Here is a 46,605-nt window from a genome sequence, read left to right on the forward strand (position 1 = left end):
CCGGCGAGCGACAGCAGCATGACGAAGGGCGACCACATCCAGATGTCGGTGATCGCTACCGCGTAGAGCGCGCTGTCGGGATTGGAGAGCCACGCGAAGTCGCCCAGGCCGAAGACGTAGTTGATCGGGCCCCAGGATGGGCTGTAGAGCAGCTGCCAGAACAGCCCGACGACCGCCGCCGACATCATCATCGGCAGGAGCAACAGCGTGGTGATCAGGCCCTTCATCGGAAAGCTGCGGTTGAGCAGCAAGGCGAGGCCGAAGCCCACGATCATCTGGCCGGCCACCGAAACGATGACGTATTTCGCCGTGATCACGAAGTTCGACCAGATGTGATCGTCGGTGAGCAATTCGCGATAGTTCTGCAGGCCGACGAACTGCCAGGGCTCGCTCCGGTTCGCGGCGAAATTCGTAAAAGAATAGCCCAGCGAATAGATCAGCGGAAAGATGTTGAAGACGATCAGGAAAACCAGCGTTGGGATGATGAACATGTTGCGGATGGTCAGATCCGACCAGCCGCGCGCGGCGGCCCTGGAGGCAGGATCAAGATTGGTGAGGGCTACCGAAGCCAACGATCGTCTCCCTGAAAACAGGAATGCCGGAGGGGAAACCCTCCTCCGGCATTCTGACTGTGATGCTTACTTGTAGCGATTGTACTTGGTGAACGTCGCCTTCCAGTCGGCGGCGGTCTTGTCGAGCGCTTCCTGGGCGGTGCCCTTGCCGCCGACCACGAACGGATAGATGTTCTGGTTCAGCTGATCGAGCACCTCGGCGTATTCGGGCGTCGCCCAGAAATCCTTGACCATGAACATCGTGTCGTAGAACGCCTTGTTGTAGGGCGTGGCGTTCTGGAAGGCTTCCGACTTCAGCACGGCCTGGCTGCAGGTGTAGCCGCCGAGCTCGGCCCACTTCTTCTGGGTCTCGTCCTTGATGAACCACTCCAGGAACTTCATCGCCTCGTCCTTGTTCTTCGAGTACGAGACGACGGAGATGCCCTGGCCGCCGAGAGCGGCGAAGCGCTTGCCGTCGGGGCCGGCCGGGTTGGCGAAGAAGCCGGTGACGTCGGCATAGGGGTTTGTGGCCTTGTTCACCAGCGGCGGGAAGAAGGCGAAGAAGTTCATGCTCATCGCGGCGAGGCCGCCGGTGATCGCCTGGTTGTCTTCCACGAAGAAGGTCTTGCCCCAGCCGGGAGGCGTGAACTTGTAAAGCTCCTTGTACATGTCGAGGCCGGCGGCAGCCTGCTTCGAATTGGTTATGCCGTCGACCTTGTAGGTTGCATAGTCGCCGAGATCGCCGCCATAGCTGAAGATGGCGCTTTCGACGCCCATCGCCATCGCGTCATAGGAATTGTCGGTGTAGATGGCGACACCGTACCGCTTCTGGTCCGGACGGTGGAAGAACTCGGCGATGTCGCGCAACTGCGTATAGGTCTTCGGCACGTCGAGGTCGTAGCCGTACTTCGCCTTGAAGGCTTCCTTCTCCTTCGGATCCTCGAACCAGTCCTTGCGGTAGGACCAGCCGATCGCATCGCCTTCCAGGGGGATCGCCCAGTATTTGCCGGAACCGCCGGGATACTCGGCATAATACTTGATGGTCGCAGGCGCCATCACGTCGGTAAGCTTGTGCTGGTTGAAGAAGTCGGTGAGGTCGACATAGTGACCCTGCGTCGAACCGGCGCCCAGCCATTGCGAGTCACCGACCACCATGTCGTAGGCGTCGCCGTGCGCGTTGAACTCGGTGAAGGCCTTGGTCTGGAAATCCGGCCACGGTGTGGTCTGCACCGTGACCTTCACGCCGGTCTCGGCCGTGTAGTCGTTGACGAGTTCCTGCAGATAGTTCGCCGGATCCCATTCCGCCCAGAAGATGGTGAGTTCCTTGTCTTGCGCTCGGACGGATGTCCCGCAGGCAAGCGCCAGCCCGATACCAGCAATCACGCTGGTCACTATCTTGCGCATAGTTTTCCTCCCTTGTGCGCATTCTACCTTGTCATGCTGGGCCGGCACTATGGTCGGCCCTGGTAGTTCCTCCCGTGATGGCACTTTCCGGTTTCGCGCCTCCTCGCCCTGCCGGAAAAAATGATCGCAGCCCTCACTTTCGATCCGCTTTATGCGTACTGATCTGGTATTACCAATTCAAGAGGGACGTCAAGCTCTTTCTTGTACAGTCAAAAGCGGCTCGACAAGCCAATCGGGGCGGTATCTGTCTGTTTTGCCTTATTTTTCCTACTCCTTGATATGCAGAAGCCTTGTTTCCACCGAGGCCTCACAATTATTATCGGCAGCCGGGTCTCCAATCTGGTCGAACCAGATTTAAGACATCGTCGTCTCCTGTGTGATCGAAACACCACCCGTTTTCGCCTCTGATTCCGCTATCGCCGCACGCACCAGCGCCCCCGCCGCCCACTCGGCGACCGACATCATGTCACGGCTGTCCAGCCCCCATATATCCTTCAGCACGATCAGCACTTCGACGCCGAACATCAACGACAGCGCCTGGGCAAGACGCTTGAACTGACGCGGCTTGAGCTGACCCTTGAGCGGCGCAATCGCATCTTTCAAAAGATCGACGCGGTGGCCGCGCGTGAAAGCCGGCTCGGTGCCCAGCGTGCCCGCCTGCCGCCGCGCCCATTGGTCGAGCGAAAGCTTGAGCGCCGCCTTGAATGTCGCCTCGAAAGCCTCGATGCGCGGGATGGAGGAAGCGAATAGCTCGGCCACCCGCCGCTGCGGATCGTTCGAAGCGGATTTCCACGTCAGGATCGGGCCAAGCCCCTCGTCGACGACCGCCTGCACCAGCGCCGCCTGGCTTGGGAAATAGCGATAGGCAGTCGCGCGGGAGACTTGCGCAGCCTCTGCGACCTCGCTGACCGAAGGCGTCACGCCCGACTGCATCAGCCGCTTCGCCGTCTCCAGCATCAGCCGCCTCGTGCGGGCGCGCGGCCCCTTCTCGGCTGCCGGCACCTGCTCGGCATCGTCGTTGGCGGCAGCTTGTTGACGTGAGACATCCATATCAATACGATACGCGCGTCTCAAAAAATTGCAATGGCCATGCCTTGGCGAACGGGCCCGGCAAGAAGCGACAAGCGGCAACACCGGACGCTGAAGACAACGATAGAGACGACGGGGAAACTCGGATGAAGCGCATCTATGTGGTCGGCACCGCCGACACCAAGGGTGAGGAGCTCGCCTTCCTCGCCGATGCCGTCGCCGCTGCCGGGGGCGCGGTCGTCCGCGTCGATATCGGCACGCGCGGCGCGACCGTGCCGGTGGATGTTGCGGCAAGCGAAGTGGCGGCGCATCATCCCGATGGAGCCGGCGCGGTGCTCGGCATTGATGATCGCGGCACGGCCGTTGCCGGCATGGGCGTCGCGTTTACCCGCTTCATCCAGTCCCGCGACGACGTTGCCGGCGTGATCGGCATCGGCGGCGGTGGCGGCACCTCGATCGTCACCGCGGGCATGCGCGCGCTGCCGCTCGGCCTGCCCAAGATCATGGTCTCGACGCTCGCCTCCGGCGACACAGGACCTTATGTCGACGTCTCCGACATCATCATGATGCCGTCGGTGACCGACATGGCCGGCCTCAACCGGCTGTCGCGCGTCGTGCTGCACAACGCCGCCCAAGCCATCGCCGGCATGGCGGCGAGGCCGGCTCCGTCAGGCGCCGGCAAGCCGGCGCTGGGCTTGACCATGTTCGGCGTCACCACGCCTTGCGTGACGGCCGTCGTCGAACGGCTGCGCGCTGACTATGACTGCATGGTCTTCCATGCCACCGGCACCGGCGGCCGCTCGATGGAGAAGCTCGCCGATTCAGGCCTGCTTGCCGGCGTCCTCGACATTACCACCACCGAGGTCTGCGACCTGCTGTTCGGCGGCGTGCTGCCGGCGACGGAGGATCGCTTCGGCGCCATTGCCCGCACAAAGCTCCCCTATGTCGGCTCCGTCGGCGCGCTCGACATGGTGAACTTCTGGGCGCCGCCGACCATCCCCGAAAAGTATCGTGGACGCCTGTTCTACGAGCACAATCCGAACGTCACGCTGATGCGCACCACCGCTGACGAATGCCGCAAGATCGGCGAATGGATCGGCGGCCGCCTCGCCGCTTGCGAAGGCCCGATCCGCTTCCTGATCCCGGAGAAAGGCGTTTCGGCGCTCGACAGCGAAGGCGGCGCCTTCTTCGACGCCGAGGCCGATGCTGTCCTGTTCGAGGCCATCGAGCGCACCATCAAGCCAACGAAGAACCGCGCCGTGACGCGCCTGCCGCTGCACATCAACGATCCAGCATTCGCCAACGCCGCGGCCGAGGCTTTCCTCGATATTGCCAAGAAGTGAGACCCGACAAGCATGGCCGCCATTCCGCGCAAAGAGATCCTGGAAAAATTCCGCAAGATGATTGCCGACGGCGTGCCGATCGTCGGTGGCGGCGCCGGCACCGGCCTCTCGGCCAAGGCCGAGGAAGCCGGCGGCATCGACCTTATCATCATCTACAATTCCGGCCGCTACCGTATGGCGGGGCGCGGCTCGGCCGCCGGCCTGCTCGCCTATGGCAATGCCAACGAGATCGTCAAGGAAATGGCCTATGAGGTGCTGCCGGTGGTGAAGAAGACGCCGGTGCTGGCCGGCGTCAACGGCACCGACCCCTTCGTCATCATGCCGCTGCTGCTGGCCGAATTGAAGACGATGGGTTTCTCCGGTGTGCAGAATTTTCCGACCGTTGGCCTGTTCGACGGCACCATGCGCCAGAGCTTCGAGGAGACCGGCATGGGTTTTGGGCTCGAGGTCGACATGATCGCCGAGGCGCACAAGCTCGATCTGCTCAGCACGCCTTACGTCTTCAACCCCGACGAGGCGCGCGCCATGACCAAAGTCGGCGCCGACATCGTCGTCGCCCATATGGGTGTCACGACCGGCGGCTCGATCGGCGCCACCTCGGCGAAGTCGCTCGACGCCTGCGTGAAGGAGATCGACGCCATCGCCGACGCCGCGCGCTCGGTGCGCAAGGACGTCATCCTGCTCTGCCATGGCGGGCCGATCTCGATGCCCGGCGACGCGCGCTACATCCTGGAGCGCTGCGACGGCCTGCACGGTTTCTACGGCGCAAGCTCGATGGAGCGGCTGCCGGCCGAAGCGGCCATCGCCAGGCAGACGGCGGATTTCAAGGCGGTCGCAATCGGCGGTTCAAAAGACGCCGCGAAAAACAGGAAGGGATGAGGCAATGGCCGACAAGGAGAAGGTGTTCGTTTATCCGAAGGACGTCAGCGCCTTCGGCTTCGACTGGGGCAAGCTGACGCTCACGGTCGGGCCGGAAGTGAATGGCGCCGCCCGCTTTTCCGGCGGCGTCGTCGACCTGCCTCCCGGCAAGGGCCACACCCGGCATAACCATCCAGGCGCGGAGGAAATCATCTTCGTCATCTCGGGCAATGGCGAGCAGATGGTCGAGGACGAGAAGGGCAATCCCGTGATTGCGAAGGTCGGCCCCGGCTGCACGATCTACGTACCGGAAAGCCGCTTCCACTCGACGCTCAACACCGGCGATCAGCCGATGCAGCTCTTCGTCGTCTATTCGCCGGCCGGTCCCGAACTGGCGCTGCGGGAGCTACCGGATTTCAGGTTGCTGCCGCCGGGGCAGTGATGAATTGATTTTCTGTCCACGGCCGCGCCGCCCCTCATTGTCCTGCCCGTCCTCCGCAGCAGCTGCGGAGGGTGGACCGGACATTTCTCCCCGTATAGTGACAGGGAGAAAGAACGCATTCATCAATGCTTTTGCCAATTTTCAATGTCGGAAGGTAAGTGCCGAGGTCGCGGCCATCTCCCTTCTCCCCGTCAATATACCGGGAGAAGGTGCCGGCAGGCGGATGAGGGGCAGCGCCGACCTTCCGGATTATGAAGCCCCACCCGTGTTCCACCCGCGCCCGCGATCGCCGAACATCACATAACCCGTGTCGGTCACCGCCACGGTGTCTTCCAGCTTGATGAAACCGCGTGTCGGATGAAGCATGGTCGTCTCGACCGAGAGCACCATGTTCTTTTCCAGCGGTTTCGCCGCATAGGTGCCCTCATAGGTGACCGGATGGTTGGTCATCAGGAACGGCGCCTCATGGGTGATCAGCCCCATGCCGTGGGCGAAGAAATCCGTATACGCCGCGACCTTCGAGGCCTTCAGCACGCTGTCGGCATGCGCGATCATATCGCCGCCGAGCGTGCCCGCTTTCACCTTCGAAAAGGCCGCCTGCTGCACCGCCTCGACTTCGCCTAGCAGATCTTCCAGCTCGGCATCCGGCTCGCCAAGCACGCCCATGCGGCAGAGGTCGCCGATATAGCCGTGATAGTTGCCGCCGGAATCGATAGACAGCACCTCGCCCTGCTTCCATGCCTGGCTGGACGCAGCGCGGTTGTGACTGGAGCCCAGCGTCAGCAGGCAATATTCGAAATGCGCGCCGCGATTGGTTTCCTCGCGCCTGAGCTGCTCGATGATGTCGGTCTTGATCGTGCCCTCGCGCGCCCAGGCGATTGTCGCCAGCATGGAATCGGTGATCAACTCGGAGGCGATGCGCAGTTTTTCGAGCTCCACTTCGGTCTTGATCGCGCGCATATTCTCCAGCATGCCGGTAGCATCAATCAGCTTCGCGTCCGGCAGCGCCTTGCGGATCAGCGTATAGGCATCCGACGGCAGGAAACCCGGCTCGATGCCGATGCGCGCAGCTCCCTTGCCGATCTTCTGCAGGTGCTCCACCGCAAGATTGGCGGCGTCGAGCGTTCCCCAGCAGGCGGCGTGCAGCGTCGGCGTCCAGAACGGATGGTTCTGGTGCTCGCCGCCTTCCATCTTGTTGCCGATATAGGCGGCATGCTCCGGCCCGCCCTTCTCATAGAGGACGATGGGCAGGTAGCGGCTATGGCCGATCGCATCCATCGCCGCGAAGAAGATGAATTTGTAGCCGCCGAGCAGATATTGCGTGTTGTGCTTGGAGGTGGCGAAGAGCACGTCGATGCCGGCCTCGTCCATCAGCCGGTCCACCCGCACCCGGTCGAACGGAATGCTGCTGACCTCGGTCTTACCCGGAGCGATGTTCATCGGCCTCTCCCTGAATTTCCGGCCGCTCAAGCGGCCAATCTTCCTGAACTTTTGGCTGTCGATTAAATCTGCATCACTTTGACCACTCTGGTCCAGCCAGAATTCAGTGGCGTTCGACCGATCCCGCTTCCATAACGGCTTCTGGCGACATTGCACCCGAATCTGGTCCTACCAGATGATGGCAACTGCAGCCCGAACATAACTGGTCCAGCGGACGAAAATTTCAAAGCCAAGCTATCCTGCGCCAAAACCGTCTCTGGCGAAACCTTTGCCAAGGGCCATAATCCCATCCATTCGAGACTGCCCGCGCCTGGCACGGGTGAAGAGGGGAGTTTGAGCGATGTCCGAATTCACGATTTCACGCCGCGGCCTGCTGGCCGGTTCGGCGCTGCTTTTGGCTTCGACGGCGTTGCCGACCATCAGCCATGCGCAGGCGCCGAAGAAGGGCGGGCGATTGATCGTCGCCGCCGACTCCGAGCCACGCAATCTCAACCCGGCGATCGTCGCCTCAAACGGCGTCTTCTTCATTTCCAGCAAGGTCGTCGAGACCCTGGCCGAGGCCTCCTTCGACGGCAAGGATGGACTTGAGCCGCGCCTCGCGCTCTCCTGGGAGGGTGCCGCCGATGGATTGTCGGTGACCTTCAGGTTGCGCGACGGCGTCAAATGGCATGACGGCAAGCCCTTCACCTCCGCCGACGTCGCCTTCTCGGCGCTGCAGGTCTGGAAGCCGCTGCAGAATCTCGGCCGCACCGTGTTCAAGGACCTCAGCACGGTCGAGACGCCCGACGAGCTCACCGCCGTATTCAAATTCGCCAAGCCGACACCGTTCCAGCTGATCCGCAATGCGCTCCCGGCGCTCTCCAGCGTCGTGCCGAAGCATGTCTATGAGGTGGGCAAGATCGAGGACAACCCGGCCAACAACGCGCCGGTCGGCACCGGCCCGTTCAAATTCGCCGAATACAAGGCCGGCCAGTACTATCGGCTTGCGAGAAACGACTCCTATTGGGGCAAGGACGAGCCCTATCTCGACGAGATCGTCTACCAGGTGCTGCCGGACCGCACTTCGGCGGCGGCCGCGCTCGAAGCGGAAGAGATCCAGCTTGCCGCCTTCTCCGCCGTGCCGCTCGCCGACCTCGACCGCATCTCCAAGGTGCCGGGCCTGAAGGTCATCACCAAGGGTTATGAGGGGCTGACCTACCAACTCGTGGTCGAGATCAACCATCGCCGCAAGGAACTGGCCGACCTGAAAGTGCGCCAGGCGATCGCTCATGCCATCGACAAGGACTTCGTCGTCAAGACGATCTTCCTCGGCTACGCCGCGACCGCGACCGGCCCGGTGCCGAAGAACGATCCGCAATTCTACACCGCCGACGTTCCGACCTACCCCTTCGATGTCGCCAAGGCCAACGAGCTTCTCGATGAAGCCGGCTATAAGCGGGCCGACGATGGCAAGCGCTTCACGCTGAAGCTGCTGCCGGCCCCCTACTTCAACGAGACAAAACAGTTCGGCGACTATCTGCGCCAGGCGCTGGCCGCGATCGGCATCGACGCGGAGATCGTCAACAACGACTCCGCCGCCCATATCAAGGCCGTCTATACCGACCATGCCTTCGACCTCGCGGTCGGCCCGCCGGTGTTCCGCGGCGATCCGGCGATCTCGACCACCATCCTGGTGCAGAGCGGCATTCCGGACGGCGTGCCCTTCTCAAACCAGGGCGGCTACAAGAATGCCGACCTCGACGCGTTGATCGTCAAGGCATCGGAGACGCTCGACACCGCCGCCCGCACCGAGCTCTACAAGGAGTTCCAGAAAAAGGTTGCGGCCGACCTGCCGCTGATAAACGTCGCCGAATGGAGCTTCATCAGCGTCGCACGCGATACGGTCGGGAATATCGCCAACAACCCGCGCTGGGCGGTTTCGAACTGGGCGGACACTTACTTGGAATCGTGACACATTCGCGCGGATGAAAATTCGCGGCGAAGTCGTCGTAGATGCACGGGCAGACGTCGAGCTCTACGATACCCCCCTCTGTCCTGCCGGACATCTCCCCCTCAAGGGGGGAGATCAGCTTGCGCTGGCACCCCTGCCCTTCTTTGCAACGCTTGCGATTGGCATCGCGGCCGATGACAGCCAATCTCCCCCCTTGGGGGGGAGATGTCCGGCAGGACAGAGGGGGGTGCCTGGGCGCGGCATTTCTCATGGGCAGCCTTGCTCTAGTCCCTCGAGGCGCGCATGACCCGCGCCCTCACCCTGCTGCGCCGCCGCCTCGTCGGCAGCGTCTTCGTGCTCCTGATCGTCGTCATCGGCAGCTTCCTGCTGCTCGAAGCCGCCCCCGGCGACGCGGTCGATGCCTACATCGTCTCGACCGGCGGCGATGCCGGCATGATTGAGCTGCTGCGCCACCGCTGGGGCCTCGACCAGTCGGAATTGACCCGGCTCGCCAACTACCTTTGGGCGCTCTGCCATCTCGATCTCGGCCGGTCCGTCACCTTCTCGCGGCCGATCCGCGACGTCATAATCGAACGCCTGCCGACCACGCTGATCCTGATGGGCAGCGCCACCGCGCTCTCCTTCGGCCTCGGCTCGGCGCTCGGCATCTATGCCGGCGCGCGGCCCGGCAGTTTTCGCGATCGCTTCCTGTCGATCGGTTCGCTGGCGCTCTACGCCGTGCCGGGCTTCTGGCTCGGCCTGGTGCTGATCGTCGTCTTTGCCGTCGACCTGCGCTGGTTGCCGATCGGCGGCATCGAGACCATCGCCTCTGGCAAGACCGGGCTGGCGCGGGCCGCCGACGTCGTCGCCCATCTCGTGCTGCCGGTGGCAGCGCTCGGCTTCATCTATCTCGCGCTCTATCTGCGCATGATGCGCGCCGGCATGGCCGAGGCCTGGCGGCAGGATTTCGTGCTTGCCACCCGCGCCAGGGGCCTGCCGCGCCGGCGCATCGTGCTCGCTCATGTTGCTCGCAACGCGCTGCTGCCTTTGGTCACCATGCTTGGCCTGCAATCGGCGCAGATGCTCGGCGGCAGCGTCGTCATCGAAAGCGTCTTTGCCGTCCCCGGTCTTGGCCGGCTGGCGCAGGAAGCGGTCGCCGGGCGCGACGCCCCAGTGCTGCTCGGCATCATTCTGGTGAGCGCCGTTCTCGTCGTCGTCATCAATCTCCTGGTCGACCTCGCCTACGCCTTCCTCGATCCGCGCGTCGGCGCCAGCGAGGCCAGCGCATGAGGAGGCTGCTTCGTTTCTTCCGTACGCCAGAAGCGATCGCCGGCGCACTCATCCTTGTCTTGCTGGTCGCGATGGCGCTGGCGGCGCCGTTGCTTTTCCCGGACGACCCGCTAGCGATCGCCGGCCCGGCGCTGCTGCCACCGTTCCAGGATTGGTCGCTGCCGCTCGGCACCGACCGGCTCGGCCGCGACGTGCTGGCCGAGCTGTTCCATGGCGCCCGCACCTCGCTGGCCGTCGGGCTGGCGGCGGCCGGCGCGGCACTCCTCGTCGGCGCGGTGGTGGGCACGCTGGCCGGCTTCTCGGGAGGGCTGATCGACGAGGTGCTGATGCGCATCACCGACGCCTTCCAGACCGTGCCGAGCTTCCTGCTGGCGCTGGCCTTCGTCAGCATCGTCGGGCCGTCGCTTGGCGTCGTCGTCGCGGCAATAGCGCTCGGCGCCTGGACCGGTCCCGCTCGCGTTGCTCGCGCGGAAGTGCTGTCGATCCGCGAGCGCGACTATGTCGCCGGTGCTCGCGTCATCGGCATGCATCCTCTTGAGATTGCCTTCCGCGAGGTGCTCCCCAACGCCTTGCCGCCGGGGCTGGCGCTGTCCTCGGTGATCGTCGCGGCAGCGATCCTCACCGAGGCGGCGCTGTCCTTCCTCGGCCTCGGCGACCCCAACCGCGTCACCTGGGGCGGCATGATCGCCGAAGGCCGTGCCGTGCTGCGCACCGCGCCATATCTGTCGATTTTTCCCGGCATCGCGCTGGTGCTGACCGTGCTCGGCGTCTACCTCGCCGGCGAAGGCGTGGTGGAAAGCACAGCGGTGCGCAGGAGCCTGTCGTGACCGCGCTGCTCTCGATCCGCGATCTCTCGGTGCTCTACCGTCGGGACGACGTTGAGGTGGTGGCGCTGGAAGGGCTTAGCCTGGAGGTTGCTGCAGGCGAGCGTCTGGCGATCATCGGCGAAAGCGGCTCGGGCAAGAGCACGCTGGCGCTGGCAATTGCGCGGCTGTTGCCGGAGTCTGCAGTGATCGGCGGACGCATAGAATGGTCAGCAAGCCAACTGCAAACGTCTCGTTCCGTCATACGCCCCGCGGGGGAGATGTCGGGCAGGACAAAGGAGGGTGCGAAGGATCGCCAACGTCTCCCGCTAACAAACAACGCTCCGATAGGCGGCCGCGACATCGGCTTCGTCTTCCAGGACCCCTCCTCCAGCCTCGACCCCGTGATGCCGATCGGCAAGCAGATCGCCGAGGTCGCGCGCACGCATCTCGGCCTCGGCTGGTCGCAGGCTTATGCACGAGCCAAAACCCTCCTCGAACGCGTCCGCCTGCCCGATCCGGACGCAGCCTTGCATGCCTATCCGCACCAGCTTTCCGGTGGCCAGAAGCAGCGCGTGGCGATCGCCGCGGCAATCGCTGCCGGGCCGAGGCTGTTGATCGCCGATGAAGCAACCAGCGCGCTCGACACCATCGTCCAGGCGGAGATCGTTTCCCTGATCCGCCGGCTCGTCGCCGAGGACGGCATGACGCTGCTCTTCATCAGCCACGACATTGCGCTCGCCGCCACGCTTGCCGAGCGCATCGCGGTGCTGCGCCATGGCGAGTTGATTGAATCGGGCGAGACCCGCCAAATCGTCGAAGCGCCCCGCAATGCTTATACACGCTCGTTGCTCGATGCCCATCTCGGCCTCGACGCCGTGCCGCTGCTCGACCGGCCAGGCGCTTCGGCATGAGCCTGCTCGCCGTCTCCAATCTCGCCAAGCGCTATCACCGCCGCGGCAAGCCTTTCCCGGCTGTCGATGATGTCTCGTTCGAGATCGGCCCGGCCGAGACGCTGGCGTTGGCCGGCCCGTCCGGCAGCGGCAAGTCGACGATCGCGCGGCTGGTGCTGCGGCTGATCGAGCCCGATGCCGGACGGATGGAATTCGAAGGCACGGACTTCTTCTCGCTGTCGGGCGCCGCATTGCGCGCGCGCCGCGCCCGTCTCCAGATGGTGTTCCAGGACCCGCTCGCCGCCTTCAATCCGCGCGCCACGGTGGCGCGTGTCCTGGACGATCCCCTGCGCATCCATGCTATCGCTTCGCGCGCCGAGCGCCCGCGCCGCATCGCTGCCCTGCTGGAACGCGTCGGTCTTGACGCCGGCCTTGCCCAACGTGCCATCCACGAGATTTCCGGTGGCCAGCGCCAGCGCGTGGCGATCGCCCGCGCCGTCGCCACGCGGCCTTCGCTGATCGTGCTCGACGAAGCGGTATCGGCGCTCGACGTGTCGGTCCGCGGACAAATCCTGGAATTGCTGCTCGACCTGCAACGCCAGGAACGGATCGCCTATCTTTTCATTTCTCATGACCTCGGCGTCATCCGCGCCGTCGCGCATCGCGTCGCCATCCTCGACGCCGGCCGGGTTGCCGAGGTCGGCGATGCCCGCGCCGTCATCGCCAACCCGCAATCGGCGATCGGCAAGGCGCTGGTGGCGGCGACGCCGACACTGAATAGAAACCGAGCATGATCCGGTTTGCGGACAAGATCATGGTCGGACAATAAATCAGGACGCATCATGACCGATCCCGAAGCAGCCAGAGCCGAAAAACTGTCGCGCGAGCTCGATACCGCCTTCCGCAACCGGGCCGATCTCTATCGTCTCTTCCTCGACGAGCTGACCGCCGAGCTCGGCGCCGAGAAAGCCGAAGCGGTGATGATCAGCACCATCGAGAAACGCGGCCGCGAAGTCGCCGCGGCTGCCTTTGCCGGTTTCGGCCCCAATGACGCACTGGCGATCGGCGAGGCGTTCCTCTCCGTCAGTCCGGATGGCGGCCGCATGTATCCGACCGACGTCGATTGTGGGCCGGATCACATCGCCTTCAAGGTGAAGCGCTGTCCGCTGAAGGATGCCTGGGTCGAGGCCGGCGTCGGCGAGGAAAAGCTCGCCACGCTATGCCGCATTGCAGGCGCCTTCGACCGCGGCCTGTTCGAGGCGACTGGCGTGCGCTTCGCCAACGTCACCTGGACGCCCGGCCACGGCTCCGGTTGCTGCCACATCGCGCTGACCAACAGGGACACTTAGCAAGCCGACGATTTAGCTTTCGGTGAAGACGTGCAATTCCGCGCCCGCTTCGTCGATCGCGGCGCGCAGTTCCGTCGCCGGCTCGCTGTCGGTGACAACGTCGGAAACCTCGCTCAAAGCGCAGATGCGTTCGAGGCTGCCGCGGCCGAATTTGTCGTTGGTGACGACCAGCATCGTCGACAGCGAGCGCGCCATCATCGCGCGTTTCACCGCCACCGCACCCGAGACCATGTCGCTCGGCCCCTCGGCGTTCACGGCCGATGCACCGATGATGGCGACATCGGCATTGTAGCGGCGCACGAATTCGACGGTGTCCTCGCCGAGCACGCTGGCCTCACGGCTGTCATAGGTACCGGGGCAAAGGATGACACGGAAGCTGGGATTGGCGCCGGCAACCGAGGCGACGCCGACTGAATTGGTGATGACGGTCAGATCCCGCCTGAGCTGGGCAATGCTGCGCGCCACCTCGTAGGTCGTCGAGCCGCCGTCGATCATCACGATCCGGCCATTTTCGACCAGGCCCGCGGCACCCCGCCCGATGCGGGCGCGTTCCTCGACCAGCAGCAGGCCGCGCTCCGCGATAACCGGTTCCGACGTCATCAGCGAGATCGTCGCGCCACCATAGGTGCGGTTGATCAGCCCCGCCTCGCCAAGTTCGATCAGGTCGCGGCGGATGGTCTCGCCGGCAACCCCGATGCGGCGGGCGAGCTTCGAGATGCGGATCGATGCAGAGCGCCGGACCTCCGACAGGATCAGCTCATGTCGCTCCTTCTTCGTAAGCCGGCCGGGCTCGATGTTCATCGCTTCTCCTTGCTGCGGGCCCGCGAGCATTGCCCAAACGACAAACGCCGGCCGCGCCGCGGATTCGTCCCCGGCGTGAAGACATTAGCCACGCCGGGGCCGCGAAAGCCAGATTCAATGCCTTAGGCGATCGCGCATCGCGTACCAAAGCATGCCGAGCACATAGAGCGGGCCGCGCAGCGCCGTGCCGCCCGGGAACGGCAGCGGCGTGAGCGTCGAGAACAGGTCGAGCCGGGAGGAATCGCCGGTGATCGCTTCCGCGAGGAGCTTGCCCGACAGCGTCGACAGGATGACGCCCTTGCCCGAATAGCCATGCGCGAAATAGACCTCGCCATAATGCCCGACATGCGGCAGGCGCGACGTCGTCACCGACACCAGCCCGCCCCAGGCATGGTCGATGCGGCAGCCGCGCAATTGCGGAAAGGTCTTTTCCATGTGCGGGCGCACAAAGCCGGCTATGTCGGCCGGCGGCGAAGGCGTGTAGCGCTCGCCGCCGCCGAACAGCAGGCGGCCGTCCGCCGACATGCGGTAATAGTTGACCACGAAGAGCGTGTCCGAAACCGCGACATTGGACGGGATGACGTTGTGCTCGCCCAAGGGCTCGGTGGCGATGACGTAGTTGCCGACCGGCATGATGCGGCTGTTGACGCGCGGCTCCAGTCCCTTGAGCAGCGCGTCGCCTGCCAGCACCACATGGCGGGCACGGACTGAGCCCTTGTCGGTAAACACCCGGATGGACGGCTCGCGCTCGAGGCGCACCGCAACCGAGTTCTCGTGGACAATGACGCCGGCGCCGACTGCGGCGCGCGCGAGGCCCAGCGTGTAGTTCAGCGGGTGCATGTGGCCGCCGAGCTTCTCGAAGACCGCGCCCTGAAAAGGCGTATCGACCATCTGCCGCGCCTGCGCCGCCGACAGGATTTCCACATCCGAGAAGTTCATCACCTTGGCGAGGCATTTGGCCTCTTCCTCGAAGTCGCGCATGTCGGAGCCGTTGACCGCGCCGACCAGATGACCGGTCAGCCGCAAGTCGCACTCGATGCCATGGCGCTCGATGATGTCGAGCACCAGCCCGCGCGCCTCGAAGGCAAGATCGAACAGCGCCTTCGCCCGTTCCGGACCGAACGCCTTGACCAAACCTTTGGCGCCCTTGCGCAGACCCGGGATCATCTGGCCGCCATTGCGCCCGGAGGCTCCCCAGCCGATCTTGCCGCCTTCGAGCAGCACCACTTTCAGGCCGCGCTCGGCCGCGTGGAACGCCGCCGACAGACCGGTGCAGCCGCCGCCAACGACCACCAGATCGGCTTCGACATCGCCGATGAGCGCCGGATGGTCCGGCGCCGGATTGGCGGTAGCGACATAGTAGGATTTGCCGATGTCCAGACCGGAATTGAAACCCGTGGAAGCCATGGTCACACCTTGAGCAGGAGATGGTCGCGTTCCCACGACGTCACCACGGTCTGGAACAGGTCGAGCTCGACACTCTTCACCCGCAGATAGGTCTGGAAGAAATCCTCGCCGAGCAGCGCCCGCACCGGCTCGCAGGCGGCGAAGCGGTCGAGTGCTTCCTCCATGGTTTTCGGCAGCGTGCTCTGGCTGCGATAGGCATTGCCGAAGGCTTCCGCCGAGCGGGCCAGCTTCTCCTCGACGCCGAGATAGCCGGCGATCAGCGAGCCGGCCATGGCGAGGTACGGATTGGCGTCGGCGCCGGGCAACCGGTTCTCGACCCGCCGCGCCGCGCGCCCGCCCATCGGCACGCGCAGGCCGCAGGAGCGGTTGTCATGCGACCATTCGATATTGGCGGGCGCGCTGTGGCCTGGCCGGATGCGGCGATACGAATTCACGTTGGGCGCAAACAGCGGCATGATTTCAGGAACGTATTTCTGCAGGCCGCCGATGAAGTGGGAGAACATTTCCGTATCGTCGCCGTCTTTGCCAGCAAACAAGGGCTCGCCGCCCTCGTTGACGATCGACATGTGCAGGTGCATCGAGCTGCCGGCCTGCGCCGCGATCGGCTTGGCCATGAAGGTGGCGTGCATGCCGCTCGCCTGCGCCGCCTGCCGCGCCAGGCGCTTGAACAACAGCACCTTGTCGGCCAGCGCCAGCGGATCGCCGTGCAGGAAGTTGATCTCGAGCTGCGCCGTGCCGGATTCATGGATCAGCGTGTCGAGCGGCAGGCCGGCTATGGCAGCATGTTCGTAGAGCCGCCGCGTCACCTCTTCGAATTCCTCCAACGCCTGCATGTCGTAGGGATGCTGCACGCCTTCCGGCCGGCCGTTGCGCCCGACCGGCGCGGTCAGCGGCCGATCCGGATCGGGATTTGGCGCCGTAAGATAGAATTCGAGCTCCGGCGCCATAACCGCGCGCCAGCCACGCCGGCGGTAGAGGTCGAGCGCGGCCCGCAGCACATGGCGCGGCGAAGCCATCCAGGGCCGGTCGTCCATGTGGAACGTGTCGGCAAAGACATAGGCCCTGCCGGCGCCGCCGCCGGGCGCCAGGCAGAGCGTCGACAGGTCCGGCACCATGCGCATGTCGGGGTCCTGATAGGCGAACCCTTCGTCGATGGAGCCGGAATAGCGGCCGTCGATGGCGACCAGGAAGGCGCTACTCGGCAGGTAGAGCGCGCGGTCCTCGACCGACTTCAGGAACTTCGCCGCCGGCAACGCCTTGCCGCGCAGCACGCCGTTGACGTCGGGCACGAGGCACTCGACCTCCTTTATTCCATGCGTCGTCAGCCAGCTTTGCGGATCGGCGCCGCTGGAGAGTGAAAAGTCTTGTTTGTCAGGCATCGGTCATGTCCGTGCGAAGGAGAAATCGCTTCGGCGGGCACGTCCGTTTCGGTTTGAGCGTTGAGTAGCCTACGTTATCTGAATGACGGACGCCCGCCTGATGGCCGGCCCGCAGGCCGGATCGAGCGCACCGCATACCCCCTCGGTCCAGCCGTCGCGAACGACATGCGAACCGACCTTAGTCTCCTCCGCGCGTTGCAGGTTCTCGTGCCGGCAGCAGCGCATGATCAGTGATACCTCGCCGAAGCGCGGTTTCTTGCGACCGAAATTGAAACCGGCCGAGAGCGGGAGAGCCTTTTTGCCAGTTGCACGGCAAGCCTCATCGAGGAACCTGGCCTATGGTTTGACCGATCGTTGCTTTCGGCGCAAGCCCGCTTCACGAACAGCCTCATCGCGCCTCGGGCCGGCGCTCAGCCGATGCTCTCGCCGCCGTCGACCACCAGCGCCTGGCCGGTCATGAAGGAGGAGCGGTCGGACACGAGGAACAGGATGGCTTCGGCGACCTCCTGCGCGCTCGCCCAGCGCCCCATCGGGATCTTAGTCCGGACATAGCTTTCGATCGCGTCCCGCCCGCCCATCTGGGCGATAAAGGGCTCGTTGAACGGCGTGTCGACCCAGCCCGGGCAGAGCGCGTTGATGCGAACATTGTGCCTGGCATAGTCGAGCGACATCTGCCTGGTCATCGCCACCACGGCGTGCTTCGACGTGGCGTAGGCGATCATCTCGCGGTCGTAGAAGACGCCGGAATTCGAGGCGGTGTTGAGGATGACGCCGCCGCCCTGCGCGATCATCGAAGGCATGACGGTCTTCGCCGCGAGGAACTGCGCCCGCACATTGATCCGCCACGAGGCGTCCATGCCGTCGGTGCTGACTTCCGTCAGCGTGCCGCCGACCTGGATGCCGGCATGGCTGTGCAGGATGTCGATCCGCCCGTGCTTGCTGAGCGTTCCCGCGATTAAGCCCTCGACCGCTGTATCGTCGCCGACATCGGTGGCGACCGCTTCGGCACGGCCGCCGGCTTCGCGGATGCCGGACGCCGTGACCTCGCCTGCCGCCGGGTCGCGGTCGGCGATCACCACGACAGCCCCTTCTCGCGCCATGATCATGGCGCCGGCGCGCCCGATGCCCGACCCGGCGCCCGTTACCACGGCGATGCGATCTCTCAGAATCATGGACTTGTCTTTCAAGGCGATGGTTTTCGTCGGCCGAGCTGCCATTGCGCGAGCAGGACGAGCAGGACCGACGCGGCGAGCACGATCGTCGCGATGGCGTTGATCTCCGGCGTCACGCCGCGCCGGATCGAGGCAAAGACGTAGATCGGCAGCGTCGTCTGCGCGCCGGCGACGAAGAAGGCGATGATGAAGTCGTCGAAGGAGAAGGTGAAGGCGAGCAGGAAGCCGGCGATCACCGCCGGCATGATCTGCGGCAGCACGATCGAGCGGAATGTCGTCAGCGGCGTGGCATAGAGATCGCTCGACGCCTCGACCAGGTTGCGGTCGAGACTGCTGAGCCGCGTGCCGACGATCATCGTCACCAGCGCCATCGAGAACAGGCCATGCGCGGCGATGATCGAGCCGTAGCCGAGCGCAAGACGCGGCGGCTGGTCGGTCGGCCACAGCGAGGCGAGGAACGGATTGACGACGACGAAGAGCTGTACCAGCGCGACCAGCGTCGAGATGCCGATGACGACGCCCGGAACGACGATCGCGGCACCCAGCAGCGCATCGAAAACCGCCCGCGCCGGCGCGCCGACGCGCTGCAGCCCGAGCGCCGCGGCCGTGCCGCAGAAGGCCGCAAGGAGCGCGCTGGTAGTGGCGATGAACAGGCTGTTCTTCAGCGCCTCGACCAGGAACGGGTTCGACAGCGCCTTGCCGTACCATTGCACCGAAAAGCCGGTGAACTCGCTGGCATGGTGACCAGCATTGAAGGAGAACAGCACGACCAGCGCAATCGGCAGATAGAGGAAGCCAAAGACGGCGACGACGAAGGCGCGCATCAGATCAGATCCACCCTGCGTGCGCCCGAGAGCCGGGTCGAGATGCGGTTGGCGACGATCAGCACCACCACCGAGACCGCCACCAGCGTGATCGCGATGGCCGATCCGAACGGCCAGTTGCGCGATTGCAGGAAGAGGTCGACCAGCGCGTTGCCGATGAAGAACACCTTGCCGCCGCCGAGCAGCGTCGGGATCAGGTATTCACCGAGCAAAAGGATCATCACCAGCGAGAAGCCGGTCATCACGCCGGGCAGCGACAGCCTGAGCGTCACGCCGAGGAAGGTAGACACTGGCGTCGCGCCGAGATCGGCGGAAGCCTCCAGCAGCCGGCGATCGAGCCGTTCCAGGCTGACATAGATCGGCAGGATCATCAGCGGCAGGTAGCCGTAGACGATGCCGAGCAGCACCGCGCCCGACGTGTTGATCAGCCTGAGATCCTCGATGCCGACGTAGGCGAGCAGGGCCGGAATGCCGCGCCCGCCCAGAATGTACATCCAGGCATAGGTGCGCATCAGAAGGCTGGTCCAGAACGGGATGACGATCAGCGCAAGCAGGATCAGCCGCCAGCGCTGCGGCGCGCGCAGCGCTAGATAGTAGGCGACCGGATAGGCGACGAGCAGGCAGGCGAGCGCGCCGGCCGGCGCCAGCACCATCGTGTTCCAGAAGGCGGTCGCCCGCGCCGGCAAGTTGGCATATTGCGCGAAGGTGAGCGCGGCCTGATAGCCGCCCTCGGGCGCCCGCTCGCCGACGCTGAAGATGGCGATGGCGACGAAGGGCAAGACCAGAAAGACGACAAGCCACAGCGTCGCCGGAGCGAGCAGCAATGCGGTCAGGAGATTTCTGCGAAGGAGATTGCCGCGCATCGAAAAAGCCGCTTCGGTCCCGGCGGGCATCTGCCCGCCGGTCGCATCGTCTGGGTCGTGTTTGTGGCCGGTGCCGCTCAAGCCGACTTAAAGCGCGCCATCAGTTCGGCGCGGCCCGGATCGGTCAGCGTCGCGGCGGCGCCGAACTCGAGCGGCTTCAATAGATCGGCGGCCGGGTAGAGGATCGGATTGTCCAGCACCTCCTTCGGCAGCAGCGCGTTGACGCGCGCGTCGGTCGAGGGCGCGCCATTGGCCAGATGCTCCTTCACCGCGACCTTCGGGTTCATCAGGTAGTTGAGCAGCGCGTAGCCGGCCGGCTTGTTCGGCGCATCCTTTGGGATGGCGTAGAAGTCGGTCCAGATCTCGCCGCCTTCCTTGCCGAGCACATAGGCGATCTCGGGAATGTCGCGGTGGAGCTGCGCGCCGTCATTGGTCCAGCACATCGTCATCCAGGCGTCGCCGGCGCGCATTCCCGGCTGATAGTCGCTCGACACCGCGAACAGATGCGGCTTGACCTTGAGCAGCAGTTCCTCGGCCTTGGCGAGCTCGTCCTGCTTCAGCGAGTTGAACGAGTAGCCGTAATATTTCAGCGCGTTGCCGATCGTCGTCAGCTGGTAGTCATGCACCATGGTGCGGCCGTCGCCTTCGGCCATGGCCGTATCCCAGAACTCCTTCCAGCTCGACATCGGCTTGGCAAGCTTCTTGGTGTTGACCGCGAAGCCGGTCGTGCCCCAGTTCTTCGGCACGGCGTAGATCGTCCCGTCGATCGTGCCTTCGGCCGTGAAGCGCGCGTCTTCCTTGGTGCCGTCGAAATTGCCGAGCTTGGCCATATCCAAGGGCTCGATGATGCCGAGCTTCTTGTAAGTCGAGATCGTGTAGTTGGTCGGCACGAACAGGCTCCAGCCCGAGCCGCCGGCCTGCAGCTTGGCCAGCATCTCCTCGTTTGAGCCGAAGACGTTGACCTCGACAGCGACGCCGGTCTCGGCCTTGAAATTCTCGAACGTCGCCGGGTCGTGGTAGTTCGGCCAGGTGGCGATCGACATGCGGTCGCCGAGGTTCTCGGCGGCATAGGCCGGCGTCGGCATGATGCCGAGCTCGCGCGCCATGACGGCGGTTGCCACACCAAGGCCGGTGAGGCCGAGGAAGTCACGCCGGCTGATCGAGCCGCGCTTCATGCGCATCAACTGGTCGACGAATTTTTCAGGGCTTATCGGCAGTCCGTCACGATACGATTTCGACATGGTGGTCTTCCCTCTGGTTGGTCCCGTTGTTCTTGGAGGTCGGAAACGCCAGCGGCGCTCCGGCGGCAAAGCCGATGGCGACGGGTTCGCCCGGCTTGAAAAGATTGCCCTGGCCGATCAGGTGATCGGCCTTGGCGAGCAGTGATCCGATACCCTGAACCTCGATCGCGTATTCCGCGGTCGAGCCCAGGAAAATCCGGTTACGGACGATACCCTGCAGGCTGCCGCTTCCGGGTGCTGTGAGGCTGAGCGATTCCGGCCGCAGGCTGACGGATACAGCCTCGCCCCGGCTAAGCGGCACCCGCTTGCGCGCCGAAATCACCGTGCCGTCGGCAAGCGCGACATCGACGCGGTCGCCGGAGAGCCCGGCCACCTTGCCGCTCAAGAGATTGGTCTTGCCAACGAAATCCGCGACGAACAGGTCCGCCGGCTCGTCATAGATCTCGCTCGGCTGGCCGAGCTGGACGATACGGCCGCCATTCATGACGCAGACGAAGTCGCTCATCGACAGCGCTTCCTCCTGGTCGTGGGTGACCAGCACGAAGGTGATGCCGATCTCGCGCTGCAGGTTCTGCAGCTCGATCTGCATGTCGGTGCGCAGCTTCTTGTCGAGCGCCGCCAGCGGCTCGTCGAGAAGCAGCACTGCCGGCTTGTTGACCAGCGCGCGGGCGAGCGCGACGCGCTGCTGCTGGCCGCCGGAAAGCTCGTGGATCTTACGGCGTCCGTAGCCGGCGAGCTGCACCATGGCCAACGCCTCGACCGCCTTCAGGCTGATCTCGCGTGACGTGAGGCGCGGCCTCGCCTGGCGCAGCCCGTAGGAGATGTTGTCCTCGACATCGAGATGCGGGAACAGGGCGTACTGCTGGAACACCATGTTGACCGGGCGCCGATAGGGCGGCGTGCCGGCCATGTCGCGGCCGCGGATCAGCACGTGGCCTTCGCTCGGCTGCTCGAAGCCTCCGATCATGCGCAGGCACGTCGTCTTGCCGCAGCCGGACGGTCCGAGCAGCGCGACGAATGCCGAAGGCGGGATGGCAAGATCGATGCCGCTGACCGCCGTGACGGCGCCGTAGCGCTTGGTGACCGCGCGAAACTCGATATCAGGCACTGCAGTCAAGCCACGGGCTCCAGCGACAGCGTGAGGCAATGTCGTGACGCTAGCAGAGCCAATGGTGCCTAGTATATACCTCGCGGGTGGTATATTTAGCTGATTTTACCATTTAGAGGGGTATGAATTGGCCGCCTCCCGCAGTGACCACTACAACGCGCTCGCCGCCGTGATCGCCGCGACGCGGGAGACCAGCGGCGATCATTTCGGCAGGGCGATCGTCGCCTGGCTGCGCGGACAGGTCCGCTTCGATCACTGCGTGATCTTTGGCTATCGGGGTGCTGCGCGGCCGCCGTTGCTGTTCGAGACCTTCTCTTCGGCGGAGAGCCACATCTTCGTCGCGCTCTATCAGGAAGGCCCCTACCTGCTCGACCCCTTCCATCACGCCGCGGTCGAACGCAAAGAAGGTTTCTGGCGGATGCGCGAACTTGCGCCCGACCGCTTCTATGCCAGCGAATACTACCGTTCCTACTACAGCCAGACCCGGCTCGCCGAGGAGGTCGGCTTCTTCGTCCCGCTGGCCGGCAAGGATGCGCTCGTGCTGTCGCTGATGCGGCTGCGCGCCTCCGGGCCGTTCGGAACGGCGGACGCCAGGCTGCTGCGCGATATGGCGCCGGCGGTGATCGGCTTCTGCCGGCTGCGCTGGCCGGCTCTGCCCGCCGAAGAGGTTGCGGTCCCGCCCCCGGGTGAGACCGTCGCAACGGCCAACGAGCTGGATCGCGCGCATATCTGGAAGAGCCTGTCGCTGACCTCGCGCGAGAAACAGGTGGTCGACCTCGTGCTTCAGGGCCACTCGACGGAATCGATCGCCAGGGCGCTCAGGATCGTGCCCGGGACCGTGAAGGTTCACCGTCGCAACATCTATCGCAAGCTCAAGATCAAGTCGCAGGCCGGCCTCTTCGCGCGTTTCGTCGAAATCATCGACGCACGCATCGGATAGCAGTCTGGCCTCAGGCCAGTTCGAATTGCTCCACGGCGCGAATGATGCCGTGCAGCTCGGCCAGAGCCTTCAGCCGGTCGATCTGCGAATAGCCGGGATCGATCCTGGCATTGCCGAGTCGGCAGGCATTCGATGAACAAAACCTTGTGCCCGTGTATCGGGGTCACATAGGAAATCATGGCGCCGTTGGGTCGGTCGGCATGCGGCCTTGGCCTCCCTTGCGGCGGCGCGCGTTAACCGTCTATCGTGCGGCTCCACAACCGCCGGCCAAGTATTGCGGCGGCAGATTGAGTGACGAAACGGATTTCAGGGACGGACGAAGTAGCGCATAGCCAATGGCCGACAAAACACAATTCGGACTGACTGCCCTCGACACAGTACCCCTGCATGAGAAGGTCTATCTGGAACTGGTGCGGGCGCTGATGTCGGGTCAGCTCCAGCCGGGCCAGAAGCTGACTTCGCGCAAGCTCGCCAAGGAGCTCGGCACCAGCGACATGCCGGTGCGCAGCGCCTTCATGCGGCTGCAGGCGCTCAGGGCGCTGAGCCCGATGCCGAACGGCAGCGTCGAGGTGCCGATGATCTCGGCAGATCGTTTCCAGCAGCTGACCGATGTGCGGACGGTCCTGGAAGGCACGGCCACCGAGCTCGCGACAAAATTTATCAATGGCAACAACCTGCGCGCCATCCGGCGTCATTGCGCCGAGCTCACCCAGGCCGCCCGCAGTGGCGACATCGACGACTATCTGCGCAAGAACCATGACTTCAAGTTCTCGATCTACCGCCACTGCGGCAACGAGCAGATGATCTTCCTGATCGAGACGGTATGGATGCAGGTCGGACCTTTCCTCCGCAACCTGCGCATCGGCTTCGAGGACGACCTCGCCGGCATCCTCGGCATCGACTATCATGAGGAGGTCGTGGCGGCGATCGAGGCCCAGGACGGCGAGCGGGCCCGCGCGGCCATCGTGCGCGATATCGACGAAGGTGCGGCGCACATTCTCAAGCAGGTCAGGTTCCCGGAACTGCGGCCCTAGGAAAAGCCTTCGAGATTGGCTGAAAGCGTCCAACTTCGTCATCCCAGGGCGAAGCGGGAGCGAAGCTCCGTCGCGGAGACCCTGGGATCCATGCCGTGACCTCGAGCGTAGAATGCGGCGGAGCAAAATTCTGGAACGCAGCAGCGTCTTTGAAGTCACGGTATGGATCCTATGGTCTGCGCTGCGCCGCGTCGCTTCGCTCCTTGCTCCGCCATAGGATGACGACGGGATGAGCGTTGCGGCCAATTTCCCAAATCCCGGCTTGGCTTTCTCTCGGCTTGTCGCTATGTTGCGATCGCAGATCGCATAATATGGACCCGAAATGCCGCCCGATATCCCGGCTAGTGAATTGAAAAAATGAAGTAAACCCGCCCGGAAATCTCCAGGGCGGCCTTCACGAACTCACAAGCTGAAAATGGATATCGTAGCCGAAATGGCTACAGAAAGAACCAGGGGCTGGAAATTGGGCGATGCAGTTGCGGACGTTTTGAACTGGCTTGAAAGCAGGAGCGATATCCAGAGCCTGAGGGCGGCTGTGTGCGACCTGAACGGGATCATGCGCGGCAAGCGCATCCCGGTCGAGCAGGCGCGCAAGGCGCTCGAAGGCAAGCTGCGCATGCCCTATTCGGCGATCGGGCTCGACATCTGGGGCGAGGACATCGAAGGCAACGCGCAGGTGTTCTCGACCGGCGATGCCGACGGGCTTTGCCAGTGGACAGGACGCGGCATCCTGCCCGTCGACTGGACGGCGCATCCGACGGCCCTTCTGCCGCTCTGGCTGGCGGATGATGCCGGCGCGCCCTATCTCGGCGACCCGCGCCGCGCGCTGGCCCGCATCCTCGACCGCTATGCGGCGCTTGGCCTGACGCCTGTTACCGCCACCGAACTCGAATTCTACCTCGTCGACCCGACGTCGCATCGGCCTGTCGGCCCTGTCTCGCCGATCACTGGCCGGCGTCTCGATTCCGACGCAGCGCTGTCGATCGACGAGATCGACGATTTCGAGGCCTTTATCCACGACGTCTACGAAGCCTGCCGCATGCAGGGCATTCCCGTCGACACGGCGATCGCCGAGAACGGCGTCGGCCAGTTCGAGATCAACCTCAACCACGTCCCCGACGCCTTGCGTGCCGCGGACGACGCCGTGCTCTTCAAGCGCACCGTCAAGGGCATCGCGCGCAAGCATGGCTTTGCCGCCTGCTTCATGGCCAAGCCCTATGGCGAACGTGCCGGCAACGGGTTCCATGTCCATTTCAGCGTGCTCGACAAAGAGGGCCGCAACATCTTCGACGACGGCAGCGACCAGGGCTCCGACGCCATGCGCCACGCGGTCGGCGGCCTGCTTGCCGCCATGGCCGAAAGCACGCTGGTGTTCGCGCCGCATTTCAATTCCTACCGGCGGCTGCGGCCGCGCTCCTATGCGCCGACCGCTGTCGCCTGGGGCTACGAGAACCGCATGGTGGCGATCCGTATTCCCGGCGGTCCGTCAGCCGCGCGCCGCATCGAGCATCGCGTCTCCGGCGCCGACGCCAACCCCTATCTGGTGCTGGCGGCGATCCTGGGCGCTGCCCTGATGGGCATCGAGCGGCAACTGTCGCCCGGCGAGCCGACCGGCGGCGAGGGACAGGGGCTGCCGCTTGCCAAACTGCCCCCGGACTGGGCCTCGGCGATCGCCGCGTTCGAGACCGGCAAGTGCGTCGCCGAAATCTTCCCGGCCGTCTTGCGCGACGCCTTCATCGCCTGCAAGCGCCAGGAACTGAACACCTTTGCGCTCAACGTCAGCGACTTCGAGATCGAGACCTATCTCGAAAGTGTTTAGGCCAGACGACCCGGCACGGGCTATTCTCCCGACCGCGCCCGCTGGCGTTCCTGCACGATGACTGCCAGGATCAGCAGCGCGCCCTTGGCGAGCAGCTGGTAGAAGGTCGGCACGCTGGTCAGGATCATGCCGTTGTTGAGGACGCCGATGATCAGCACCCCGAGCATGGCGCCGACGATCGTGCCCTTGCCGCCCTGCAGCGCGCAGCCGCCGAGGATCGCGGCGGTGATGGCCTCGAGCTCCAGCCCCTGGCTGCCGGACGCCGGTTGACCCGACATCGTGCGACTGGCGAGCACCAGGCCGGCCACCGCCGCGGCAAAGCCGCTCATCGCGTAGATCGATATCTGGTAGCGGCGGATCGGGATGCCGGCGAGCCGCGCCACCGTCGGGTTGCCACCGAGCGCGTAGATGTTGCGGCCGACGACCGTCTCGCGAGTGAAGACGATGAACGCCGCCATCGCGGCGATCAGCAGCCAGATGGCGAAAGGCAGGCCGAACAGCGTGCCGATGCCAAGCGCGCGCAGGCTGTCGCCGGTGATCGGGATCGAATTGCCGTTGTTCATCAGATAAGCGAGACCGCGGAAGGCGGACATCGTTCCAAGCGTCGCGATCACCGCATTGACCGGTCCGTAGACGATGATCAGCCCGTTGACGGCGCCCGCTACAAGTCCGGCGAGCAGGCCGGCGAGGATGCCGGCCGGGATCGAGCCGGTTTCCTGGGCGACCACGGCTAGCACCATGGTGCTCAAGCCGACGATCGATCCGACCGAGATGTCGAGCCCTCCCGACACGATGACGACGGTCTGCGCCATGGCGAGGATGCCGAGGATGGTGACCGCGAGCCCGATATTGATCAGGTTGCGCGGCGTGAAGAAGACGTCGGGTCGCAGCGCGCCGAAGATCGCCAACAGCACCACCAGCGCGATGAGCAGGCTGATGTTCTGCGCGCCGATGCGGCCAAACAGGCTTGCTGGCGCGCGTTCGCGGGTGGCCGTTACGGTATCGGTCACGACACTTTCCTTTCGATCGTCTCTTTCCCCGAGCGCATGGCAAGCGCCAGTACGGCCTCTTCGCTCGCCTCCTGCCACGGGAGCTCGCCGCTGATGCGTCCGCTCTGCATGACCAGGACGCGGTCGGCCAGGCCGAGCAGCTCCGGCATTTCCGAGGAGATGAGCAGGATGGCGAGACCCTGGTCGGCCAGGCTTTCGATGAGCCTGTAGATCTCCGCCTTGGCGCCGACATCGATGCCGCGCGTCGGCTCGTCAAGGATGAGCACCGCCGGCCCGCGCGCCTGCCAGCGCGCGAAGACGACCTTCTGCTGGTTGCCGCCGGAAAGCTTGCCGACCGCCTGTTCGATCGACGGCGTCTTGACCCTGAGCTCGGCGACGTGACGGGCGACCAGCGCACGCTCGCGCCTGCGGCTGAAGAAGCCGTAGCGCGACACCTTGTCGGGCACCACCAGGCTGACATTGTCGCGCACCGCCTGCATCAACAGCAGCGCCTCCTGCTTGCGGTCCTCCGGCACCAGCCCGATGCCTGCGGCAACCGCGTCGGCCGGCTCGCGCGGTTTGTAAGGCTGGCCGCCAACCGTCATCTTTCCGGACAGCAGCGGATCGAGGCCGACGATGGCGCGCGCGACTTCCGTCCGTCCCGCGCCGACCAGTCCGCCAAGCCCGACGATCTCGCCTGCCCGCACCTCGAAGCTGATCCCCTCGACACGGCGTGTCGTGACATCTTCCAGCGCCAGCCGGACCGGTCCCAGCGCGCGCTCCCTTCGGTTGAACAGGTCGCTCACCGGCCTGCCGACCATCAGCCGCACCATGCGCTGCTCGTCAAGCGCGGCGATCGGCTCGTCGGCGACGCGGCTGCCGTCGCGCATCACCACGCAGCGATCGGCAAGCTCGATGATCTCGCGCAGCCGGTGCGAGATGTAGATCACCGCGACGCCGTCAGCCTTGAGGCGCCGGATGACGCGGAACAGCCGCTGCGCCTCGTCCTCCGTCAGGGATGACGTCGGCTCGTCGAAGGCGAGCAGCCGCGCGCCCGGCCGCAGCGCGCGCATGATCTCGATGAGCTGCCTGAGCGCCGGGCTCAGGCCATGGCAGCGCTGCCCTGGCGAAAGCACGTCGACCACGCCGAAGGTGCCAAGCAGCTCAAGGCTGCGCCGCTCCAGATCCGCGCGGTCGAGAAAAATCCCGCCGCGCGCCCTGATGTCGCCGATGAAGATGTTCTCCGCCACCGTCAGTTCCGGGATGATCTCCGGTTCCTGGTGGATGACCCGGATGCCCGAGCCATGCGCGGCGCGCGGCGAGGTAAGCTGAACCGGGTGCCCGTCGACCAGCACGCGGCCGGTATCGGGGCGATGCTCGCCTTCCAGCACGCGCATCAGCGTCGACTTGCCGGCGCCGTTCTCGCCGATCAGCGCGGTGATCTCGCCGGCATTGAAGGCAATCGACACGTCGCGCAGCGCCTGCACGGCGCCGAAGCGCTTGCTGACGTTCTCGACGGAAACGACGGGCGCGGTCATGGGCGGGCGGCTCCCTTTGAAGCCGCCCGCCGCAATACCGAAGGAAAGCCTAGGACTTGCAACCGAGCGTGTCCTTGAACTTGGCGAAGTTCTCGCCGCTGATCAGCGTGGCGTCCTGGAAATAGTCCTTTTGCATTTCCTTGCCGGTGGCCTGGTCGTAGAGCGCCTGAATCGCCGCCGCGCCATGCTTGGCGCTGTCCAGCCACATCGTGCCGCGGAAGCCCGAGGGCTTGCCGGCGCCGAAGGCCTCGCAGGAACGCGAGCCGTCGATGCCGATGCCGATGACGTTCTCCGGCTTCATGCCGGCATTCTCCGTGGCGCGCACGCCGCCGAGCACGCCGTCGTCATTGCAGGAGTAGAAGATCCACTTCTCGGCATCGGGATTGGCGGTCAGCGTCGTCGACACCACGTCGATAGAGTTGACCATGGTGTTGTCATAGGGGATCGAGACGATGCGCGACTTGATCTCCGGGATCGCCGCGACCAGCGCTTCCTCCGCGCCCTTGTTGCGGCGCATGCAGGTGTCGGCCTTCTGGTCCTCGATCGAGCCGACGCGCACCTTCGAGAGGTCCTTATCCCAGCCCTCGGCCTTGGCGATACGAGCGATCTCGGCGCCGACCTGCTTGCCGATGTTGAGCGCGTTCATGCCGACATAGGCGACCGGCGTGCCGTCGGCGAAGGCGATGTCGTCGTCGACCGCGATCAGGCCGATCTTGGCGGCCTTGGCCTTGTCGGCGACGACCGGGCCGAGCGAGCGGTCCGGCACCACCACGGCGATACCTTTCACGCCGTCGCCGACATAGGTGTCGAAGGTGGTGACGGCGAGGTTGGCGTCGAACTGGACGTCCTGGACCAGCAGATCGACGCCGAGCTCGGCGGCCTTGTCCTTGGCGCCCTTCACCTCGCGGACGAACCAGGGATGGTCGCCCATCTTGTTGATGTAGCCGAACTTCATCTTGTCCTGCGCGCCGGCGCCGTGGACCGTCAACGCGACGACGGCTGTTGCCGCAACCGCAAGGCACACCTTGATCATGCTTTTCATTGGCTTCCTCCCAATCGATCCCGGCCGGCGGGATCTGACCTGCTTGAAACATCTGCCGGCGACCGGCCGCCGGCGCGAAACCTCATTCGTGGTAGAGAACCGAGCGCCCGCCATCGATGACGATGCAGGCCGCGTTGATGAACGGCGCCTCGTCGGAGCCGAGGAAGACGGCGGTCATCGCCACCTCCTCCGGCCGGCCGATCCGGCGCGGCGGGTGCAGATCATAGGTGCGCTGGCGCTCCGCCTGCGGGTCCGGAAATGTGTTCCAGTAGTCGACCGCGATCTGCGTCTCGATGTAGCCGGGCGCAATGGCGTTCACGCGAATACCTTCGGGCGCGTACTGGATGCCGAGCGACCGCACCAGGCCGAGCAGCCCGTGCTTGGCGACCGGATAGGGAAAGGTCGACGGGATGATTGCGAAGGAGTGGCAGGAGGCGATGGCGACGACCGAGCCCTGCTTCTGAGCCCGCATCGCCGGCAGCACCGCGCGCGCCGAATACCAGACACCGTCGAGATCGACGGCAAAGCAGCGCCGCCATTCCTCTTCGGTGGTTTCCAGCGGCTCGTGGAACACGTTGATGCCGGCATTGGCGACCAGGACGTCGATGCGGCCGAAGGCGCCGAGAGCCTGTTCGGCCATCGCCTCGCAGGACCTGCTGTCGGCGACGTCTGTCTCGACGAACAGCGACCGCGCGCCGCTTTCGGCCAGCGACGCGGCGACGTTTCTTCCAGTCGCCGCATCCTTTTCCGCCACGACGATCGCGGCGCCTTCCGCCGCCATCGAACGCGCCGTCGCCTCGCCGATGCCGCGCCCGGCGCCGGTGACTATGACGACCTTGTCCTTGAGACGCCCGACCATCGTCACCAGTCCGCGATGGTGCCGTCGGCAAGCACGGCGTTGGTGGTGTGCATGACTTCAGGCTTGTACGGATGCCGGGCGGCGACCGCCTCGTCGACCTCGACGCCGAGCCCGGGCGCGTCCGGCACCTGCCAGCAGCCGTCGACCATGCGGATCGGCCCCCTCACCACCTCGAAATACCAGGGCACGGCGCCGACCATCTCCTCCTGAATCAGATGGTTGGGCGTCGAGACGGCGAAATGCAGCGCCGCCGCGCCGGCGATCGGGCCGAGTGGATTGTGCGGCGCGACGCCGACGGAGACCGCCTCGGCCATCGCCGCGATCTTCTTGGCCTCGAGCAGGCCGCCGCAATGGCAGATGTCCGGCTGCACGATGTCGACTGCCCTTGCCCGGAACAGATCGTCGAATTCGGGCCGGTCGACCAGCCGCTCGCCGGTGGCGATCGGCACGCGCGACTTGGCGGCGAGCTGCGCCAGGGCGCGGGTTTCGCCAGGCGGCAGCGGCTCCTCGATGAACATCGGCCGGTAGGGTGCCAGCGCGTCGATATAGGCGAGCGCGGTTGAAGCCGAGGCGGGACGCCCGTGGAAGTCGACCATGATCTCGACCTCGGGGCCGACCGCCTTGCGCAACGCCTCCATGAGCCGGCCGACCTTGTCGACCTCAATGAGCGGCGCATGATAGTGGCTGTAGGGAATGAAGACGGCCTTCAGCGCGCGATAGCCCCTGGCCACCACCTCGGAGGCGCGCTGCACCAGTGGCTCGGCGTCCAGCGTCTCGTAGACGGCACGCATGTCGCCGAGGCCGAGATGGGTATAGACCTTGACCCGGTCGCGCACCTTGCCGCCGGTGAGCCGCCAGACCGGCTGATCGAGCCATTTGCCAAAAATGTCCCAGAGCGCCAGCTCGATGCCGGAAACAGCCGACATGCCGATGACGCCGAGCCGCCAGAACGAGTGCTTCTTGAGGATGCGCACCGCCTGTTCGATATCGCGCGGATCGCGACCGATCAGAAGCGGCGCCAGGTCGTTGACGGCGCCGACGACAGCCTGGGTCTTCCACTCCAGCGTTGCTTCGCCCCAGCCGTAAAGGCCCGGCTGATCAGTCTCGACGCGCACGAACACCCAGTTGCGCATATCCGCGTTCACGACGCGCGTGGTGATGGCCACGATCCTCAAGCGCAACTCCTCCCAGACGCAATTAGATCATATGAAATGCGAATATCATACGATCAAAAATGGCGTCAAGGCGGAAACGTCAGCCCTTGGCGTGGAGATCGTCGGCGGCGATGTCGAGCAGCCTGTTCATGGCGGCGCGGGCGCCGGCGGTGTCGCGGATGCGGATCGCCTCCAGCACCGCGGCATGGGCGGAAAGCGCGCGCGACTGCGCTTCCATCAACGGGTTGGTGACGAGGAAAGTGGCGCGCAACGCTGCCTCCAGCATGCCGACCAGGCCCTTGAGCACGACGTTATGGCTGGCGGCGATGACGCCCTTGTGGAAGGCAAGATCCGCCTGGCAGACGGCGTTGAGGTCGCCCGGGATGTTTTCGCGCATGCCGACGACGGCGCGCTCGATCTCGGCGAGGTCGGCGGCGCTGGCGCGTCTGGCCGCCAGTTCGGCCGCCGCGGGCTCGAAGATGCGGCGCGCCTCAAGCAGGCCGGAAACCAGCTCCTCATCATCCTGGATGGACGGGTGCCAGCCGAGCACAACCGGATCGAGCAGCCGCCAGCTGTCGCGCGGCAGCACGCGCACGCCAGCGCGCCGTCTGGCCTCGACAAGGCCTTTCGCCGACAGCACCTTGACCGCTTCCCGAACCGAGGTGCGGCTGACGCCCAGCATGGCGCAGAGCTCCTCCTCGCGCGGCAGGGCAGCACCGGGAGCATAGTCGCCGCCTAGGATACGGCTGCCCAGCACGCTGACGACGGCGTTGTGCACGCTTGCCCCGCCCTGGTCGATCGAAGGCATCCAGCCGGTTGCATCCGAAGGAACGATGGTTTCCACGCAATCCTCTCCCGGCGAAAGCCGCTGCGGTCTGTTGTATGAAACGTTAGGTCTTATGTAAATCGTCTATTCATACGATGAATAGCCGCGAGACAACAAGTCGAGGTTTCCGACCGAGGAAGCAGCCGCTGGCAACGGATTCAGCGCGCCGCCCATACCAGTCCGCGGCGCAGGATCGTCCGCATCTGCGGCACCTCGAATTCCTTGGCCACGTGGCCGAGCGACGAATAAAACACGCGTCCCTTGCCATGCCGGCGCTTCCACACCACCGGCATGACGACGCCGTCGATCCACGGCGCGTATTCGCCCGAGAAGGTGGTGGTGGCCAGCACCTCGTTCGAGGGGTCGACATGCATGTAATATTGCTCGGAGCGGTAGGCGAAGTCGTCGATGCCATTCATGATCGGGTCGTCGCGCCGCAGGATATTCACCCGATAGTCGATGATGTTGCCGGGATGGGCGACCCATTGCCCGCCGCACATGAACTGGTAGTCCGTCGATTCGCGAAACGCGTCGCCCATGCCGCCATGGAAGCCGCCCAGGCCGACGCCGTTTTCGACCGCTTTGGTGAGATTGGCCTCTTCGGCCTTGGCGATCTTGGACATGGTGAAGATCGGCACGATCAGGCTGAGCTCGGCGACCGCCGGATATGCGAACGCCGCGGTCGTGTTCTCCACCCGCACGGCAAAACCTTCCTCCTCAAGCATAGCCTTGACGGCATGCGCCCCGGCCTCGGGTTCGTGCCCTTCCCAGCCGCCCCATACGATCAGCGCCTGCCGCATTTTTCTCTCCGTCAGCTTGGTTCTATTCAATCGAGAAGATTTCGGACGTCAACGCAAGTCAGCAAAAAAGACCTGAGGGGGGTTTGCCTAAGGGCACGAGCGGCTTTGCGACGACAAAACACGAACCGTCCAAACGCGACGCGCTTTTTGCGCCAACTCAGCCTGAGCAGCCTGTCGAAGCATTGGTCGAAAGATATGCTGGCGGGGAGGTGACACCCCGATCGCGGGAACCAGATTCAGTTAAGGGTCGCTGGTGGCCGAGCAGATTCGTAATCGTCACCAACTCGAAGGACATGATCATGATGATTCTCGCCTTCGGCGCTGCGGGAAATTTTGCGGGCAGTGTAATTCCCGCCCTCGCCGCGCGAGGTGCGCGCGTCCGCGCCTTCATCCGCAAGCCTGAGCAGTCCGAACTGGTACGCGGCCATGGCGCAAGTCACCATCGGCGACCTCCGCGATCGAGCAGCCTTGGACGCAGCGCTAAAGGATATGGGCGCCGTCTTCTATATCGCCCCGGCCTTCATTCCCGGCGAAGCTGATGTGGGAAAAAATGTCGTGGAGGCTGCCATCGACGCCGGCGTGCGGCGGTTCGCGTTCTCAGCCGTGATCCATCCGGTGCTCTCGGACCTCGTCAATCATGTCGCCAAAGTGCCGGTCGAGGAGGCCGTTCTTACCTCTGGCCTGGAATATACGTTCCCCCATCCGGCGCGCTACTTTCAGAACTACGCTGCATTCTGGCCGAAAGTCGTGAAGGAGGGCGTGCTTGCGGAGCCTTGGTCGTCCGAGACCCGCTTCTCACTGGTCGACTATCGCGATGTCGCCGAGGTCGCGGCAATAGCCCTGACTGAAGAGCGGCTGCTTTTTGGCACGTTCGAACTCTGCGCACCCGGGCAACTTAACCGCCTCGATGTCGCTGCCCTGATGAGCGATGTGCTGGGTCGCAAAATCAGGGAGCGTCGCGATCCCGATGTGCTCGGCGATGTTCCCCAGGGCTTGAGGGCGATGTTCGATCACTACGATCACCACGGCCTGCTCGGCAACCCACTGACACTACGTGCGATCCTGGGTCGGGAGCCACGGCGACCGAGAGCCAGGCCGTCACGCCCGCTCCCGAGCGGAAGCCCATGAGCAGGGCGATCAGCACGACCACCGCGAGCGAGATTAGACTGGCGGTCAGCGAGGTCAGTACATGCGCCCACAGCACCGACGACCGAGCGATCGGCATGGACTGGAACCGCTCGAAGATACCGCTCTTCATGTCAACGAAGAGCCGGAATGCGGTGTAGGCGGTGCCCGAAGCAACCGTGATGAGCAGAATGCCGGGCAACTGGTAATTCACGTAAGAATCCGAACCCGTGTCGATCGCGCCGCCGAAGACGTGGACGAACAGCAGCATCATGGCGATCGGCATGATGCGGTCGTGATGATGGTATCTGGGCTGCGCGCCTATTTTTTGTCCACGCCAGTGTGGCTAATGAAGAAGTCAGTCATGTCCATTTCCTGGCTGGGTCCCGGCAAATTCGAGCCATTGCATGCGTCGGATGGTTAGGTCCGCGAACAGAAAAAGTCCATGCGAAAGGGGTGGATCGAGGTCCCACACATCGTTCATTGATGAACGTTGACGGGCGACGTGCGGCAGTTCACCTTTCGTCGGCTTGCCCATTTGAGCGCCTTCACATCGGAATCGCATCACGCCCCATGCAAGACAAGACAATCCAGCCGACAAGTCAGGCTCAAAGGAACAATCAGAGCCATGCCGTCAGCGCGGACCTGATCGCCGTTGTCATTGCGGTGACCGATGGTGAGCCACGCGTCCTCACCATCGGAGAGGCTCAAGCGTTGCCGTCCGGTCCTTTTGAGCTCGGCCATCGTTCCCTGCAGTCGGGGCTGAGGGCGTGGGTGGAGCGGCAGACCGGTCATCCGCTGGGCTACATCGAACAGCTCTACACCTTTGCCGACCGCGACCGAACTGGTGACGAGCGCGTGATCTCGATCAGCTATCTCGGCCTGACGCGAGAAGAGCAGGCCGATAGGTCCGCAGCGCATAGCTGGCGAGGCTGGTACGACTATTTTCCGTGGGAAGATCACCGCGCGGGCGTGCCGTCTATCTTGCGTGACATCCTTGTGCCCCGACTTTCCGCTTGGGCGGACGAAGCCGAGGATCTTGGCGTGCGCCGCGATCGCCGGCAGCGCGTGGCATACGCCTTCGACCTGGATGATCGTGACTGGAACGAGGAACTCGTGCTGCAGCGATACGAGTTGCTCTATGAGGCCACGCTGGTGGCGGAGGCCACGCGCGGCAGGGACGGCGGCAGTCCGTCTGTGCCCGGTCGGCCAATGATTGCCGACCACCGCCGCATTCTGGCGACCGGTATCGCCAGGCTGCGGACCAAGATCAAATACCGCCCCGTGGTGTTCGAACTGATGCCGCCGGCATTCACACTGCTGCAGTTGCAGCGCACGGTTGAAGCGCTCGCCGGCAGGCTCGTGCACAAGCAGAACTTCCGGCGTCTCATCGAACAGCAGGATCTGGTCGAGGAAACGGGCGAGACGGTGTCGGAAACACGAGGGCCTCCGGCCAAACGCTTCCGCTTCCGCCAGACGGTTCTGGCGGAACGAACTGTCGCAGGGACGAAATTGCCACTTTCACGCGCTTGACATTTAATATGCTCAAGTTAAGCATATGTCCTGATTATACTCAACAAGAGCATAATGAGGGCAAGGCATGCTCAACGCCTCCACGCGCACAGCCGCGCTCTACGACCGCGTGCGGCGGGTCATTCCACCGATCGAGTGGCCAGCCTTCACCGATGATATCGAGGCCGTTCTCGATCTGAAGCAGCAGCGAAATGCCGTCATCCTGGCGCATAACTATCAGACGCCGGAGATCTTCCACTGCGTCGCCGACATCGTCGGCGACAGCCTGGCGCTGGCCCGCAAGGCGATGTCGACCGAAGCGGACGTCATCGTGCTGGCCGGCGTGCATTTCATGGCCGAGACAGCGAAGCTGCTCAATCCGCAAAAAACGGTGCTCATTCCGGACACGGCAGCCGGCTGCTCGCTCGCCGATTCTATTACCGCCGAAGATGTCCGTCTCATGCGGCAGCGCTACCCAGGCGTACCAATTGTCACCTACGTCAACACTTCCGCCGCCGTGAAGGCTGAGTCCGACATCTGCTGTACCTCCGGCAATGCCAAGGCCGTGGTGGAGTCGCTGGGGGTTCCCCGGGTGATCATGCTGCCGGATGAGTACCTGGCCCAGAACATCGCCACCCAGACCGACGTGGAGATCATCGCCTGGAAAGGGCATTGCGAGGTGCATGAGCGCTTCACGCCTGCCGACATCCGCCAGTTGCGCGAGGACCATCCGGGTGTGACGGTGCTGGCGCATCCGGAATGCCCGCCGGAAGTGGTCGCCGAAGCTGACTTCTCCGGTTCGACTGCCGCCATGTCGGATTATGTCGGAAGGCAAAAACCGCCCCGCGTCGTGCTGATGACCGAGTGCTCGATGAGCGACAACGTCTCGGTCGAGCATCCCGAGGTCGAGTTCATTCGGCCCTGCAATCTGTGCCCGCATATGAAGCGGATAACGCTCGCCAACATCCGTGCGGCGCTGGAGCAGAACCGCCATGTCGTGACCGTCCCACCCGCAATCGCCGGGCGCGCTCGGCTGGCCGTCGAGCGGATGCTGGCAGTATGAGCATGGACGTCCGCGACCTCGGCGGCCGGCCGGTCATCATCGGCGCCGGCATAGCCGGGCTGATGACGGCGCTGCAGCTGGCGCCCGAGCCGGTGCTTCTGCTTTCGAGATCGCCGCTTGGCGCGGACGCGTCCAGCATGTGGGCGCAGGGGGGGCTTGCCGCCAGCCTTGGTGATGATGACGATCCGGCGCTCCACCTTTCCGACACGCTCGCCGCAGGTGATGGTCTTTGCGATGCGCAAGCGGCAAGGCGCATCGTGTACGCCGCGCCCGCCGCGATCGAATATCTGGCACGCTTTGGGGTTCGTTTTGATCGGACGCCGGCGGGCGCTCTTCGTCTCGGGCTGGAAGCCGCGCACACGCGCCGGCGCATCGTTCATGCCCGGGGTGACGGCAGCGGCCGGGAGGTCATGCGCGCCCTTATCGCCGCCGTTGGCTCCACGCCGACAATAGCGGTCATCGAGGGCTTCGAGGCGCGTCGCCTGGCCATGGAGGACGGTAGAATCGCCGGTGTTCTGGCGAGCGGCCCCACAGGTCCGGCGTTCCTCGCGACGGCACGGGTCGTTCTCGCCACCGGCGGGATCGGCGGCCTGTTCCATGACTCGACCAACCCGTTGGGCAGCTGCGGACAGGGCCTGGCGCTCGCAGCGCATGCGGGAGCCGTCCTTGCCGACCTGGAGTTCATCCAGTTCCACCCGACCGCGCTTGACGGGCCGGGCCGTCCGATGCCGCTCATCAGCGAGGCGGTTCGCGGCGAAGGTGCGGTGATCGTCGACGAGACGGGCCGACGTTTCCTCGACGGCGTGCGAGGGGCGGAACTCGCGCCGCGCGACATCGTCGCGCGCGCTGTCTGGAAGCATCTCGCGGACGGCCATCGCGTCTTCCTCAACGTCCGCGAAAGGCCCGGCCCGGAATTCGCGCGGCAATTCCCGACAATCGCGTCAGCCTGCAAGAAGGCCGGCATCGATCCGGTGCGTGATCTCATGCCGATCCGGCCGGCGCAGCACTATCATATGGGTGGCGTCGCCGTGGACGGCTCCGGTCGCACCTCCGTCACGGGTCTCTGGGCCTGCGGCGAAGTCGCCTCGACCGGGCTGCACGGCGCCAACCGGCTTGCCAGCAATTCCTTGACCGAGGCCGTCGTCTGCGCGCGTTGGGTCGCCGAGAGCATCGCGGGAACCCCTGCCCACCGAACAAAGCCGGCGATTGCAAGCGACCGCCCTTCGCCCGACCCGACAACCGTGCGCCCTCTTCTATCGCGCGCGCTCGGCGTCTTGCGGGACGGTGAGGCATTGAAAGCAGCCGCACGCGCCTTGTTGCCACCGGCCGAGCGCAAGGACGCGGCATCCGACCCGGCGGCCGTTGGGCTGATGATCGCGATTGCCGCCTTGCGGCGTCGCGAAAGCCGCGGCGCCCACTACCGGACGGACTTTCCTCATCACGCGGCCGTTGCCCGGCGCTCCGAAATCACCCTCGAAGCCGCCCTGGCGGCAGCGCGGGAACTCGCACCAGTGCTGGAAGGCGTCACATGATTGACCTCTCGCCACTTCCAACAATCATGCTCGAGCCCCTGGTGCAGGCAGCGCTCCTCGAGGACCTTGGCAGGGCCGGCGACCTGACCTCGGACGCCGTCGTACCGAAGGACTATCATGCGACAACCGTGCTGACTGCGCGCCAGGCCGGAACTATCGCCGGGCTCGATCTGGCGATGCTCGCTTTCAAGCTGATCGACCAAAATGTCGAGATGACAGTGGAACGAGCGGATGGCAGCGACGTTGCGCAGGGTGAGACCATCGCATCGGTCAGCGGTCCGGCACGGGCCATTCTCACCGCGGAACGAACAGCACTCAATTTTCTCTGCCATCTGAGCGGCATCGCCACGGCGACGGCATCGGTCGTCAATGCGATCCGCGAGCACAAAGCAAAGATCGTGTGCACGCGCAAGACGACACCCGGCTTGCGGGCGGTCGAAAAATACGCCGTGCGCGCCGGTGGCGGCTCCAATCACCGTTTTGGTCTCGACAACGCCATCCTGATCAAGGATAACCACATTGCCATCGCCGGCAGCATTCGCGCGGCGATCGAGCGGGCGCGAGTGAGCGTCGGCCATCTCGTCAAGATCGAAGTCGAGGTCGATACGCTGGCCCAGTTGGAAGATGTCCTGCTCTTCGCCCCCGACGCCGTTCTGCTCGACAATATGTCGATCGACGAGTTGCACCAGGCTGTAGCATTGGTTGCGGGCCGGTCGGTCACAGAGGCTTCTGGCAGAATCACTGCCGCGATTGCGCCAGCCGTTGCCGCAACCGGTATCGATCTGATTTCCATCGGCTGGTTGACTCACAGCGCGCCGATCCTCGATATCGGCCTCGACTACCGTGAGCCTTGATCGTCGAGGCTGACCATCTACCCTACCCAGCTTCTCTCGACCATGGTCCGCCATTCAAAGGCACCCGTGTCGCCACAACGCAAGGAACAGGATGGAAATGCGCGCAGCAATTTCGGAAAAGACCATTCCTGAAGCTCAATCCTTCGACCACCACCGGATGTGGACATTGGAAGAAGCCCAGGCTCTCCACGACGCGCCTTTCAACGACCTTTTGTTTCATGCCCAAATCGTCCACCGCCAGAATTTCGACCCCAACAAGGTCCAGCTCAGCCGGCTTCTCAGCATCAAGACAGGCGGATGTCCGGAGGATTGCGGCTATTGCAGCCAGTCGGCGCATCACGACACGGGCCTGAAGGCGTCGAAGCTGATGGAGGTCCGGCGCGTCATCGCCGAAGCGACCAAGGCGCGTGACGCCGGCGCCACCCGCTATTGCATGGGCGCTGCCTGGCGAAACCCCAAGGCGCGCGACATGGATGCGGCGGTGGCGATGGTCGAAGGCGTCAAGGCGCTCGGTATGGAAACCTGCATGACGCTCGGCATGCTCGACCTCGGCCAGGCGCAGCGGCTGAAAGAGGCTGGCCTCGACTACTACAACCACAACATCGACACTTCCGAGCGCTACTACAGCGAGATCATCTCGACCCGCACCTTTGCCAACCGGCTGGACACACTGGCCAATGTCCGCGACAGCGGTATCAAGGTCTGCTGCGGCGGCATTGTCGGCATGGGCGAAGAAACGGCCGACCGGATCGACATGCTGGTGACGCTGGCCAATCTGCCGGAGCATCCGGAAAGCGTTCCAATCAACATGCTGATCCCGATCGCCGGCACTCCGCTTGCCGACGCCAGACCGATCGAGCCGATCGAATTCGTGCGCGTGATCGCGCTGGCACGCATCATGATGCCGAAATCGCATGTCCGACTTTCCGCCGGCCGCACTGCCATGACTGACGAGATGCAGGCGCTATGTTTCTTTGCCGGCGCCAATTCGATCTTCGTCGGAGACACGCTGCTGACGGCGGACAATCCCGGCGAGGACAAGGATAGCCTGCTGCTCAGGCGTCTCGGGATCGAGCCGATGGAACTCGAGGCGCAGTGAGCGGGGCACCCCTCGCCCGCTATGACGCGACCTTGCAGGGGCTGGCGCGCAAGGACCGGCTGCGGACGCTTTCGCCGCGCGCCGGCCTCGACTTCTCGTCGAACGACTATCTCGGGCTTGCCTCCTCCAAAAGACTTGGCGAAGCGGTTGCGGCGGCCATCGCGCGGGGCACGCCGGTAGGCGCCACCGGATCGCGGCTGCTGCGCGGCAATGCGCCGGAGCATGAGGAACTGGAGGCAGACGCAGCGACGTTCTTCGGAGCCGACCGCGCACTGTTCTTCGGCAGCGGTTACCTCGCCAACTTCGCTCTGCTGACCGCGCTGCCGCAAAAGGGCGACCTTTTGGTCCTCGACGAACTGGCCCACGCCAGCATGCATGAGGGCGCGCAGGCCGGGCGTGCCCAGTTCGTGCTGGCCGCGCACAACGACGCCAACGCGGTCGAGGATGCGATCACGCGCTGGCGCGCCGAAGGCGGCGTAGGACGCGTCTGGATAGCGGTCGAAAGCCTTTACAGCATGGATGGCGACTGCGCGCCGCTGGAGAGCTTCGTCGCGCTTGCCGATCGGCACGAGGCATTCCTCGTCGTCGATGAGGCGCATGCCACCGGCGTCTGGGGACCGGACGGCCGCGGCTTTGCCGCTGCTTTCGAGGGCCGCGACAACATCGTTGCGCTGCATACCTGCGGCAAGGCGCTTGGCGCCTCCGGAGCGCTTGTCACCGCTCCACGAACGCTGTGCGACTATCTCGTCAACCGGTGCCGGCCATTCATCTACGCCACCGCGCCATCGCCGCTGATGGCAGTCGCGGTGCGCGAAGCGCTCGCCATGCTGTCGGATGAGCCTGTGCGCCGTATTCAGTTGCAGGAACGCGTTGCCTCGGCGGGCCGCCAACTGGCCGACCGCTGCGGCGTGAAACCCAGCGGGTCGCAGATCCAGCCCTTTGTCATTGGGGACAACAGGCGCACGATGGCGGTGGCGGCGGCACTGCAGGCACGCGGCTTCGACATCCGCGGCATTCGTCCGCCGACTGTGCCCGAGGGCACGTCGCGGCTGCGCATTTCGCTGACGCTCAGCGTCGACGAAGCCGACATTTCGGCCATGGTCGAGGCGCTCGTCGAGGTGTTGGCCTCGGCATGACCAAGCGCATCGTCATCACCGGAACGGATACCGGCATTGGCAAGACGGTGTTTTCGGCAGGACTCGCCGGCCTGCTCGACGGTTTCTACTGGAAGCCGGTGCAATCGGGCCTCGACGGCGAAACCGACAGCGAGGTTGTGGAACGGCTCGCCGGCCTGCCGCCGGGGCGCGTGCTGCCCGAAGTGTATCGCCTGAAGGAGCCGCTGTCGCCGCATCGTTCAGCCGAACTCGACGGCGTCGCGATAGACGTCGCAGAGCTCTCGCTTCCGGCCTTGCCGGGTCCGCTCGTCATCGAAGGCGCCGGCGGACTGATGGTGCCGCTCAACCGGCAGACAAAGTTCATCGACATATTCGCGCAATGGCGGCTGCCGGTCATTCTATGCGCCCGCACAGCGCTCGGCACGATCAACCACACTCTGCTGTCGATCGAGGCCCTGCGAGCCCGCTCAATTCCGCTCATCGGCATCGCCTTCATTGGCGAAGAGGTGGCCGATACGCAAAGGACAATCGTGGAATTCAGCGGCGTGCCACAACTCGGCAGGCTGCCGCTGCTCGATCCGCTGACGAACGAAACGCTGAGGGAAGCGATGGTTGCCGGCTTTGATCTTGCCTCGATTGCCGGAGGCGAATGATGTCGCAGTCTCAGGTCTGGCATCCGTTCACCCAGCATGCGCTCGAAAAGGCGATCCCTGAAATCGTCCTGACTGAAGGCGCCTATCTCCACAAGGCCGACGGCGCGCGCATCCTGGACGCCATTTCCTCCTGGTGGGTCGTCACGCATGGACACCGCCATCCCCGCATCATGAAGGCTATCGAGACGACCGCGTCGAGCCTCGACCAGATCATCTTCGCCAGCTTCACCCACGAGCCGGCCGAACGCCTGGCCAAGGCGCTTGTCGGCCTCGCTCCCTCCGGACTCGACCGGGTGTTCTATTCCGACAGCGGCTCGACCTCCGTCGAAGTCGCGCTGAAGATGGCCCTCGGCTATTTCCGCAACATCGGCGCGCCGCGCTCGCGCCTCGTCGTCATGGAGCACAGCTATCATGGCGACACCATCGGCACGATGAGCGTCGGCGCCCGCGGTGTGTTCAACGCCGCCTACGAGCCGTTGCTGTTCGAGGTCGACACCATTCCCTTCCCGGCTGCCGGGCGCGAGCAGGAGACGCTCGATCGGTTCGAGGCGGTGTCCCGCGACCGGCACGCCGCCGCGCTGATCGTCGAGCCGCTGGTGCTCGGCGCCGGCGGCATGCTGATGTATCCGGCCTGGGTTCTGGCCGAATTGAGGAAGATCACTGAGGCCTCCGGCACGCTGCTGATCGCTGACGAGGTGATGACCGGCTGGGGCCGCACCGGAACCATGTTCGCGTGCGAGCAGGCCTCGATTTCACCGGATATCCTGTGCACCTCAAAGGGCCTGACCGGCGGCGTTATCCCGCTGGCGGCGACGCTCGCCACCGATGCCATCTTCCAGGCCCATTATTCCGAGGACCGGAAGAAGACCTTCTTCCACTCGAGTTCCTACACCGCCAATCCGATTGCCTGCGCGGCAGCACTCGCCAATGTCGAGATCTGGCGTGACGAGCCGGTGGCCGAGAGGATCGCGGCCCTGAGCGTGATGCAGGCCGCCAGGCTGCAACGCTTTCGGGACAATCCATATTTTACCGACTGCCGCGCCACGGGAACGATCGCAGCGCTCGACCTCCGAGCCGGTTCCGCAGGCTATCTGGCCGAGATCGGCCCGAAGCTGCGGACTTTCTTCCTCGACCAGGGGCTGCTTGTGCGCCCGCTCGGCAATGTCCTCTATCTTCTCCCGCCATATTGCATCACAGGCGACGAGCTCGAACGCCTCTATGACGCCATCGAGGAGGCCGGCGAACGCTTCGGCGCGAAACCATGAGCGCATCGTCGCGCATTCTCGGGTTTGGTCATCATGCGCCGTCGCGCAAAGTGGAGAACCCGGAAATCGAAGATCGTCTCGGGCTCGAGCCCGGCTGGATCGAGCGGCGCACCGGGATACGGTCACGCTTCTGGGCAACGGACGAAGAGACGCTGTCTGGTCTTGCCACGCAGGCCGGCGACATGGCGCTGGCGAACGCCGGCATCGACCGCGGCGATATCGGGCTGCTGTTGCTCGCCACTTCGACGCCCGACCATCTTCTGCCGCCAAGCGCGCCGCTGGTCGCACATCGGCTCGGGCTCGGGCGGGCGGGCGCGGTCGATCTGACCGGCGCCTGCGCGGGCTTCATCTATGCGTTGATGTTCGCGGACGGATTCACCCGCCTGCACGGCAAAGCGAGCCTTGTTATTGCCGCCAATATCCTCAGCCGTCGCATCAATCCGGCCGAGCGCGCCAGCGCCGTGCTGTTTGCTGATGCCGCCGGCGCGTTGGTAATTGGTCCGTGCGAGGACCCGCATCGGGGCATTCTCGGTGATGCCGCCGGCGCGTTGGTAATTGGTCCGTGCGAGGACCCGCATCGGGGCATTCTCGGCGCATCGGTGGATTCCGACGGCTCGCGCTACGGGCTGATCCAGATACCCGCTGGAGGAAGCAACACGCCGTTTCATAGCGACCTCGACCTGGCGCAAACGCGCATGACGATCACCGACGGCCGCGAAGTGTTCGCAAAGGCCGTGGACATGATGACTGTATGTTCAAAGGACGCGCTCGCCGCAGCCCAGATGCCGCCGCAGGACATCGGCCGGTTCGTGCCGCATCAGGCCAATGCCCGCATTTTCGACGCGGTCGGGAGAAACCTCGGAATAGCGGATCGAGCAATCGTCAAGACGATCGCCGACTACGGCAACTCTTCCGCCGCGACGATACCACTCTCCCTGTCGCTGGCCAATCAGACGGAGCCATTTCGGCCGGGCGAGAAAATTCTTCTGGCGGCAGCGGGTGCGGGTCTCAGCGGCGGCGCTCTAGTGGTCGGAATTTAGCGGGGCGACCGGTCGCGCTGGGACTTGTCATGAATGATTGATAGGACAACAGCCCAATGCGAAAGATAGTCGCCGGCAAGCTGCACGGCATTCACGTCACCGAAGCGAACCTCAATTACCATGGTTCGATAACGCTGGACCCTGACCACTGCGAAGCGGCCGGGATCCTGCCGATGGAATTTGTGGAGATATGGAACAAGAATTCCGGTGCGCGGATTTCGACCTATGTCATTCTCGGCGAACGCGGCTCACGATGCTGCTGCATCGTTAACGGGGCGGCGGCTCGCACCTGCCAGCCAGACGACCAGATCATTGTCTGCAACTCGATCTATCTGGACGAAGCGCAAATCACCTCGCTGAAGCCGCGGATCGTCACCTTCGACCAGGACAACCGCATACGCGACCGCCTGAGCTACTCAGTCAATCTCGACGCATATGGCCGATACAGTTTCTCCATCCTTGACGAGGCGAATGCGGCTTTGGCCATTCCAGCCCTGGTTGGCGGCGAATAACCCATTGCCGACACCTGCGCGAACTCCCGCTGGCCTGTTTTCGGCCAACATGCACCACGGCCTTTCCCATCAGAACGGGCCTGCCAACGACGTCCTTTCCGGCACTATTTTGAAGTCGTGACGCGAGCGGGTGGCCGTCAGGTGCGACCTGAGAACATAGTTTCTATTTATCGCAAAGGTCCGCTACTGCCGGGCGCGCCCAGCATTTTCTCGATCTCCGGCGCGGAGATCGGTTTGCTGAAATGATAGCCTTGCATCTCATCGCAATTGTTCTTGCGCAGGAAGGTCACCTGGTCGTCCGTTTCGACGCCCTCTGCAATGACCCTCATGTTTAGCTTTTGTCCCAATGAAATCACGGCGCCGGCGACAGCCTGATCGTTCTCATCGTCGACGACGTCATTGATGAAAGACTTGTCGATCTTTAGCCGCGCCACCGGAAAGGTCTTGAGCGCGCTGAGGCTCGAATAGCCCGTTCCGAAATCATCGATCGAGATCTGAACGCCCTGGTCTTGCAGTTCGTTCATCGTGGCGACTGCGAGGTCCACATCCTGCCTGATAAGGCTTTCGGTAACCTCCAGCTCAAGATAGCGGGCCTCCAGGCCGCTGTCCTTCAGCGCGTTGACGACGCGACCGACCAGATTCCTTTCCCGGAATTGCCGCGCGGATACGTTCACGCAGACAGCTATCTGCGGCAGGCCGGCGTCTTGCCAGGCCTTGTTCTGTCGGCACGCTTCATGCAGGACCCAGTCGCCGATCGGCACGATCAGGCCCGTCTCCTCGGCCGTCGGAATGAAGACGGCCGGTGACACGGTGCCTCGCGTCGGATGCCGCCACCGCAGCAACGCCTCGACCGCAAAGACGTGCCCGGTGCGAAGGTCGATTTGCGGCTGATAGAGCAAGGTGAATTCCGAGCGGGCCAATGCGTTTCGCAACTCCTCCTTGAGCACGAATTTTTCATGTGCCTTGGTGTTGAAGTCCGGTTCGAAGAATTGGAAATTGTCGCGGCCGAACTCCTTCGCGCTATACATAGCCGCATCGGCATTGGCCAAGAGTGCGTCCGGGTTCGCCCCATCCTTTGGGTAGTTTGCGATACCGATGCTGGCCGTCGCCCGCAGCCGATGCTTTCCTAGCTCGATCGGCTCAGCGAGCACGGCCTGGATCTTTCGCACGGTCTCGGAGGCGCTATCGACATCCGTCGGTTGGTCGGACAGAACGATGACGAATTCGTCACCGCCGAGCCGCACGACGGTATCGGTTGGCCTGACGCATCGGACCATGCGGCCAGCGACGGTCTTCAGGAGCTCGTCTCCGGCATTGTGGCCGAGCGTGTCGTTGACCAGCTTGAAGTTGTCCAGATCGATGAACAACACGGTCAGCAGGCTCGTCCGTCATCGCCACGCAGACGGTCGCGCAGATGGCTCCGCTCTGGGCGATTGAGGAAACCGTCCGCGGCAAGGATGCCGCAGCCAGGATGGAAGCCCGCCAGGACAAATCGGCATCGGTTGTCGCCGCGCTCTTTGCCCGGTGGGAAAAGGAACTGCCCAGGCTATCGGGCAAGTCGAAGCTTGCCGAGGCGATCCGCTACGCGCTGGGCCGCCGCGCTGCGCTCGAACGCTTCCTTGCCGACGGCCGCATCGAGCTGGACTCCAACACGGTCGTAACCGCCCGGTTGTTACCGCGGAGATTTCGCTTTGATGCGAGCGATGA

The 46,605-nt window shown here is 64.4% G+C and carries 44 protein-coding genes and 2 pseudogenes (1 of these 46 only partly in view); 24 read left to right on the forward strand and 22 right to left on the reverse strand.

Translation table 11 applies throughout. The features are described 5' to 3' along the window. The 3 genes from AU465_RS22630 to AU465_RS22640 form a co-directional block, all read right to left on the reverse strand. Window positions 1–572, reverse strand: the 5' portion of a protein-coding gene (locus AU465_RS22630) for a carbohydrate ABC transporter permease (protein WP_192253241.1). 334 nt of this gene lie to the left of the window's left edge; the window shows 572 of its 906 coding nt (coding positions 1–572); it begins with the start codon at window positions 570–572; the stop codon falls past the left edge of the window. A 66-nt stretch (window positions 573–638) separates the two neighbouring features. Then, a complete protein-coding gene (locus AU465_RS22635) occupies window positions 639–1,955 on the reverse strand; it encodes an ABC transporter substrate-binding protein (RefSeq protein WP_192253256.1) in 1,317 nt (438 codons plus the stop codon). Window positions 1,956–2,309: 354 nt separating this feature from the next. After that, window positions 2,310–3,005: a TetR/AcrR family transcriptional regulator gene (locus AU465_RS22640; RefSeq protein WP_192253259.1), complete on the reverse strand. Its 696-nt coding sequence runs from the start codon at window positions 3,003–3,005 to the stop codon at window positions 2,310–2,312. A gap of 125 nt (window positions 3,006–3,130) precedes the next feature. Here AU465_RS22640 and AU465_RS22645 point away from each other — a divergent pair, with 125 nt between their 5' ends. From AU465_RS22645 to AU465_RS22655, 3 genes are read left to right on the forward strand one after another with little or no spacing between them, the layout of a single operon-like run. Beyond that, entirely contained in the window at window positions 3,131–4,327 is a 1,197-nt protein-coding gene (locus AU465_RS22645) for a Tm-1-like ATP-binding domain-containing protein (protein WP_192253262.1), read from the forward strand. A 12-nt stretch (window positions 4,328–4,339) separates the two neighbouring features. Next, complete coding sequence (locus tag AU465_RS22650) at window positions 4,340–5,206, forward strand: phosphoenolpyruvate hydrolase family protein (RefSeq protein WP_192253265.1); 867 nt, start codon at window positions 4,340–4,342, stop codon at window positions 5,204–5,206. Window positions 5,207–5,210: 4 nt separating this feature from the next. Next, window positions 5,211–5,627, forward strand: a complete 417-nt coding sequence (locus tag AU465_RS22655) for a cupin domain-containing protein (protein WP_192253268.1) — start codon at window positions 5,211–5,213, stop codon at window positions 5,625–5,627. Between the two features lie 249 nt (window positions 5,628–5,876). On the opposite strand, the gene AU465_RS22660 is transcribed toward AU465_RS22655, so the two are convergent. Then, a complete protein-coding gene (locus AU465_RS22660; RefSeq protein ID WP_192253271.1) occupies window positions 5,877–7,067 on the reverse strand; it encodes a M24 family metallopeptidase in 1,191 nt (396 codons plus the stop codon). A gap of 340 nt (window positions 7,068–7,407) precedes the next feature. Here AU465_RS22660 and AU465_RS22665 point away from each other — a divergent pair, with 340 nt between their 5' ends. From AU465_RS22665 to AU465_RS22690, 6 genes are all read left to right on the forward strand, one after another. After that, complete coding sequence (locus AU465_RS22665; RefSeq protein WP_192253274.1) at window positions 7,408–9,018, forward strand: ABC transporter substrate-binding protein; 1,611 nt, start codon at window positions 7,408–7,410, stop codon at window positions 9,016–9,018. A gap of 282 nt (window positions 9,019–9,300) precedes the next feature. Next, window positions 9,301–10,287 (forward strand): ABC transporter permease, encoded by a 987-nt coding sequence (locus AU465_RS22670; protein ID WP_192253278.1) that lies wholly within the window; start codon window positions 9,301–9,303, stop codon window positions 10,285–10,287. After that, window positions 10,284–11,114, forward strand: a complete 831-nt coding sequence (locus tag AU465_RS22675) for an ABC transporter permease (protein WP_192253281.1) — start codon at window positions 10,284–10,286, stop codon at window positions 11,112–11,114. The genes AU465_RS22670 and AU465_RS22675 overlap by 4 nt, the downstream gene beginning before the upstream one ends. Beyond that, complete coding sequence (locus tag AU465_RS22680) at window positions 11,111–12,004, forward strand: ABC transporter ATP-binding protein (RefSeq protein ID WP_192253284.1); 894 nt, start codon at window positions 11,111–11,113, stop codon at window positions 12,002–12,004. The genes AU465_RS22675 and AU465_RS22680 overlap by 4 nt, the downstream gene beginning before the upstream one ends. Further along, window positions 12,001–12,777: an ABC transporter ATP-binding protein gene (locus AU465_RS22685; RefSeq protein WP_192253287.1), complete on the forward strand. Its 777-nt coding sequence runs from the start codon at window positions 12,001–12,003 to the stop codon at window positions 12,775–12,777. The genes AU465_RS22680 and AU465_RS22685 overlap by 4 nt, the downstream gene beginning before the upstream one ends. 48 nt (window positions 12,778–12,825) lie before the next feature. Continuing rightward, window positions 12,826–13,332, forward strand: a complete 507-nt coding sequence (locus AU465_RS22690) for an L-2-amino-thiazoline-4-carboxylic acid hydrolase (protein WP_192253290.1) — start codon at window positions 12,826–12,828, stop codon at window positions 13,330–13,332. Window positions 13,333–13,344: 12 nt separating this feature from the next. Here AU465_RS22690 and AU465_RS22695 read toward each other — a convergent pair whose 3' ends face one another. From AU465_RS22695 to AU465_RS22730, 8 genes are all read right to left on the reverse strand, one after another. Then, on the reverse strand, window positions 13,345–14,133 hold the full coding sequence (locus AU465_RS22695; RefSeq protein ID WP_210325206.1) for a DeoR/GlpR family DNA-binding transcription regulator: 789 nt from the start codon (window positions 14,131–14,133) through the stop codon (window positions 13,345–13,347). 114 nt (window positions 14,134–14,247) lie between these two features. Then, a complete protein-coding gene (locus AU465_RS22700; protein ID WP_192253293.1) occupies window positions 14,248–15,540 on the reverse strand; it encodes an NAD(P)/FAD-dependent oxidoreductase in 1,293 nt (430 codons plus the stop codon). Between the two features lie 2 nt (window positions 15,541–15,542). Next, on the reverse strand, window positions 15,543–16,919 hold the full coding sequence (locus tag AU465_RS22705) for a glutamine synthetase family protein (RefSeq protein WP_192253296.1): 1,377 nt from the start codon (window positions 16,917–16,919) through the stop codon (window positions 15,543–15,545). A 410-nt stretch (window positions 16,920–17,329) separates the two neighbouring features. After that, window positions 17,330–18,091 (reverse strand): SDR family NAD(P)-dependent oxidoreductase, encoded by a 762-nt coding sequence (locus AU465_RS22710; protein WP_192253299.1) that lies wholly within the window; start codon window positions 18,089–18,091, stop codon window positions 17,330–17,332. 11 nt (window positions 18,092–18,102) lie between these two features. Beyond that, window positions 18,103–18,915 (reverse strand): ABC transporter permease, encoded by an 813-nt coding sequence (locus AU465_RS22715; RefSeq protein WP_192253302.1) that lies wholly within the window; start codon window positions 18,913–18,915, stop codon window positions 18,103–18,105. Beyond that, window positions 18,915–19,808 (reverse strand): ABC transporter permease, encoded by an 894-nt coding sequence (locus AU465_RS22720; protein WP_192253305.1) that lies wholly within the window; start codon window positions 19,806–19,808, stop codon window positions 18,915–18,917. The genes AU465_RS22715 and AU465_RS22720 overlap by 1 nt, the downstream gene beginning before the upstream one ends. Before the next feature lie 47 nt (window positions 19,809–19,855). Then, a complete protein-coding gene (locus tag AU465_RS22725) occupies window positions 19,856–21,019 on the reverse strand; it encodes an ABC transporter substrate-binding protein (RefSeq protein WP_192253308.1) in 1,164 nt (387 codons plus the stop codon). Next, on the reverse strand, window positions 21,000–22,136 hold the full coding sequence (locus tag AU465_RS22730) for an ABC transporter ATP-binding protein (protein ID WP_192253311.1): 1,137 nt from the start codon (window positions 22,134–22,136) through the stop codon (window positions 21,000–21,002). Before AU465_RS22730 ends, AU465_RS22725 begins: the two co-directional genes overlap by 20 nt. Before the next feature lie 118 nt (window positions 22,137–22,254). On the opposite strand from AU465_RS22730, the gene AU465_RS22735 reads away from it, so the two are divergent. The 3 genes from AU465_RS22735 (at window position 22,255) to AU465_RS22745 (ending at window position 25,920) form a co-directional block, all read left to right on the forward strand. Further along, complete coding sequence (locus AU465_RS22735; protein WP_192253314.1) at window positions 22,255–23,067, forward strand: LuxR C-terminal-related transcriptional regulator; 813 nt, start codon at window positions 22,255–22,257, stop codon at window positions 23,065–23,067. A gap of 335 nt (window positions 23,068–23,402) precedes the next feature. Further along, complete coding sequence (locus AU465_RS22740; protein WP_192253317.1) at window positions 23,403–24,101, forward strand: GntR family transcriptional regulator; 699 nt, start codon at window positions 23,403–23,405, stop codon at window positions 24,099–24,101. A gap of 463 nt (window positions 24,102–24,564) precedes the next feature. Then, entirely contained in the window at window positions 24,565–25,920 is a 1,356-nt protein-coding gene (locus tag AU465_RS22745; protein WP_192253320.1) for a glutamine synthetase family protein, read from the forward strand. Window positions 25,921–25,940: 20 nt separating this feature from the next. On the opposite strand, the gene AU465_RS22750 is transcribed toward AU465_RS22745, so the two are convergent. The 8 genes from AU465_RS22750 to AU465_RS35970 form a co-directional block, all read right to left on the reverse strand. After that, a complete protein-coding gene (locus AU465_RS22750; protein WP_192253323.1) occupies window positions 25,941–26,930 on the reverse strand; it encodes an ABC transporter permease in 990 nt (329 codons plus the stop codon). Further along, entirely contained in the window at window positions 26,927–28,447 is a 1,521-nt protein-coding gene (locus AU465_RS22755; RefSeq protein WP_192253326.1) for a sugar ABC transporter ATP-binding protein, read from the reverse strand. The genes AU465_RS22750 and AU465_RS22755 overlap by 4 nt, the downstream gene beginning before the upstream one ends. Before the next feature lie 49 nt (window positions 28,448–28,496). Next, complete coding sequence (locus tag AU465_RS22760) at window positions 28,497–29,489, reverse strand: substrate-binding domain-containing protein (protein WP_246506327.1); 993 nt, start codon at window positions 29,487–29,489, stop codon at window positions 28,497–28,499. A gap of 82 nt (window positions 29,490–29,571) precedes the next feature. Further along, the gene (locus tag AU465_RS22765) at window positions 29,572–30,348 is read right to left on the reverse strand and encodes an SDR family oxidoreductase (RefSeq protein WP_192253329.1); all 777 of its coding nucleotides are present in this window, start codon (window positions 30,346–30,348) and stop codon (window positions 29,572–29,574) included. 2 nt (window positions 30,349–30,350) lie between these two features. Then, the gene (gene dgoD / locus AU465_RS22770; RefSeq protein ID WP_312891302.1) at window positions 30,351–31,514 is read right to left on the reverse strand and encodes a galactonate dehydratase; all 1,164 of its coding nucleotides are present in this window, start codon (window positions 31,512–31,514) and stop codon (window positions 30,351–30,353) included. An 88-nt stretch (window positions 31,515–31,602) separates the two neighbouring features. After that, window positions 31,603–32,346: a FadR/GntR family transcriptional regulator gene (locus tag AU465_RS22775; RefSeq protein ID WP_192253335.1), complete on the reverse strand. Its 744-nt coding sequence runs from the start codon at window positions 32,344–32,346 to the stop codon at window positions 31,603–31,605. A gap of 140 nt (window positions 32,347–32,486) precedes the next feature. Next, a complete protein-coding gene (locus AU465_RS22780) occupies window positions 32,487–33,128 on the reverse strand; it encodes a ThuA domain-containing protein (protein ID WP_192253338.1) in 642 nt (213 codons plus the stop codon). Between the two features lie 236 nt (window positions 33,129–33,364). Then, entirely contained in the window at window positions 33,365–33,556 is a 192-nt protein-coding gene (locus AU465_RS35970) for a hypothetical protein (protein ID WP_210325207.1), read from the reverse strand. On the opposite strand from AU465_RS35970, the gene AU465_RS22785 reads away from it, so the two are divergent. Then, window positions 33,555–34,256 (forward strand): NmrA family NAD(P)-binding protein, encoded by a 702-nt coding sequence (locus AU465_RS22785; RefSeq protein ID WP_210325208.1) that lies wholly within the window; start codon window positions 33,555–33,557, stop codon window positions 34,254–34,256. The genes AU465_RS35970 and AU465_RS22785 overlap by 2 nt on opposite strands. 19 nt (window positions 34,257–34,275) lie before the next feature. On the opposite strand, the pseudogene AU465_RS37850 reads toward AU465_RS22785, so the two are convergent. Further along, window positions 34,276–34,539, reverse strand: a pseudogene (locus tag AU465_RS37850) (hypothetical protein); the annotation flags it as partial. Between the two features lie 287 nt (window positions 34,540–34,826). On the opposite strand from AU465_RS37850, the gene AU465_RS22795 reads away from it, so the two are divergent. The 10 genes from AU465_RS22795 to panD all read left to right on the forward strand — a co-directional run bounded on the left by AU465_RS22795 (window position 34,827) and on the right by panD (window position 44,898). Further along, window positions 34,827–35,786 (forward strand): NUDIX hydrolase, encoded by a 960-nt coding sequence (locus AU465_RS22795; RefSeq protein WP_192253376.1) that lies wholly within the window; start codon window positions 34,827–34,829, stop codon window positions 35,784–35,786. A gap of 67 nt (window positions 35,787–35,853) precedes the next feature. After that, window positions 35,854–36,828, forward strand: a complete 975-nt coding sequence (gene nadA, locus AU465_RS22800; protein ID WP_192253340.1) for a quinolinate synthase NadA — start codon at window positions 35,854–35,856, stop codon at window positions 36,826–36,828. Further along, window positions 36,825–38,360: an L-aspartate oxidase gene (locus AU465_RS22805; protein WP_192253343.1), complete on the forward strand. Its 1,536-nt coding sequence runs from the start codon at window positions 36,825–36,827 to the stop codon at window positions 38,358–38,360. Before nadA ends, AU465_RS22805 begins: the two co-directional genes overlap by 4 nt. Then, window positions 38,360–39,214 (forward strand): carboxylating nicotinate-nucleotide diphosphorylase, encoded by an 855-nt coding sequence (gene nadC, locus AU465_RS22810; protein WP_192253380.1) that lies wholly within the window; start codon window positions 38,360–38,362, stop codon window positions 39,212–39,214. Before AU465_RS22805 ends, nadC begins: the two co-directional genes overlap by 1 nt. A 157-nt stretch (window positions 39,215–39,371) precedes the next feature. Next, complete coding sequence (gene bioB / locus AU465_RS22815; protein WP_192253383.1) at window positions 39,372–40,313, forward strand: biotin synthase BioB; 942 nt, start codon at window positions 39,372–39,374, stop codon at window positions 40,311–40,313. Further along, complete coding sequence (locus tag AU465_RS22820; protein WP_192253346.1) at window positions 40,310–41,449, forward strand: 8-amino-7-oxononanoate synthase; 1,140 nt, start codon at window positions 40,310–40,312, stop codon at window positions 41,447–41,449. The genes bioB and AU465_RS22820 overlap by 4 nt, the downstream gene beginning before the upstream one ends. Beyond that, window positions 41,446–42,081, forward strand: coding sequence for a dethiobiotin synthase (gene bioD, locus AU465_RS22825; RefSeq protein WP_192253349.1), 636 nt, complete (start codon window positions 41,446–41,448; stop codon window positions 42,079–42,081). Before AU465_RS22820 ends, bioD begins: the two co-directional genes overlap by 4 nt. After that, window positions 42,081–43,346 (forward strand): adenosylmethionine--8-amino-7-oxononanoate transaminase, encoded by a 1,266-nt coding sequence (locus AU465_RS22830; RefSeq protein ID WP_192253352.1) that lies wholly within the window; start codon window positions 42,081–42,083, stop codon window positions 43,344–43,346. The genes bioD and AU465_RS22830 overlap by 1 nt, the downstream gene beginning before the upstream one ends. Beyond that, on the forward strand, window positions 43,343–44,386 hold the full coding sequence (gene bioZ / locus AU465_RS22835; RefSeq protein ID WP_192253355.1) for a 3-oxopimeloyl-[acyl-carrier-protein] synthase BioZ: 1,044 nt from the start codon (window positions 43,343–43,345) through the stop codon (window positions 44,384–44,386). Before AU465_RS22830 ends, bioZ begins: the two co-directional genes overlap by 4 nt. A 56-nt stretch (window positions 44,387–44,442) precedes the next feature. Next, entirely contained in the window at window positions 44,443–44,898 is a 456-nt protein-coding gene (panD, locus tag AU465_RS22840; protein WP_192253358.1) for an aspartate 1-decarboxylase, read from the forward strand. 167 nt (window positions 44,899–45,065) lie between these two features. Here the strand turns inward: panD and AU465_RS22845 are convergent, their stop codons facing one another. Beyond that, a complete protein-coding gene (locus AU465_RS22845) occupies window positions 45,066–46,268 on the reverse strand; it encodes a putative bifunctional diguanylate cyclase/phosphodiesterase (protein WP_312891301.1) in 1,203 nt (400 codons plus the stop codon). 5 nt (window positions 46,269–46,273) lie between these two features. Between AU465_RS22845 and AU465_RS22850 the strand changes: the two are divergent. Then, window positions 46,274–46,605: pseudogene (locus tag AU465_RS22850) on the forward strand (IS66 family transposase); the annotation flags it as partial.

Origin of the sequence: Mesorhizobium silamurunense, assembly GCF_014843905.1 — a bacterium.
GTDB lineage: Bacteria > Pseudomonadota > Alphaproteobacteria > Rhizobiales > Rhizobiaceae > Mesorhizobium > Mesorhizobium silamurunense.

Excerpts from the sequence above, each read along its gene's own strand:
- AU465_RS22635 (WP_192253256.1), bottom strand. The coding sequence starts at position 1,955 with ATGCGCAAGATAGTGACCAGCGTGATTGCTGGTATCGGGCTGGCGCTT.
- AU465_RS22640 (WP_192253259.1), bottom strand. The coding sequence starts at position 3,005 with ATGGATGTCTCACGTCAACAAGCTGCCGCCAACGACGATGCCGAGCAG.
- AU465_RS22645 (WP_192253262.1), top strand. The coding sequence starts at position 3,131 with ATGAAGCGCATCTATGTGGTCGGCACCGCCGACACCAAGGGTGAGGAG.
- AU465_RS22650 (WP_192253265.1), top strand. The coding sequence starts at position 4,340 with ATGGCCGCCATTCCGCGCAAAGAGATCCTGGAAAAATTCCGCAAGATG.
- AU465_RS22655 (WP_192253268.1), top strand. The coding sequence starts at position 5,211 with ATGGCCGACAAGGAGAAGGTGTTCGTTTATCCGAAGGACGTCAGCGCC.
- AU465_RS22660 (WP_192253271.1), bottom strand. The coding sequence starts at position 7,067 with ATGAACATCGCTCCGGGTAAGACCGAGGTCAGCAGCATTCCGTTCGAC.
- AU465_RS22665 (WP_192253274.1), top strand. The coding sequence starts at position 7,408 with ATGTCCGAATTCACGATTTCACGCCGCGGCCTGCTGGCCGGTTCGGCG.
- AU465_RS22670 (WP_192253278.1), top strand. The coding sequence starts at position 9,301 with ATGACCCGCGCCCTCACCCTGCTGCGCCGCCGCCTCGTCGGCAGCGTC.
- AU465_RS22675 (WP_192253281.1), top strand. The coding sequence starts at position 10,284 with ATGAGGAGGCTGCTTCGTTTCTTCCGTACGCCAGAAGCGATCGCCGGC.
- AU465_RS22685 (WP_192253287.1), top strand. The coding sequence starts at position 12,001 with ATGAGCCTGCTCGCCGTCTCCAATCTCGCCAAGCGCTATCACCGCCGC.
- AU465_RS22690 (WP_192253290.1), top strand. The coding sequence starts at position 12,826 with ATGACCGATCCCGAAGCAGCCAGAGCCGAAAAACTGTCGCGCGAGCTC.
- AU465_RS22695 (WP_210325206.1), bottom strand. The coding sequence starts at position 14,133 with ATGAACATCGAGCCCGGCCGGCTTACGAAGAAGGAGCGACATGAGCTG.
- AU465_RS22700 (WP_192253293.1), bottom strand. The coding sequence starts at position 15,540 with ATGGCTTCCACGGGTTTCAATTCCGGTCTGGACATCGGCAAATCCTAC.
- AU465_RS22705 (WP_192253296.1), bottom strand. The coding sequence starts at position 16,919 with ATGCCTGACAAACAAGACTTTTCACTCTCCAGCGGCGCCGATCCGCAA.
- AU465_RS22710 (WP_192253299.1), bottom strand. The coding sequence starts at position 18,091 with ATGATTCTGAGAGATCGCATCGCCGTGGTAACGGGCGCCGGGTCGGGC.
- AU465_RS22715 (WP_192253302.1), bottom strand. The coding sequence starts at position 18,915 with ATGCGCGCCTTCGTCGTCGCCGTCTTTGGCTTCCTCTATCTGCCGATT.
- AU465_RS22720 (WP_192253305.1), bottom strand. The coding sequence starts at position 19,808 with ATGCCCGCCGGGACCGAAGCGGCTTTTTCGATGCGCGGCAATCTCCTT.
- AU465_RS22725 (WP_192253308.1), bottom strand. The coding sequence starts at position 21,019 with ATGTCGAAATCGTATCGTGACGGACTGCCGATAAGCCCTGAAAAATTC.
- AU465_RS22740 (WP_192253317.1), top strand. The coding sequence starts at position 23,403 with ATGGCCGACAAAACACAATTCGGACTGACTGCCCTCGACACAGTACCC.
- AU465_RS22755 (WP_192253326.1), bottom strand. The coding sequence starts at position 28,447 with ATGACCGCGCCCGTCGTTTCCGTCGAGAACGTCAGCAAGCGCTTCGGC.
- AU465_RS22760 (WP_246506327.1), bottom strand. The coding sequence starts at position 29,489 with ATGAAAAGCATGATCAAGGTGTGCCTTGCGGTTGCGGCAACAGCCGTC.
- AU465_RS22765 (WP_192253329.1), bottom strand. The coding sequence starts at position 30,348 with ATGGTCGGGCGTCTCAAGGACAAGGTCGTCATAGTCACCGGCGCCGGG.
- AU465_RS22780 (WP_192253338.1), bottom strand. The coding sequence starts at position 33,128 with ATGCGGCAGGCGCTGATCGTATGGGGCGGCTGGGAAGGGCACGAACCC.
- AU465_RS22785 (WP_210325208.1), top strand. The coding sequence starts at position 33,555 with ATGGCGCAAGTCACCATCGGCGACCTCCGCGATCGAGCAGCCTTGGAC.
- AU465_RS35970 (WP_210325207.1), bottom strand. The coding sequence starts at position 33,556 with ATGGCCGCGTACCAGTTCGGACTGCTCAGGCTTGCGGATGAAGGCGCG.
- AU465_RS22795 (WP_192253376.1), top strand. The coding sequence starts at position 34,827 with ATGCAAGACAAGACAATCCAGCCGACAAGTCAGGCTCAAAGGAACAAT.
- nadA (WP_192253340.1), top strand. The coding sequence starts at position 35,854 with ATGCTCAACGCCTCCACGCGCACAGCCGCGCTCTACGACCGCGTGCGG.
- AU465_RS22805 (WP_192253343.1), top strand. The coding sequence starts at position 36,825 with ATGAGCATGGACGTCCGCGACCTCGGCGGCCGGCCGGTCATCATCGGC.
- bioB (WP_192253383.1), top strand. The coding sequence starts at position 39,372 with ATGTGGACATTGGAAGAAGCCCAGGCTCTCCACGACGCGCCTTTCAAC.
- bioD (WP_192253349.1), top strand. The coding sequence starts at position 41,446 with ATGACCAAGCGCATCGTCATCACCGGAACGGATACCGGCATTGGCAAG.
- AU465_RS22830 (WP_192253352.1), top strand. The coding sequence starts at position 42,081 with ATGTCGCAGTCTCAGGTCTGGCATCCGTTCACCCAGCATGCGCTCGAA.
- bioZ (WP_192253355.1), top strand. The coding sequence starts at position 43,343 with ATGAGCGCATCGTCGCGCATTCTCGGGTTTGGTCATCATGCGCCGTCG.
- panD (WP_192253358.1), top strand. The coding sequence starts at position 44,443 with ATGCGAAAGATAGTCGCCGGCAAGCTGCACGGCATTCACGTCACCGAA.